Source organism: Arthrobacter sp. H35-D1 (assembly GCF_030063185.1).
Lineage (GTDB): Bacteria > Actinomycetota > Actinomycetes > Actinomycetales > Micrococcaceae > Specibacter.
The window spans coordinates 115,343-171,547 of record NZ_JASISP010000006.1; the positions used below are offsets into that span (position 1 = coordinate 115,343).

The 56,205-nt window shown below is 62.3% G+C and carries 59 protein-coding genes and 1 pseudogene (2 of these 60 only partly in view); 25 read left to right on the plus strand and 35 right to left on the minus strand.

Annotated features, from left to right (window positions below):
• Window positions 1-1,590 carry the 3' portion of an aa3-type cytochrome oxidase subunit I gene (ctaD, locus tag QMG25_RS09280; protein WP_283459534.1) on the plus strand. Its footprint begins 120 nt before the window's first position, so 1,590 of the gene's 1,710 nt are visible here — the last part of the coding sequence; its start codon lies off the left edge, out of view; its stop codon occupies window positions 1,588-1,590.
• The gene (locus QMG25_RS09285) at window positions 1,587-1,988 is read left to right on the plus strand and encodes a cytochrome c oxidase subunit 4 (RefSeq protein ID WP_283459536.1); all 402 of its coding nucleotides are present in this window, start codon (window positions 1,587-1,589) and stop codon (window positions 1,986-1,988) included. The genes ctaD and QMG25_RS09285 overlap by 4 nt, the downstream gene beginning before the upstream one ends.
• Window positions 1,989-2,088: 100 nt before the next feature.
• Here the strand turns inward: QMG25_RS09285 and QMG25_RS09290 are convergent, their stop codons facing one another.
• Complete coding sequence (locus tag QMG25_RS09290) at window positions 2,089-2,376, minus strand: HPr family phosphocarrier protein (RefSeq protein WP_283459538.1); 288 nt, start codon at window positions 2,374-2,376, stop codon at window positions 2,089-2,091.
• Between the two features lie 82 nt (window positions 2,377-2,458).
• On the opposite strand from QMG25_RS09290, the gene QMG25_RS09295 reads away from it, so the two are divergent.
• Window positions 2,459-3,238, plus strand: a complete 780-nt coding sequence (locus QMG25_RS09295) for a GntR family transcriptional regulator (RefSeq protein WP_283459539.1) — start codon at window positions 2,459-2,461, stop codon at window positions 3,236-3,238.
• 615 nt (window positions 3,239-3,853) lie between these two features.
• Here QMG25_RS09295 and qcrB read toward each other — a convergent pair.
• The 4 genes from qcrB to ctaE all read right to left on the minus strand — a co-directional run bounded on the left by qcrB (window position 3,854) and on the right by ctaE (window position 8,171).
• A complete protein-coding gene (gene qcrB, locus QMG25_RS09300; RefSeq protein WP_283459540.1) occupies window positions 3,854-5,524 on the minus strand; it encodes a cytochrome bc1 complex cytochrome b subunit in 1,671 nt (556 codons plus the stop codon).
• A gap of 2 nt (window positions 5,525-5,526) precedes the next feature.
• Complete coding sequence (gene qcrA / locus QMG25_RS09305) at window positions 5,527-6,555, minus strand: cytochrome bc1 complex Rieske iron-sulfur subunit (protein ID WP_283459543.1); 1,029 nt, start codon at window positions 6,553-6,555, stop codon at window positions 5,527-5,529.
• Window positions 6,556-6,652: 97 nt separating this feature from the next.
• Entirely contained in the window at window positions 6,653-7,441 is a 789-nt protein-coding gene (qcrC, locus tag QMG25_RS09310) for a cytochrome bc1 complex diheme cytochrome c subunit (RefSeq protein ID WP_283459545.1), read from the minus strand.
• Between the two features lie 91 nt (window positions 7,442-7,532).
• Window positions 7,533-8,171, minus strand: coding sequence for an aa3-type cytochrome oxidase subunit III (gene ctaE / locus QMG25_RS09315; RefSeq protein ID WP_283459548.1), 639 nt, complete (start codon window positions 8,169-8,171; stop codon window positions 7,533-7,535).
• Window positions 8,172-8,357: 186 nt separating this feature from the next.
• Here ctaE and trpD point away from each other — a divergent pair, with 186 nt between their 5' ends.
• Window positions 8,358-9,428: an anthranilate phosphoribosyltransferase gene (gene trpD, locus QMG25_RS09320; RefSeq protein ID WP_283459550.1), complete on the plus strand. Its 1,071-nt coding sequence runs from the start codon at window positions 8,358-8,360 to the stop codon at window positions 9,426-9,428.
• A gap of 54 nt (window positions 9,429-9,482) precedes the next feature.
• On the opposite strand, the gene QMG25_RS09325 is transcribed toward trpD, so the two are convergent.
• From QMG25_RS09325 to QMG25_RS09335, 3 genes are all read right to left on the minus strand, one after another.
• Window positions 9,483-10,217 carry a copper homeostasis protein CutC gene (locus QMG25_RS09325; RefSeq protein ID WP_283459552.1) on the minus strand — a complete coding sequence of 245 codons (735 nt, stop codon included), beginning with the start codon at window positions 10,215-10,217 and terminating at the stop codon, window positions 9,483-9,485.
• Between the two features lie 8 nt (window positions 10,218-10,225).
• Window positions 10,226-10,507, minus strand: a complete 282-nt coding sequence (locus tag QMG25_RS09330) for an Lrp/AsnC family transcriptional regulator (RefSeq protein ID WP_283459554.1) — start codon at window positions 10,505-10,507, stop codon at window positions 10,226-10,228.
• A gap of 109 nt (window positions 10,508-10,616) precedes the next feature.
• Window positions 10,617-11,027, minus strand: a complete 411-nt coding sequence (locus tag QMG25_RS09335) for a DUF3054 domain-containing protein (RefSeq protein ID WP_283459557.1) — start codon at window positions 11,025-11,027, stop codon at window positions 10,617-10,619.
• Window positions 11,028-11,144: 117 nt separating this feature from the next.
• Between QMG25_RS09335 and QMG25_RS09340 the strand changes: the two genes are divergently transcribed.
• The gene (locus QMG25_RS09340; RefSeq protein WP_283459559.1) at window positions 11,145-11,390 is read left to right on the plus strand and encodes a hypothetical protein; all 246 of its coding nucleotides are present in this window, start codon (window positions 11,145-11,147) and stop codon (window positions 11,388-11,390) included.
• A gap of 142 nt (window positions 11,391-11,532) precedes the next feature.
• Window positions 11,533-11,824: pseudogene (locus QMG25_RS09345) on the plus strand (VOC family protein).
• 14 nt (window positions 11,825-11,838) lie between these two features.
• Here QMG25_RS09345 and QMG25_RS09350 read toward each other — a convergent pair.
• Together QMG25_RS09350 and QMG25_RS09355 are read right to left on the minus strand one after the other, a co-directional pair.
• The gene (locus QMG25_RS09350) at window positions 11,839-12,561 is read right to left on the minus strand and encodes an AAA family ATPase (protein WP_283459561.1); all 723 of its coding nucleotides are present in this window, start codon (window positions 12,559-12,561) and stop codon (window positions 11,839-11,841) included.
• A 60-nt stretch (window positions 12,562-12,621) separates the two neighbouring features.
• Window positions 12,622-13,203 (minus strand): hypothetical protein, encoded by a 582-nt coding sequence (locus QMG25_RS09355; RefSeq protein ID WP_283459563.1) that lies wholly within the window; start codon window positions 13,201-13,203, stop codon window positions 12,622-12,624.
• Window positions 13,204-13,377: 174 nt separating this feature from the next.
• On the opposite strand from QMG25_RS09355, the gene QMG25_RS09360 reads away from it, so the two are divergent.
• A complete protein-coding gene (locus QMG25_RS09360; RefSeq protein WP_283459566.1) occupies window positions 13,378-15,339 on the plus strand; it encodes an MFS transporter in 1,962 nt (653 codons plus the stop codon).
• Between the two features lie 3 nt (window positions 15,340-15,342).
• Here the strand turns inward: QMG25_RS09360 and QMG25_RS09365 are convergent, their stop codons facing one another.
• The 3 genes from QMG25_RS09365 to QMG25_RS09375 form a co-directional block, all read right to left on the minus strand.
• The gene (locus QMG25_RS09365; protein WP_283459568.1) at window positions 15,343-17,052 is read right to left on the minus strand and encodes a DUF1990 family protein; all 1,710 of its coding nucleotides are present in this window, start codon (window positions 17,050-17,052) and stop codon (window positions 15,343-15,345) included.
• Window positions 17,053-17,139: 87 nt separating this feature from the next.
• Complete coding sequence (locus tag QMG25_RS09370) at window positions 17,140-17,625, minus strand: hypothetical protein (RefSeq protein WP_283459570.1); 486 nt, start codon at window positions 17,623-17,625, stop codon at window positions 17,140-17,142.
• A gap of 32 nt (window positions 17,626-17,657) precedes the next feature.
• Window positions 17,658-17,816, minus strand: a complete 159-nt coding sequence (locus QMG25_RS09375; protein ID WP_283459572.1) for a hypothetical protein — start codon at window positions 17,814-17,816, stop codon at window positions 17,658-17,660.
• A gap of 319 nt (window positions 17,817-18,135) precedes the next feature.
• Between QMG25_RS09375 and QMG25_RS09380 the strand changes: the two genes are divergently transcribed.
• The 7 genes from QMG25_RS09380 to QMG25_RS09410 all read left to right on the plus strand — a co-directional run bounded on the left by QMG25_RS09380 (window position 18,136) and on the right by QMG25_RS09410 (window position 24,580).
• Window positions 18,136-18,534, plus strand: a complete 399-nt coding sequence (locus QMG25_RS09380; RefSeq protein WP_283459574.1) for a DoxX family protein — start codon at window positions 18,136-18,138, stop codon at window positions 18,532-18,534.
• Between the two features lie 209 nt (window positions 18,535-18,743).
• Window positions 18,744-19,928: a glycoside hydrolase family 27 protein gene (locus QMG25_RS09385; protein ID WP_283459575.1), complete on the plus strand. Its 1,185-nt coding sequence runs from the start codon at window positions 18,744-18,746 to the stop codon at window positions 19,926-19,928.
• A gap of 187 nt (window positions 19,929-20,115) precedes the next feature.
• Window positions 20,116-21,069: a metal ABC transporter substrate-binding protein gene (locus QMG25_RS09390; RefSeq protein ID WP_283459577.1), complete on the plus strand. Its 954-nt coding sequence runs from the start codon at window positions 20,116-20,118 to the stop codon at window positions 21,067-21,069.
• 8 nt (window positions 21,070-21,077) lie between these two features.
• Complete coding sequence (locus tag QMG25_RS09395) at window positions 21,078-21,821, plus strand: metal ABC transporter ATP-binding protein (protein ID WP_283459688.1); 744 nt, start codon at window positions 21,078-21,080, stop codon at window positions 21,819-21,821.
• A gap of 41 nt (window positions 21,822-21,862) precedes the next feature.
• A complete protein-coding gene (locus QMG25_RS09400) occupies window positions 21,863-22,687 on the plus strand; it encodes a metal ABC transporter permease (protein ID WP_502866376.1) in 825 nt (274 codons plus the stop codon).
• A 91-nt stretch (window positions 22,688-22,778) separates the two neighbouring features.
• Window positions 22,779-23,966 carry an SGNH/GDSL hydrolase family protein gene (locus tag QMG25_RS09405; RefSeq protein ID WP_283459580.1) on the plus strand — a complete coding sequence of 396 codons (1,188 nt, stop codon included), beginning with the start codon at window positions 22,779-22,781 and terminating at the stop codon, window positions 23,964-23,966.
• 68 nt (window positions 23,967-24,034) lie between these two features.
• Complete coding sequence (locus QMG25_RS09410; protein ID WP_283459582.1) at window positions 24,035-24,580, plus strand: dihydrofolate reductase family protein; 546 nt, start codon at window positions 24,035-24,037, stop codon at window positions 24,578-24,580.
• A gap of 182 nt (window positions 24,581-24,762) precedes the next feature.
• Here QMG25_RS09410 and QMG25_RS09415 read toward each other — a convergent pair whose 3' ends face one another.
• The 14 genes from QMG25_RS09415 to QMG25_RS09480 all read right to left on the minus strand — a co-directional run bounded on the left by QMG25_RS09415 (window position 24,763) and on the right by QMG25_RS09480 (window position 38,596).
• The gene (locus QMG25_RS09415) at window positions 24,763-27,507 is read right to left on the minus strand and encodes a family 20 glycosylhydrolase (protein WP_283459585.1); all 2,745 of its coding nucleotides are present in this window, start codon (window positions 27,505-27,507) and stop codon (window positions 24,763-24,765) included.
• Between the two features lie 79 nt (window positions 27,508-27,586).
• Window positions 27,587-29,101, minus strand: a complete 1,515-nt coding sequence (locus QMG25_RS09420; protein ID WP_283459587.1) for a sulfatase family protein — start codon at window positions 29,099-29,101, stop codon at window positions 27,587-27,589.
• 6 nt (window positions 29,102-29,107) lie between these two features.
• Window positions 29,108-30,133, minus strand: a complete 1,026-nt coding sequence (locus QMG25_RS09425; RefSeq protein ID WP_283459589.1) for an aliphatic sulfonate ABC transporter substrate-binding protein — start codon at window positions 30,131-30,133, stop codon at window positions 29,108-29,110.
• 85 nt (window positions 30,134-30,218) lie between these two features.
• Window positions 30,219-31,016 carry an ABC transporter ATP-binding protein gene (locus QMG25_RS09430; RefSeq protein ID WP_283459590.1) on the minus strand — a complete coding sequence of 266 codons (798 nt, stop codon included), beginning with the start codon at window positions 31,014-31,016 and terminating at the stop codon, window positions 30,219-30,221.
• A 9-nt stretch (window positions 31,017-31,025) separates the two neighbouring features.
• On the minus strand, window positions 31,026-31,916 hold the full coding sequence (locus QMG25_RS09435; RefSeq protein WP_283459592.1) for an ABC transporter permease: 891 nt from the start codon (window positions 31,914-31,916) through the stop codon (window positions 31,026-31,028).
• A gap of 137 nt (window positions 31,917-32,053) precedes the next feature.
• A complete protein-coding gene (locus tag QMG25_RS09440; RefSeq protein WP_283459594.1) occupies window positions 32,054-33,220 on the minus strand; it encodes an ROK family protein in 1,167 nt (388 codons plus the stop codon).
• A gap of 187 nt (window positions 33,221-33,407) precedes the next feature.
• Window positions 33,408-34,058, minus strand: coding sequence for a phosphoribosylanthranilate isomerase (locus QMG25_RS09445; protein WP_283459596.1), 651 nt, complete (start codon window positions 34,056-34,058; stop codon window positions 33,408-33,410).
• A 543-nt stretch (window positions 34,059-34,601) separates the two neighbouring features.
• The gene (locus tag QMG25_RS09450) at window positions 34,602-34,862 is read right to left on the minus strand and encodes a hypothetical protein (protein WP_283459598.1); all 261 of its coding nucleotides are present in this window, start codon (window positions 34,860-34,862) and stop codon (window positions 34,602-34,604) included.
• Between the two features lie 618 nt (window positions 34,863-35,480).
• Window positions 35,481-35,948: a GNAT family N-acetyltransferase gene (locus QMG25_RS09455; protein ID WP_283459600.1), complete on the minus strand. Its 468-nt coding sequence runs from the start codon at window positions 35,946-35,948 to the stop codon at window positions 35,481-35,483.
• Between the two features lie 91 nt (window positions 35,949-36,039).
• Complete coding sequence (locus QMG25_RS09460) at window positions 36,040-36,510, minus strand: Clp protease N-terminal domain-containing protein (RefSeq protein WP_283459603.1); 471 nt, start codon at window positions 36,508-36,510, stop codon at window positions 36,040-36,042.
• On the minus strand, window positions 36,503-36,727 hold the full coding sequence (locus tag QMG25_RS09465) for a helix-turn-helix domain-containing protein (RefSeq protein WP_283459605.1): 225 nt from the start codon (window positions 36,725-36,727) through the stop codon (window positions 36,503-36,505). Before QMG25_RS09465 ends, QMG25_RS09460 begins: the two co-directional genes overlap by 8 nt.
• Before the next feature lie 321 nt (window positions 36,728-37,048).
• The gene (locus QMG25_RS09470) at window positions 37,049-37,237 is read right to left on the minus strand and encodes a hypothetical protein (protein ID WP_283459607.1); all 189 of its coding nucleotides are present in this window, start codon (window positions 37,235-37,237) and stop codon (window positions 37,049-37,051) included.
• Between the two features lie 131 nt (window positions 37,238-37,368).
• The gene (locus QMG25_RS09475; RefSeq protein WP_283459609.1) at window positions 37,369-37,611 is read right to left on the minus strand and encodes a hypothetical protein; all 243 of its coding nucleotides are present in this window, start codon (window positions 37,609-37,611) and stop codon (window positions 37,369-37,371) included.
• A 175-nt stretch (window positions 37,612-37,786) separates the two neighbouring features.
• A complete protein-coding gene (locus QMG25_RS09480; protein ID WP_283459611.1) occupies window positions 37,787-38,596 on the minus strand; it encodes a metal-dependent hydrolase in 810 nt (269 codons plus the stop codon).
• Window positions 38,597-38,826: 230 nt separating this feature from the next.
• Between QMG25_RS09480 and QMG25_RS09485 the strand changes: the two genes are divergently transcribed.
• From QMG25_RS09485 to QMG25_RS09500, 4 genes are all read left to right on the plus strand, one after another.
• The gene (locus QMG25_RS09485; RefSeq protein WP_283459613.1) at window positions 38,827-38,979 is read left to right on the plus strand and encodes a hypothetical protein; all 153 of its coding nucleotides are present in this window, start codon (window positions 38,827-38,829) and stop codon (window positions 38,977-38,979) included.
• Between the two features lie 433 nt (window positions 38,980-39,412).
• The gene (locus QMG25_RS09490) at window positions 39,413-39,877 is read left to right on the plus strand and encodes a GatB/YqeY domain-containing protein (RefSeq protein ID WP_283459615.1); all 465 of its coding nucleotides are present in this window, start codon (window positions 39,413-39,415) and stop codon (window positions 39,875-39,877) included.
• Between the two features lie 111 nt (window positions 39,878-39,988).
• The gene (locus QMG25_RS09495; RefSeq protein ID WP_283459617.1) at window positions 39,989-40,213 is read left to right on the plus strand and encodes a hypothetical protein; all 225 of its coding nucleotides are present in this window, start codon (window positions 39,989-39,991) and stop codon (window positions 40,211-40,213) included.
• 120 nt (window positions 40,214-40,333) lie between these two features.
• Complete coding sequence (locus QMG25_RS09500; protein ID WP_283459620.1) at window positions 40,334-40,546, plus strand: hypothetical protein; 213 nt, start codon at window positions 40,334-40,336, stop codon at window positions 40,544-40,546.
• Between the two features lie 252 nt (window positions 40,547-40,798).
• On the opposite strand, the gene QMG25_RS09505 is transcribed toward QMG25_RS09500, so the two are convergent.
• Window positions 40,799-41,008 (minus strand): hypothetical protein, encoded by a 210-nt coding sequence (locus QMG25_RS09505; RefSeq protein WP_283459622.1) that lies wholly within the window; start codon window positions 41,006-41,008, stop codon window positions 40,799-40,801.
• Window positions 41,002-41,199, minus strand: coding sequence for a hypothetical protein (locus QMG25_RS09510; protein WP_283459624.1), 198 nt, complete (start codon window positions 41,197-41,199; stop codon window positions 41,002-41,004). Before QMG25_RS09510 ends, QMG25_RS09505 begins: the two co-directional genes overlap by 7 nt.
• A gap of 223 nt (window positions 41,200-41,422) precedes the next feature.
• On the opposite strand from QMG25_RS09510, the gene QMG25_RS09515 reads away from it, so the two are divergent.
• The 3 genes from QMG25_RS09515 to QMG25_RS09525 all read left to right on the plus strand — a co-directional run bounded on the left by QMG25_RS09515 (window position 41,423) and on the right by QMG25_RS09525 (window position 44,124).
• Entirely contained in the window at window positions 41,423-42,970 is a 1,548-nt protein-coding gene (locus tag QMG25_RS09515; protein WP_283459626.1) for a flotillin family protein, read from the plus strand.
• 116 nt (window positions 42,971-43,086) lie between these two features.
• On the plus strand, window positions 43,087-43,776 hold the full coding sequence (locus QMG25_RS09520; RefSeq protein ID WP_283459628.1) for an MBL fold metallo-hydrolase: 690 nt from the start codon (window positions 43,087-43,089) through the stop codon (window positions 43,774-43,776).
• A 24-nt stretch (window positions 43,777-43,800) separates the two neighbouring features.
• Window positions 43,801-44,124, plus strand: coding sequence for a putative quinol monooxygenase (locus QMG25_RS09525; RefSeq protein ID WP_283459630.1), 324 nt, complete (start codon window positions 43,801-43,803; stop codon window positions 44,122-44,124).
• 1,542 nt (window positions 44,125-45,666) lie between these two features.
• On the opposite strand, the gene QMG25_RS09530 is transcribed toward QMG25_RS09525, so the two are convergent.
• The gene (locus tag QMG25_RS09530) at window positions 45,667-45,855 is read right to left on the minus strand and encodes a hypothetical protein (RefSeq protein WP_283459632.1); all 189 of its coding nucleotides are present in this window, start codon (window positions 45,853-45,855) and stop codon (window positions 45,667-45,669) included.
• A 52-nt stretch (window positions 45,856-45,907) separates the two neighbouring features.
• Between QMG25_RS09530 and QMG25_RS09535 the strand changes: the two genes are divergently transcribed.
• The gene (locus QMG25_RS09535; protein WP_283459634.1) at window positions 45,908-46,642 is read left to right on the plus strand and encodes a hypothetical protein; all 735 of its coding nucleotides are present in this window, start codon (window positions 45,908-45,910) and stop codon (window positions 46,640-46,642) included.
• On the plus strand, window positions 46,639-49,335 hold the full coding sequence (gene hrpB / locus QMG25_RS09540; protein ID WP_283459641.1) for an ATP-dependent helicase HrpB: 2,697 nt from the start codon (window positions 46,639-46,641) through the stop codon (window positions 49,333-49,335). Before QMG25_RS09535 ends, hrpB begins: the two co-directional genes overlap by 4 nt.
• 100 nt (window positions 49,336-49,435) lie before the next feature.
• Here hrpB and QMG25_RS09545 read toward each other — a convergent pair whose 3' ends face one another.
• The 3 genes from QMG25_RS09545 to QMG25_RS09555 are packed head-to-tail and all read right to left on the minus strand — an operon-like array spanning window position 49,436 to window position 51,190.
• Window positions 49,436-49,726, minus strand: a complete 291-nt coding sequence (locus QMG25_RS09545; protein WP_283459643.1) for a protease inhibitor I42 family protein — start codon at window positions 49,724-49,726, stop codon at window positions 49,436-49,438.
• A gap of 16 nt (window positions 49,727-49,742) precedes the next feature.
• Window positions 49,743-50,633: an SDR family oxidoreductase gene (locus QMG25_RS09550; protein ID WP_283459646.1), complete on the minus strand. Its 891-nt coding sequence runs from the start codon at window positions 50,631-50,633 to the stop codon at window positions 49,743-49,745.
• Complete coding sequence (locus tag QMG25_RS09555; RefSeq protein ID WP_283459648.1) at window positions 50,630-51,190, minus strand: Dps family protein; 561 nt, start codon at window positions 51,188-51,190, stop codon at window positions 50,630-50,632. The genes QMG25_RS09550 and QMG25_RS09555 overlap by 4 nt, the downstream gene beginning before the upstream one ends.
• 440 nt (window positions 51,191-51,630) lie before the next feature.
• On the opposite strand from QMG25_RS09555, the gene QMG25_RS09560 reads away from it, so the two are divergent.
• Complete coding sequence (locus QMG25_RS09560; protein WP_283459651.1) at window positions 51,631-53,592, plus strand: beta-N-acetylhexosaminidase; 1,962 nt, start codon at window positions 51,631-51,633, stop codon at window positions 53,590-53,592.
• Between the two features lie 146 nt (window positions 53,593-53,738).
• Here QMG25_RS09560 and QMG25_RS09565 read toward each other — a convergent pair whose 3' ends face one another.
• Both QMG25_RS09565 and QMG25_RS09570 read right to left on the minus strand, forming a co-directional pair.
• The gene (locus QMG25_RS09565) at window positions 53,739-54,359 is read right to left on the minus strand and encodes an L-threonylcarbamoyladenylate synthase (RefSeq protein WP_283459654.1); all 621 of its coding nucleotides are present in this window, start codon (window positions 54,357-54,359) and stop codon (window positions 53,739-53,741) included.
• A gap of 51 nt (window positions 54,360-54,410) precedes the next feature.
• On the minus strand, window positions 54,411-55,184 hold the full coding sequence (locus tag QMG25_RS09570; protein WP_283459656.1) for a YggS family pyridoxal phosphate-dependent enzyme: 774 nt from the start codon (window positions 55,182-55,184) through the stop codon (window positions 54,411-54,413).
• 282 nt (window positions 55,185-55,466) lie between these two features.
• Here QMG25_RS09570 and QMG25_RS09575 point away from each other — a divergent pair, with 282 nt between their 5' ends.
• A protein-coding gene (locus tag QMG25_RS09575) for a transglycosylase domain-containing protein (protein ID WP_283459658.1) crosses the window boundary here: on the plus strand, window positions 55,467-56,205 show its 5' end (the start). The gene runs 1,703 nt beyond the window's last position; 739 of the gene's 2,442 nt are visible here — the first part of the coding sequence; the start codon lies at window positions 55,467-55,469; the stop codon falls past the right edge of the window.

Here is a 56,205-nt window from a genome sequence, read left to right on the forward strand (position 1 = left end):
TACATGTACCTGATCGCATCATTTATCTTTTTCTGCCTCGGTGGCGTCATGGCGCTCATCATCCGTGCGGAGCTGTTTGAGCCGGGTATGCAGATCCTGCAGACCAAGGATCAGTACAACCAGTTGTTCACCATGCACGGCACCATCATGCTGCTCATGTTTGCAACGCCGCTCTTTGCCGGATTTGCCAACGTCATCATGCCGTTGCAAATTGGTGCCCCCGACGTTGCCTTCCCGCGTCTGAACGCGCTGGCTTTCTGGTTCTTCCTCTTTGGCAGCACCATTGCCGTGTCAGGTTTCATCACCCCGCAGGGTGCTGCAGCGTTTGGCTGGTTTGCGTACGCGCCGCTGTCAAACACCACGTTCAGCCCCGGAGTTGGTGGCGACTTGTGGGTCTTTGGCTTGGCCTTGTCGGGTTTTGGCACCATTCTGGGTTCGGTGAACTTCATCACCACCATCATTTGCATGCGTGCCCCCGGCATGACCATGTGGCGCATGCCCATCTTCACCTGGAACACCCTCATCACCGGCATCTTGGTCCTGATGGCGTTCCCCCCGCTGGCAGCTGCGCTGTTCGCGCTCGGAGCAGACCGGCGCTTTGGGGCGCACATATTTGATCCAGAGTATGGCGGTGCCATACTCTGGCAACACTTGTTCTGGTTCTTCGGCCACCCCGAGGTCTATATCATCGCCTTGCCGTTCTTCGGCATTGTTTCTGAGATCTTCCCGGTCTTCAGCCGCAAGCCAATCTTCGGCTATAAGGGCCTTGTGTTTGCGACGATCTCCATTGCCGCCCTGTCCGTAACCGTGTGGGCCCACCACATGTACGTGACCGGCCAGGTCATGCTGCCGTTCTTCTCCTTTATGACAATGCTGATCGCGGTGCCCACCGGCGTGAAGTTCTTCAACTGGATTGGAACCATGTGGCGTGGTTCGCTCACGTTCGAAACGCCCATGTTGTGGAGCCTCGGCTTCATTGTCACGTTCCTGTTCGGTGGCTTGACAGGCATCATCCTGGCATCACCCCCGCTTGACTTCCACGTGTCCGACACCTACTTTGTGGTGGCCCACTTCCATTACGTGGTCTTCGGCACCGTCGTGTTTGCCATGTTCGCCGGCTTCTACTTCTGGTGGCCCAAGTTCACTGGAAAGATGCTCAACGAACGCTTGGGCAAGATCCACTTCTGGCTCTTGTTCCTTGGCTTCCACGGCACGTTCCTGATCCAGCACTGGTTGGGTGTTCTGGGCATGCCGCGTCGCTACGCCGACTACATGATCGAGGATAACTTCACGTGGATGAACCAGTTCTCCACCATCGCCTCCTTCGTGTTGGGCGCTTCAATGATCCCGTGGTTCTGGAACGTGTACATCACCTGGCGCAGTGGCAAGAAGGTTGAAGTTGACGATCCCTGGGGCTTTGGTGCGTCACTGGAGTGGGCAACATCGTGCCCGCCGCCGCGCCACAACTTCACTTCGCTGCCGCGCATCCGCTCGGAGCGTCCGGCCCTGGATCTACACCATCCTGAGCTTGCACCCCATTACCAGCCGGCCCAGCCGGTGACGGCATCCTCGAAGGGAGCACAAAAGTGAAGGTAGAAGCTTGGCTCTTCCTGCTCGTGGGTGTGTTCTTCATGCCAGTGGGGACCGTCTATGGATTCATGGTGGATTGGATGGAGCCCGTAGGGTTCTTGGCCCTTTACCTGGTGGGGGCGCTGTGCCTCATGATCGGTGCGTACCTCCACTACACGGGCAACCGTGTGGGACCGCGCCCCGAGGACCGCCTCGACGCCGAAGTCCACGAAGGCGCCGGTGAGCAGGGCCACTTCAGCCCCTGGAGCTGGTGGCCGCTGATGCTGGCGTTGGCCTGTGCTGCGGGATTCTTGGGCTTGGCCGTGGGCTGGTGGATCTTCCTGGTCGGCGCCGGCCTGGCCGTGATCGGCCTGATCGGCTGGGTTTACGAATACAGCCGCGGAGACCACGCACACTAGGCGTCGCCCACTGCCCCGGCTTGGGCGTGGGTACAGAATGCAGAAGGGATTGTTCCCCACTAAAAAGTGGGGAACAATCCCTTTTTTGTTTGTAGCGGAGCTAGGAAGGATCGGTCAGATCGGTGTGCAACAATTCCGCCAAGTGATCCACGGCAACCCGAATGGCTTGCTCATCCGCGTCGCAGGTCATGACACCGATCTCAATTTCCATCCCGTGCTGGAAATCGGCGCTCATGACTTCAAGCAGCGACCGGCCGTCCACGGACGCCGTCCCGTCCTTGGAGAGCGTGACAGGCAATCCGGTTTGGTTCACTGCGCGGACGAAAACAGCGGCCGGACGGGCATGAAGTCCGACGCTTGAGGCCACAGTGGCCTTGCGGGTGTACATGGGATAAAACTCCTTGGCGGTAGATGCTTCTGTATAGAGGGTAGTCGTGTTTTAGGCTGGTACCGGTGAACAGAGGAGTTTCATGGGCTATTTGGTGCCGCCGGCGAAGGACATCCCGGGAGAGTTGGACAGGAACTCAAGGATTTCGGTGCACATTCAACTGCGTGAACTGTTGCGCAGCCATATTGAGCACGGCAGCAAGGCCGGCCGGCAACTGCCGTCCGAGCGGGACATGGCCAGCCATTTTGGTGTGGCCCGCATGACGCTCCGTCACGCCGTGGATGCTCTCGTCGAAGAGGAACTCCTTGAACGAGTGGTTGGCATTGGCACTTTCGTGGCGCGTCCCAAGATGGACCTGAGCCTGAAGTTGACCTCTTACTCAGAGGAAATGACACGGCGCGGAATGCGTCCCTCCGCCCGTACATTGGCCTTTGAGCAAATCCCCGCCACGGCCCGCCTGGCGCGTGAACTCCAGCTTGAGGAGGGCCAGGGCGTGGTGAGGCTGCGCCGCCTTCTGCTGGCCGACGAAGAGCCGATGAGCGTTGACGAGAACTTCATCCCCGCTTGGCGTGTGCCGGGCATTCTGGACGGCGGGCCGCCGTCGTCGTTGTACAACACCCTGGAGGAGCGGTACGGACTGGTGATGGAATGGGGCGAAGACACCATTGAAGCCAATGCCTCGGCTCCCTCCATTGCGCGGTTGCTGAAAGTTGAGGTCGGGGCCCCGGTGCTGCGCACTGAACGCCATGCGTTTGTTGCGCGCTCCACCGTTGACTATTCCGTTTCCTTCTACCGCGCGGACCGCTATAAGCTGCGTGTGCCCCTCCTGAGGCCCGGCGTGCGCCCGCGACGCATGTATTAGCGCCATCCATGCGGCGGCCCCTGCCAGGGGCCGTCGGAGCCCTTCTGCCGGCGCATGCACGACGACGGGATGCCGCGCGCCGTGGGAGGCCACGGCGCGCGGGGGAGCGGGACGCGTCCATGAGCTGATATTGCCACGGGACGGCAGGGCAAAGTCTCGAACAGCAAACGCTCGGACAGCAAAAAAGCAGTGGGGGGGGTGACCCACGGCACCCCCCCCCAGCAAAGACCAACTAAGTTTGTGGGTGGGGGTGTTTGTGGGTGTTGGTGGGGGGGGGGTGGGGGGTGTGCGGGGGGGGGGGGGGGGGGGGGGGGGGGGGGGGGGGGCAGGGCGGGGGGGGGGGGGGGGGGGGCTGGGGGGGGGGGGGGACCGGGGGGGGGGGGGGGGGTGGGGGTCGGAGGTGGGGGGGGGGGGGTGGGGGGGGGGGGGGGGGGGGGGGGGGGGTGGGGGGGGGGGGGGGGGGGGGGGTGGGGCGGGTTCTTTGTGTTTTTTTGGCCTGGGGCGGTTGGTGAAATCTTTCAAAACACAACCGTCGTGACAAAAAAAACGGTGGGGGGTGTTACCCCTTGGTACCCCCCCCACTGCAAGAAGCAATGCTGTTGGTGCGTGCTGCTTTTAGTGCGTGATGGCCTTGTTGTCTTCGCTGGATTCGATGGCCTCGTGATGGTGGCCCGCCTCCAGCTCGGACGGTGCGGCCGGGGCCACGCGGTCCTCAAAGAAGAAGCTGCTCAGCTTGCTGCGCAGGTTTTCCTGCTTTGTGACAATCCCGTTCTTGTTCGGGATGCCTTCTTCCGGCAACGGCGACTCGTAACCAACCAACTTGTAGCGCTTGTAGTCGTCGAGCTGCGCGTGAATCTCCTGGAACTCACCGTGCGGCAGTCGCACAATGCGCCCGGTCTCGCGGCCGTGCAGGGCGATCTCGCGGTCCTTGCGCTGCAGCGCGAGGGCCACACGCTTGGTCACGATGAAGCCCACGATCGGGCCAACGAAGAACAAGGCGCGCAACCAATACGTCACATCGTTCAGGGAGACTTGGAAGTGGGTTGCGATCAAGTCGGAGCTTGCAGCAGCCCACATGACGCAGTAGAAGATGACACCGGCTACACCAATGGCCGTGCGGGTTGGAGCGTTGCGCGGGCGGTCAAGAACGTGGTGTTCGCGGTTGTCGCGGGTGACCCAGCGTTCGATCCAGGGGTAGGCGAACAGCAGCGTAAAGACAATGCCTGCAGGGATCAGCGCCGGTGCCAGCACGTTGAAGGACAGCGTGTTCACACCCCACGGGAACGGAATCTCCCACTCCATCGGGATGTTGAACAACCAACCAGGCATCAACCGCAAGGCACCATCCACCCAACCGATGTACCAGTCAGGCTGTGTGCCTGCCGAAACCGGGGAGGGGTCGTAGGGACCGTAGTTCCAAATCGGGTTGATCTGGAACAAGGCGGAGATGAAGGCGATGATGCCGAACACAATGAAGAAGAATCCACCGGCCTTGGCCGCGTATACCGGGCCAAGCGGGTAACCAACAACGTTGCGGTCATTGCGGCCCGGGCCGGGGTACTGCGTGTGCTTGTGGATGACGACCATGAACAGGTGGATGGCAACCATGAGCAGAATCAAGGCCGGAACCAACATGATGTGCATCATGTAAAGGCGACCAATAATGGCGGTTCCCGGGAATTCGCCTCCGAACAGGAAGAAGGAAATGTACGTTCCAACAACCGGGATGGACTTGACCACGCCGTCGATGATGCGCAGGCCGTTGCCGGAGAGCAGATCATCGGGGAGCGAGTAGCCGGTGAAGCCGGCAGCCATCGAAAGAATCAACAGCACGCCGCCAACAACCCAGTTCAGTTCGCGGGGCTTGCGGAATGCACCCGTGAAGAACACGCGCAGCATGTGCACCGAGACGGCGGCCACGAAGAGCAGGGCCGACCAGTGGTGCACCTGGCGCATGAACAAGCCACCGCGGACTTCGAAGGAGATCCGCAGGGAGGAGTCGTAGGCCACGGACATTTCCATGCCCTTGAGGGGCACGTAGGGCCCGTTGTAATGGGTCTCCGCCATGGAAGGGTCAAAGAAGAATGTCAGGAACGTCCCTGAAAGAATCAGGATGACGAGGGAGTACAGGGCCACTTCGCCGAACATGAACGACCAGTGGTCGGGGAAGACCTTGCGGCCGAACTCGCGCAGCATGCCGGAACCGCCAACGCGCTCATCAACAAAGTTGGTGATGCGTCCGGTGGAGGTAGACGGTTCGAAGGGTGTTTCAGTTGCAGCGCTCATCGTTAGCCACGCTCCCAAAAGCTCGGTCCTACAGGTTCGTGGAAGTCGCTCCGGGCGACAAGATATCCTTCAGCGTCAACTGTGATGGGCAGCTGCGGCAACGGGCGGACAGCAGGACCAAAGATGACCTTGCATTCCTGCGTGATGTCGAACGTTGACTGGTGGCACGGGCACAGCAAGTGGTGCGTCTGCTGCTCGTACAAGGCAACGGGGCAACCAACGTGGGTGCAGATCTTGGAGTGGGCAACGATGCCGTTGTACGACCAGTCCTCGCGGCCCGCAGAAGGGTGGAGGTCTTCGGGATTCAAGCGCACCAGCAGAACAACGGCTTTCGCCTTTTCGTTCAACTTGCCCGACTCAAGCTTGTTCAGCGACTCGGGAATCACGTGGAAAGCGGAGCCCAAGGTCACGTCGGAGGCCTTGATGGGCGTCCCGTCGGGATCACGGGTAAGCCGCTCGCCTTCCTTCCACAACGTGTGGCGCATGGAATCGCCGGGAAGCGGGCCAAGGTCGCGGAAGATCGCAATGGCCGGCAGGGGTGCCAATGCCACCGCACCAATGAGGGTGTTGCGGATCAACGGGCGGCGCTTGATGCCTGTCTCGTCGAGGATGTCATCGACGATCTTCAGAGCGGCAAGGCGGTCTTCCTCAGTGCGCAGCTCGTGGCGTTCCTCGGCAACTTCGTGGTCGGGCATGAGGGCGCGTGCCCAGTGCACGATGCCCGTGCCAATGCCCAACATGGCAAATCCCACACCGATGCCCAGGAGCGTGTTCTGGATGCGCAAGGTGCCAGTGGTGTCGTCAAGGCGGATGCCAAAGTAGCCAAAGAAGAACAGCAGCGTCCCGACGATGGAAATGACAAACAGCCAGGCCACCTGACGCTCGGCGCGCTTAGCCGCCTTGGGGTCCGTATCAGCCAGTCTCAAACGATGTGGAGGCAGTCCCGGATCTTGGAACGTGTCCACCTCTTTGCGACCAGCCTTAGCTACGGCGTCCGAGCTTGTCGGCGGGCCGTCACTATGGTTGCCCATAATCCCCTCATCCTTCTCTTATCCCGGTGCATTCCCGGGGTCGTAATGTAAGTGTCTCGCGGCTGCTGCTGCAGCCAAAATCGATGGCTTCCCGGAACTAGGAAGTACGCGACGTCAGCCAAATGGTGAAGCCGATGATGACACCCAGGACGGCGGTCCAAAGGAACAAGCCCTCGGAAACCGGTCCCAGTGAGCCAAGCTTGGCGCCGCCGGGTGCAGGCTGGTTCTCAATGGTGTTCAAGAACGTGATGATGTCGCGCTTGCCGTCGGGGGTGATGTTCGCGTCATTGAATACCGGCATGTTCTGCGGGCCCGTGACCATCGCCTCGTAGATGTGGTTGTTGGCCACGCCGGCCAGTGACGGTGCGAACTTGCCACGGGTCAATGCGCCACCTGCTGCAGCGGCGTTGTGGCACATGGCGCAGTTCACGCGAAAGAGCTCGCCGCCAACTGTGGCATTTCCACCGCCGTCGAGGGACTGCTCCTCCGGCAAGGCCGGGCCGTCACCCAACGTGGCCACGTAGGCGGCCATTTCACGTGTTTGGTCTGTGGTGAACTGCTTCGGCTTTTGCAGAGCCTGGGGGCCTTGCATCTGCAGGGGCATGCGGCCCGTGCCGACCTGGAAGTCTACCGCGGCAGCGCCGACACCGGCCAAGGACGGACCTGCGTCCGTGCCGCTGGCGCCAATGCCGTGACAGGTTGCGCAGTTGGCGACAAAGAGCTTCTCGCCCTCGTCTACCTGCTGCGCGGTAAAGGTGGTGGTATCGGCCTTGGCCTCATTCACTGTTGTGACAACGGCATACAGCCCACCTGTCAGCATGAGCCCAAGCACTAGCAGCGCTAGTGCGGCCAGCGGATGACGTCGCTTCTGCGAAAGTGCCTTCACTTGGTGGTTCCTTTGATCTATTTGCAGCAGCCCCTGGCGGGGGCCGCAACTGCTAATTCTTACCTTGCAGGGATGAAATTTGCTTGTCAGCCTACTTCAGGATGTAAATGATCAAGAAGAGGGCAATCCATACGACGTCCACGAAGTGCCAGTAGTAAGAAGTCACGATTGCGCTGGTGGCTTCGAAGTGTCCAAACTTCTTGGCTGCGTAGGCGCGGCCAATAATGAGGAGGAAGGCTATGAGTCCGCCAATGACGTGCAGGCCGTGGAACCCTGTTGTCATGTAGAAGGCAGAGCCATAGGGGTTGGAGTTCAGCATCACGTGCTCGGATGTCAGCATGGCGTATTCGGTCGACTGACCGGCAACGAAGATGGCGCCGAGAACGAAGGTCAACAGGAACCACTCCGTCATTCCCCACTGGGAGAATTGGAAGAGGCGGCCTGTGCGGCGGGGCCGAAGGTTCTCCGCAGCGAAGACACCCAACTGGCAGCTGAAGGAGCTGGACACCAGAATGAGCGTGTTCACCAGGGCGAACGGGACATTCAGCTTGGCCGTTTCTTCAGCCCACAGTCCACCAGCGGTGGAGCGGAGCGTGAAGTACATGGCAAAAAGGCCGGCAAAGAACATCAGCTCACTGGACAACCAAACCACGGTTCCTACAGAAACCAGGTTCGGTCGATTCAGCGTCGGATGTGCCGGGGTACTGGGGGCATGGGTTGCGGTTGTCACATAGACATTATGTCTATAAATCGCCAGCATTCCCAATGCGAAACTCCGATTTCCGGATCTTTTTCTACAAACCTGCGAAATTCCGGTGTATTCACAGCTTAATCTCATTTGCATATGCACAACACACCTGCTGTGTCAATGGTCACAATGGGTGCCGCACGCTGTGTTTCGTCTAATATTTGGAGAGTGAATCCTCTCCAAAACGCCCCCGGCAACGCCCCCACCTGGCCGAATTTGATCGCTGCCTTGATTGCCGGGGAGGATCTGAGCCAGGCCTCCACGCAGTGGGCCATGAACACCATCATGGCCGGCAACGCCACCGACGTGCAGATCGCAGGATTCCTGGTTGCCTTGCGCGCCAAGGGGGAGACCGTGGCTGAAGTGACAGGCCTTGTGGAGGCCATGCTTTCCAACGCCCGTCCGCTGCACGTGGAAGGGGATGCCCTGGACATTGTCGGTACCGGGGGAGACAGGCTCAACACCGTCAATATCTCCACCATGGCCGCACTCGTGTGTGCCGGTGCCGGAGCCACGGTGGTCAAGCACGGGAACCGGGCTTCATCCTCGGCAGCGGGTTCGGCCGATGTGCTCGAGAGCCTGGGGGTCCGGCTCGATCTGTCCCTTGACGTGGTGGCCCGGGCGGCCGGCGAGGTGGGGATCACCTTTTGCTTTGCCAACTACTTTCACCCGTCCATGCGCCACGCGGCCACGGCCCGAAGCCAGCTTGGGGTGCCCACGGCGTTCAATTTCCTGGGGCCGCTGACCAACCCGGCGCGCGTGGTGGCCTCCGCAATCGGTGTGGCGGACGCCCGCATGGCCCCACTTGTGGCGGGCGTGTTGGCTGCGCGCAATATTCGCGCCTTGGTGTTTCGCGGCAGCGACGGCCTTGACGAACTGACCACCACGGGGCCCTCCACCATTTGGGAAGTACGCAACAACGAAGTTTTCCAAAGCGACTTTGACCCGATGGACCTGGGCATTGCCCGGGCAACGATCGAGGACTTGCGCGGCAAGAATGCCGCGTTCAACGCAGAGGTGGTGCGGCGCACCCTGGACGGTGAACGCGGTCCCGTGCGCGACGCCGTCGTGCTCAATGCGGCAGCGGGCCTGGTTGCCTACGACAGGAACAGTTCGGGAACCCTGCTCGAGCGGATGAGGTTTGCCCTGGCCCGCGCGGAGGCCGCGATCGACGGCGGCGCGGCGGCCAATGTGCTCAAAAGCTGGGTGGCGCTCTCCGCCGCAAACGCCGCGCCATAGCTCAGTTGAAGGAGCTGATTAATCCGGGCGCCGCTGGATCAGGTCGCGGCTGGATCAGGCCAGGACCAGCGCCGCCTCGGCTGCCTGCCTGACGATGTCGGCATCGGTGGCGAAGTAGCTGTTGTCCTCCGCCCGCGCCGAGGCCGTGCGCGGCGATGGAGTGGGGTGGTTGATGGTTCGCTTGGCCGAGAGGTGCACGTCATTGAGTCCGGCCGCGCGGAAAGTGGCAAAGTCGGCGATCTGCACACCCCCGCCGGCCATGACGGAAAGCATGCCCGCGGCAGCCTCGTGCATGGCCACCAATTGATCGACGCCTTCTCCGGCTCGGGCGGCACCGCCTGAACTGAGGATGCGCTGAACACCCAGCTCGGCCAGCCGCGGGACCGCGGCAACAGCATCGGGCAAAGAGAGGTGGTCAATGGCCCGGTGAAAGGTCACGTGCATGCCCTGGGCCGCAGCCACCATGGCGTCCACCGCGGCGTAGTCAATCCCGCCGTCGGGGGTCAAGGCGCCGATGACAACGCCAGTGGCGCCGCCGTCGCCCAAGTGCTTGATCTCCTGAACCATGAGCGCCACGGCAGCTTGGTCGAACACGTAGTCGCCGGGCCGCGGCCGGACCAGGGCGTGCACGGGCAGGTCCGGATCGGCCAGCAACACGGCCGCCAGCAGGCCCTGGGAGGGGGTTAGTCCACCCAGTTGCAGGGCGGAGCACAGTTCAATCCGTGCCGCTCCATGGACGGCTGCCAGCTTGGCGCCGGGGACATCTTGGACAGCAATTTCCAGATACATACGCGCGCTCAGTGGTCGAAACCGAGGGAGAACGCCGCATCCAGGTCGTGCTGGGAGTAGGCGCGGAAGGAGATTTGCGTGGTCGTGGAGACCACCGACTTCACCTTGGAGAGCTTGTCGGCAATGACCTCCGCCAGGTACTCATGCTTCTGCACACGGGCAATCGCGATCAGGTCCCATTCGCCTGTCACCGAGTAAACCTCGCTGATTCCGGCCAGCTCGGAGATTTCTTGGGCGGCTTCGGGGATCCGCGAGGCATCGGTCTTGATCAGGACGAAAGCGGTGATCACAGGTGGGGTCCTTGTCGTTGGGCGTGGCGGGTGGGCAAAAACAACTCATGACTTCGCACAAATCACCGCAAAATCTTTCACTCCGATCGTAACCCAATCGCTGCACAAATCAGCCTTTGCGTGTGCGCCGACTGACAAGTGTCGCCAGGAACCGGTGGCCGAGAAGGAAAACGCCCAGCACCACGGTGGCCACGATGACAAAGGGCAGCTCCGCGGTGTTTCCGGAGAGGATGCGCAGGGCCATGCCTCCGGCGACTGTGATCAGCCACAGGCATACGCCTTGGGGCCAAACGCGCAGGGGGTGCGCCCAAGCCCGGCACACCAGCCAACCGACGGCCAGTGAAACCAGGAACGGCCAGGCTGTCTGCAGGATGCCGCCGACCGTGAGGGTTTCAGTGTGCGAGCTGCGGCCGGAGATGGCGAAGAGCAGCACGAGCACGATGTCGGCTGCCACCGCGTACAGAAGTGTTTTGGAACTGGGACGGGATACGGCACTGGAATTTGAACTTGTTTGCGTCACGACTGCGAGTTTAGCCGTAAACTTGCCATGGCCTGCAGCCCTGCAGCCCGCGAGCATGCCCTTTGTCCGGGGCTTGCCGAATACACCAATCCCGCATCACGCCGCCAAGGAGGAAGCATGACCCCTGAACGTCCAACGCTCCTGCACCTGCTCCTTCGTGTGGGCGCGTGGCTTTTTGGCCTGGGCGGCGCACTTTTGTTCCTGGTCGGAACGGTCTCGCTGCACGACGGCGGCAATGTTGCAGGGCTGCTCCCACCAGGTGTTGCGATTCTGGCAGGCGCGCTTGCCTTCGTTGTCTGGTTTGTCTTGTTCCTGGTCGGCCACGACGCCGTGAAGGCCAAGCAGCGCCGTCGACGTCGGTAGCAAGGCAATGGAGCCTCTCGGCAGGAGTCCTGCTGCACCCAGGGGGATTGCTCCGCGACAGGTGATGGCTCCGCAACGATCCGGGGTTGTGGGATGGTCCCCCACGAAGGGGACGGGCCCGCAACGCAAACGTGTGATTGACATGACCGGCATAGGCACGTGCTTGTGGTTTGACGGCAAGGCTGAAGAGGCCGCGAATTTCTACGTCGGCTTGTTTCCCAACTCGCGCATTGTGGAGGTTGCGCGCTCTCAACGGCGGCCCGCAGTTTGCTTTTACCGAGGCCATTTCCCTTGAACTCTTCTTTGACTCGCAGGCGGAGCTGGATGCGCAGTGGAGTGCCTCGAGTTCCGACGGCGCCGCCCGGGCCATGCAGGCCATGCTGGGGATGCAAAAGCTTGACATTGCCGCCTTGCAGGCCGCTTGCGACGGCTGACCCGCAAGGGCTCCCTAGATGTACTTGAGGAACCGTTGGGGCGCGTCCATGAAGGAACGCCAGCTCTGTACCAGTTCCAGGTCCTCCCAGTTGCTGCTGCGCAGGCCCCAGGGGCCCACCTCGTAAATGTCCGCCCCGGGCAGCGACGCCAACATCGGCGAGTGGGTGGAGAGAATGACTTGGGAGTCGCCGTCGTCCAGCAATTGCGTCAGGACACTCAGGAGGGACAGGCAGCCGGAAAAGGAGAGTGCCGACTCAGGCTCGTCCAAAAGCCATAGGCCGCCGCCGCGGAACCTGTCGGTGATGAGCGCCAGGAACGATTCCCCGTGCGAGAGGCGGTGGAAGTCGATGTCGGGTTTATGAGTATTCGGGTTGTCTTCCAGGTAGCTGAAGAATCCGTGCATGGTTTCGGCGCGCAGAAAATAGCCGTACTTGCTGGTGCCTGCATTGCGGATGACCTGCAGGTATGAGGGCAGATCGGATTCCGTGGGCCGGCTGTGGTGCATGGCGCCGGTGGAGCCGCCCTCGGGGTTGACGCCGCAGGCCATGGCAATAGCCTCCACGAGCGTGGATTTGCCCGAACCGTTCTCGCCGACGAAGACCGTTGCCCGGCCCAAGTCCAGACCTTCGTGAAGTATTTGCCGCACGGGAGCCAGCGTGGCAGGCCAGGCGCAGGGATCCGGCGTGTTGAAAGTGTTGGCGCCGACGTGCCGCACCGGTGTTTGGCCAAACATCATGACAGGATCCCTTTCGGCAGTGTGGTTTCGGTGGTGTGTGGTTTCAGCGGTGTGGGGGCTTCAACGGTAGTGCGGTTGCGCTGCGGCTGGATCGGTGGGGATTACGTCGAGGCGCTCGTCGGCGAGGAGTCGCTGGATGGCCTCGGGGCTTGCCCCAATGCCCGCCCAGTGGGGATCGACGTCGTTGGCAATGCACCAAGTGTGGTCTGCCGGCCAGATGAAGGACGGATCCGGGTTCCATTGCTGGCCGGGTGCCCGGTTGGCAGGAGCGAGGTCCCATGCCCCGGACGGGGCAACGGAGCCTTCGAACAGGAAGTACGAACGGTTCGGCACGTCCACCCCGGCACCGGTCAGCTCGAAGCCCCATCCGTCCCAGAAGCAGAAGAACAACTCATCCGCAGTGGTGGTGCAACGCAGCAGCGCGGACACCGCGGCTTGGAGTTGTTCGGTTTCCGGCAGGGCAGCCGGAACGGCTGGAGCATCACTCTCGCTTTGACCCGCGTGCACGGGATCAGGGATGAAGCGCAGCCGCGCATAAGCTTGAAAACCCGACGGCCCGAAGCCCACCAATTGCTGCCAGGGCACTTCGACTGCCGTGATCCAGCGGGCCGCCCGCGCATCGGGGGCGGGTGTAAGAGTCATCCCTCGAGCGTAGCCGGTGTCCTGCAGTTCCGCGGCTGCAAACCAACGGCGACATCGCCTGCGAAGTATTGGCAGCAACGTTTCGGCCGCAAACGGTGCAACGAGACTAAAATGGTTAGTTGACAGAGGCAATCAACAGCCCCTGCCCCGGAATCCAACGAGGGGCTGAGCGCAGTGCTTCAGGCAAGGAAGTCCACCAGCGAAAGCAGGCAGCTCCGGCAGGCAAGGGAGCTGGCAGGCCCGCGCTACAAGTGGGTGGCCCTCTTCAACACCACGCTTGGCGTGCTCATGGCCTCCATCTACGCCTCGATCCTGCTGATTGCCCTGCCGGACATTTTCCGTGGCGTGGGCATCAACCCGTTGGCCCCGGGCAACACGAGCCTGCTGCTGTGGCTGATCATGGGCTACATGGTGGTCACGGCCGTGTTGGTGGTCAGCTTTGGCCGTTTGGGCGACATGTACGGCCGCGTCAAGATGTACAACGCCGGGTTCGCCATCTTCACGCTGTTTTCCATCCTGCTGGCCGTGACGTGGATGCAGGGTGTCCCTGCCGTCTACTGGCTCATCATCATGCGTATTCTCCAAGGTGCGGGCGGGGCCATGCTGATGGCCAATTCCAACGCCATCATCACCGACGCGTTCTCGGTGGAACAGCGCGGACTGGCGTTGGGCCTGAACCAGGTGGCGGGCATCGCCGGGGCGTTCCTGGGCCTGATCATCGGCGGTCTGCTGGGGCCCATCGACTGGCGGCTGGTGTTCCTCGTCTCGGTCCCGGTGGGGGTGTTCGGCACCGTTTGGGCCTATTTGAAACTCCACGACAACGGCATCCGCCAGCCGGGCCGGCTCGACTGGTGGGGCAATGTCACGTTTGCCGTCGGCTTGATCGCCGTGCTGGTGGGCATCACCTACGGCATCCAACCCTACGGCCACCACACCATGGGCTGGACCAACCCGTGGGTGCTGGGCGCGATGGTGGGTGGCGCCGTCGTACTGGGAATTTTCACAGTGGTGGAGAAGCACGCGGCCGACCCCATGTTCGAACTTTCGCTCTTTCGCATCCGCGCCTTCACCGCCGGCAACCTGGCCAGCCTGCTTTCGGCCATTGGCAGGGGCGGGTTGATGTTCATCCTGATCATCTGGCTGCAGGGTATTTGGCTCCCGCAGCACGGGTACAGTTTCGCGCAAACGCCGCTGTGGGCCGGGATCTACATGCTGCCGCTGACCATTGGATTCCTGGTGGCGGGCCCTGTCTCCGGAGCCATCTCAGACAGGCACGGCGCCCGGCTGCTGGCCACCGGTGGCATGGTGGTGGCGGCGCTGAGCTTCGTGTGGCTGCTGCTGCTGCCGGTGAACTTCCAGTTCTGGACCTTTGCCCTGGCACTGCTGCTCAACGGCATCGGGATGGGTTTGTTCGCCGCACCCAACCGTGCCGGGATCATGAATGCCCTGCCGCCCAACCGCCGCGGCGTGGGCGCCGGCATGAGCACCACCTTCCAAAATTCGGCCATGGTCCTCTCGATCGGGATCTTCTTCTCCCTCATGATCACCGGCCTGGCCCGCTCCCTTCCCGCCACCTTGACCGCCGGGCTGACCGCCCATGGTGTTGCCGCGGTCGACGCCGGACGGGTTGCCGGCCTGCCGCCGGTGTCTGTCCTGTTTGCGTCACTGCTGGGCTACAACCCTGTGCAGACGTTGCTTGGCCAGGCTGCCCTGGCGCAGCTGCCCGCGTCCGACGCCGGATACCTCACCGGCCGCGCGTTCTTCCCGGCCCTGATTTCCGGCCCGTTTGCGGACGGGCTCACCGTCGCGTTTGGCTTTGCCATCGTGGCGTGCCTGGTCGCCGCCGTTGCCTCGGCACTGCGTGGCGGGAAGTACGCGTACGGCGACGGCGCGGCTGCGGCAACAGTCGGGGCAGCGGGCACAGTCGGGGCAGCGGGCACAGGGTCTCCTGCGGCCAGGGCTTCCGGCGCTGCAGCTTCCGTGGCCACGACTACAGCGGCCGGGGCGTTACGTTCTTGCCCCGTCAGCCGCGGCACACGGCCACGGTGCACACGGGCGCGGGCAACCCGTGACCCGCCCCCACAAGATGCGCCCTGCCGACGGGGTCCCCCATCGTCGGAAAAACGTGCGCTCTGAGCATTAGCGCAGTGCCCGCAGATAGCGCCGGCGGACAAGGCGCTGAACCAGCATGAGCAGCGGGAACAGGGCGTGCCACGGCTGCTGCGGGGCCGCCCGGGTGAGCGAACGGATGCTCACATGCACCTCATCGCCAACGCGGTGGACAATAAACGCCTCCTCTCCGCTGACGGGATGCCCCGGCAGCGTGCGGTAGGAGAAGCCGACCCGGTCCGGCGTGTCCACCACGGCCACCACTTCCACCGGTTCAACGACCTTGACCCCGAACAGCGCTGCCGTGACATTCACACGGTCGCCCGCTGACACGGGTCCCGGCGCATTCACGGTGAAGCCGCTGCGAGTTTTCACCTTCCAACACAGCACATCAGCGCAAACACGCTGCCACAGCGCATCGCCCGTTCCCAACAGGGCAGCCTCGTGTGAGACCCGGTAGCCGTTGTGGGTGAGCGACCAGTCGCTCCGAGCCGGGGTGGTCAGGCTCCTTGGCCGTGATCCCTGCAGCATCCAGGCGGGTCCCTCCTGATCCAGCAGCCACCCCTGGTGGGTGGAGGTGTCGGGAGAAGCATCGCTGAGCCAGAACGTTGCATCGGGGTCCCAGCCCGCCAACACGGAAGCACAGCCGTCATCGACGGGTATGGCCACGCCCGCCGTTGCCAGGTAGCCGCCCATGGTGAGGTGGACGGCGTCGTACTTGTCCCGGAAGCAGGACCAGTCGGGCATGACCCACGGCCCGGTCCGCCCGGTGGTGCGGTACCAGTCGTGTTGCTTGGAGGCGGTGACTTCCAGGGGGTGCTCGCGGCACAGCTGCGCCCATGCGCCGGGGGAGTCGATCTCAAAGATCCGCGCGCCGGCCGGGACGGACAGCTGTTCCGTGGTGGCTTCCTCCTCACTGAAGCGGTCCTCCACCAGCCAGAGGCCCACCGGACCGCGGTCGGCCATGGTGCGGGTGCTGCTGACCAGGCCCGACGGCGGCCGCGACCACCACGTCCCGCTGAAGTTCGCAGCTGGGTCGCTCGGGCGGTCCGTGGCTGCGCGACGTTCCTCTTCCAGCACGTCCAGCCGCCACTGTTTGAGTGTCTCCGCAGCACCTCTGGACTGGACGGGGGGACGGGGCGGGTCGTCAACAAAGCTGACGGCCCACTGACCGGCGGGATCCAGCGGCGCAGTCCACCACTGGGTGTGGGGTGAGTCCGCCAGCAGCCGCGCGAAGCGGTGCAGGGCGCCGCGCATTTCTGCGGACGCGGCTAGAACATCATCACCGTCCGGCTTCTGCCAGTAGCGTGCCGCGTTCACAGTGGCGGTCAGAGCTGTCAGCAGGGCCGTCTCGGCCAGTGTGGGCAGTGGCACTGCCTCCAGCAGGGCGGCGACCTCGCCGGGCGACGGCGTGGGCGGCTCGGCGTCCGCGCCGGGGCCAAACAAGACAACGGACTGCCCGCGGTCCGGGTCCAGGGCGTAGGCGGCATGGAACCTGGCCATGCCAAACTCACTCCGGTGGGGATTGTTGGAAGCTGCCGTGGCGGCCATGTCTGCGAGCTCCAGGCACAGGCGTCTGCCGCGGGGTCCGGCGAGCAAGGCGTCGGGGCGCAAGCCGGCGGCGTCACGGCCGTCGTCGTCCGGTGTGGGATCGCCCGGTGTGGGATCGTCAGGTGTGGGGCCGTCAGGTGTGGGGCCGTCAGGTGTAGGAGCGCCCGGGCCGGTGGGAGTTGGTGTCATGGGCCCAGCCTACCGGCGGAGGTGGCTGCGGCTTCCGCACTGCCGCAGCCACCGGAAAACCGGCATAGGCCGGAAACCGGCAACCTGTCAGTCCAGCTGCACGCGGCAGCTTTTGCCTGTGGGTTCGCCCTTGAGCGTGAACTCAATGGTGATGTGATTGACCTGCTCGGGAGGTTCCGGCACAAACACCCATGAGCCGTCCCACTCGCTGCCTGTCCCTGCCACTTGGCCGGCCACGCAGTGATAGTCGGTGTCATGGTTGTCGGTGATGACGGCCTTCACGGCGCTGAGCACCGTCTCTCCGGGCATGACGGGCGGCCGTCCTGCACTGTCTTTGCCATGGAGTTTGAGACCACGGCCCCACGCTTCCATCTCGCTCAGATAAGCGCTGTCCAATTCCATGGTTTCGGCGCTGGTGACTCCGGCCAGCTGCACCCTGATGCCGCGCTCGCCGGGAACACGGCCCAGGAACGCCGGAACATCCGGAGTGATCTCAACCCCGGCAAACCGCACGTCCACGCCGTCGTTGGTGGCAACTATCAGATCCCCGGGGGCCCATACGATGCTCGTCATGGAACGAGCCTAATGGCGGCACTGTTTCAACACTAGTTTTGTGGTTTGCGGGCGGCCCACCCGGTGCGGTGGCCGCGTACCACCAGGTCGCCGCGGCGCTCCAGGGACTCCGGACCGCCGCCCAGCAGGAGCCCCAGTGATGCGTGGTCCGCGGGGTAGGCAGTGTCTGCGAGCGCCGAAGGGACCCGCACCAGGAAGCTGCGGGCATGGCGGGCGGCGAGTTCCGGCGTCGTGCAAGCTGCAGCGGGGGAAGTGGCGCCGTGGCTTCAAATTCAGTTTCAGTCCCCGGGCCGGAAGCTCCCACTCCCACGGCCATCCATTCAGCAGCCGATGCGGGTGCGGGCCGGGGGTGGCCATCCGTTCAGCAGCTGATGTGGGTGCCCGGACAAAACACTCGCATCACCTGCAGAAGGGAATCGACAGCCGGGTGACGACCCGCATTACCTGCGGAAAGAATGCTCAAGTTCGCATTTCGCGCCGGGTCTCGGCTCACCGTGCAAGGATGGGGCCATGAATCCCAACAACGTCAAAGCATGGTCCTTGGCCGTCCTCTTGGGCGCCAGCGCCGTCAACCACGTGGCCAACCCGAAGTTCTACTATCCCGTTGTGCCTGCCATCTTGTGCACAGACAAGGCAGGGGCATTGGGGCTCATGACGCGGCACCAGTGGGTGCTGGCCTCAACTGTCCCCGAGGCGCTCGCCGCAGCCGGATTGCTGATCCCAGGCACGCGCAAGCTGGCGGCAACGGCGACCGCGGCGATGTTCGTTGGTTTTACTTTTGGGCATGTGACAGCTCTGCGCCATGCCTTCGGCCCGAAGGGTACGCCCGCGCAACGGCGCATCCACGCAGTGCGTTTGCCGCTGCAGATTCCGCTGGTGGCCTGGGCCTGGAGCGCCCGGAAGAACTGAAAACGAATCCGGGCTCCGTTGCACGCCCGGAAGATCGATGCGACATCAACTTTTCAAGCTTTTGCCAACGCGGCGAGCGCCGGTAGATTGTCCGGATGCCGCCTTCCGCATCCGGTTTCCACAACTCCCTTCCACACAGGCGCCGAGGGCATGGCTGAAGGGCGGCATGATCGACGAACGCCCAACAACAGTCTCCCAAGGAGTCCACGGTGGTATCAGCGCCCCGCAACAATCCCGTCCGCTTTGAGGGCAAGCCGGCACTTGCCTTGACGCCGCCCATGGGTTGGAACAGTTGGAACTGTTTCCGTTGCTATGACATCGACGAGACGAAACTTCTTGAGGTCGCGGACGCCATGGTGGATTCCGGGCTGCTGAAGGCAGGTTTCAACACCTTCGTCATCGACGACTGCTGGCAGGCGCTCTCCCGCGACGATCTCGGGAAATTGCGCTCCCATCCGGCTCGCTTCCCCTCCGGGATGCAGTGGATCGGTGAACAGCTCAAGGAACGCGGCTTCAAGTTTGGGCTCTATGCTTCCCCGGGCCGCAAGACCTGTGCCATGATCTATGACCGCTACCCCGGCCACGACTTGGGTTCCTTTGGGCGCGAGCAGCTGGACGCCGACACTTTTGCCGCCTGGGGTGTGGACTTTCTTAAGTACGACTGGTGCGAGGCCGATGAAGACGGCACGGGCCTGCGCTACCCTGAAGCCTTTGAGCGCATGGCGCTTGCCTTGGAAAACACGGGGCGCGAGATTGTCTATTCGATCTCCGAGTACGGCCGCACCGAGCCGTGGACCTGGGCCGGGGAGTTCGGCCACATGTGGCGGACCACCCCCGACATCGAAAAGAACTGGGCCTCCGTGCTCTCCATCGCGGACCACCAGGCCGCCATCTCCGCCTTTTCCGGCCCCGGAGCATGGAACGACCCCGACATGCTGCAAGTGGGCAACCCCGGACTGAGCGCACGGGAATCCGCCACCCATTTCGCTCTCTGGTGCTTCTTCGCAGCACCCTTGATGGCCGGGCACGATCCGCGCGCCATGAGCACCGCCACGCAGCGGCTGCTGACCAATGCGGCGCTGATCGCCATCAACCAGGATGCCCTGGGCGTCGGAGCTGTGCGGCAACAGCACGCATCAGGTCTTGACCTCTGGACGAGGCCGCTGAGCGCCGGGCGAGGATGGCTGTTGGTGAACCGCAGCGAGGATGCCATTGTGCTCAGCTGCCGTCGAGACGCCCTTTGGGTGGGAGAAGAAGTGCTCGCCGAACTGGGGGCTGGTCCCGTGCGCATCCCCGTTGACGGCGGAGAACCTGCCGGATTGGAAAGCGGACGCGACTGGATCCTCGAGCCGCATGGCTGCTTCATTGTTTCCGCAGCCGACAGCCCCGGGTAGGAAGCTACCAGGCTGGGCAACACTCAGGCTGGGCAGCTCCCGGCCAGTAGTTCACACGCGCGACGGCGGCGACAGGGCATGGTCGTGCATTCGGCATTGAGTCGCGGTGTTCGGAGGTGGAAGTCCAGTATGCGGTTTCGGTGTTCCGGTATTTGAGATTTCGGGATGCCTAAACTAATGTTGTGGCATGTCGATTCCTTCTGCCAAGTTCACGTTTCCCCTGCGCCGCACAGTGACCGCGGGCATCGCCGTGCTCGCACTCGCCGTCACCGGGTGCAGCCCCGCTTCCAACACTTCGATCAGTGAAGCCGGCGACGACCGCCCGGTGGTGCTCACGACGTTCACAGTGCTGGCCGATATCGCCCAAAACGTGGCGGGCGACAAGCTGCGCGTGGAGTCGATCACCAAGGTCGGTGCGGAAATTCATGGGTACGAACCGACGCCCGGGGATATCCGCAAAGCCGGAAAGGCTGACCTGATCCTTGACAACGGCATGGGGCTCGAAGCCTGGTTCGAGCAATTTGTGCATGATGTGAAGGCACCCCACGTTGTCGTCACCGATGGGGTGGAAGCCATCGACATCGCCGAGGACGCCTACAGGGACCTCCCCAACCCGCACGCCTGGATGTCGCCGGCGAACGTGCAGATCTATGTCAACAACATGGTCGGCGCATTCGCGGAACTGGACCCGGACAATGCCCGGTTTTATGAGGAGAACGGGACTGCCTACAACTTGACCCTGCAGGGGATGCAGGACGACCTCGTTGACAAGCTTTCCGTCCTTCCCCCGAACCAGCGCGCGCTGGTGAGCTGTGAAGGGGCCTTCTCCTACCTGGCTCGCGATGCGGAACTGACCGAGAAGTACATTTGGGCCGTCAACGCAGAGCAGCAGGCCACACCGCAGCAAATCGCAGGCGCCATCGAATTTGTGCGCAGCAACGAGGTGCCCGCAGTCTTTTGCGAGTCGACCGTCTCCGCCGCACCGATGGAACGTGTAGTCGAGGCGACGGACGCCGTTTTTGGCGGCACATTGTACGTTGACTCGCTCTCCGAGGCGGACGGCCCCGTGCCGACCTACCTGGAATTGATCCGGCACGACGCCAAGGTCATCGTCGACGCACTGACGGGGGCACAGCCGTGAGCGCCTCCATGACTGCTGCCATCGACGTCGACGCAGTGACGGTCCACTACGGTGCCGTGCTCGCTCTTGACCAGGCCACGCTGAGGCTCGACAAGGGCCGAATCTGTGGCCTTGTGGGCATGAACGGGTCCGGAAAATCCACCTTGTTCAAGTCCATCATGGGTCTGGTGAAGCCCGACGCCGGAACCGTCACCATTGCCGGCGACACACCCGCCATGGCGCGCCGCAGCGGCGCCGTCAGCTATGTCCCGCAAAGTGAGGATGTGGACTGGCAGTTCCCGCTCTCGGTCCAGGACGTTGTCATGATGGGCCGCTACGGGCACATGGGCATCAGCCGGCGTCCCCGAAAAGCCGACCGACTCGCAGTAGCCGATGCCATGGAACGGGTGGAACTCAACGACTACGCGCACCGCCAGATTGGCCAGCTCTCGGGCGGGCAAAAGAAGCGCACGTTCGTGGCCCGCGGGATTGCGCAGGAGGCAACCACCCTGCTGCTCGATGAACCGTTTGCCGGAGTGGACAAGCGTTCCGAGGCGACCATTTGCGCCTTGCTGAAGGAGCTCGCGGGGGAAGGTGCCACCATTCTTGTGTCCACCCACGACCTCCAAGCCCTGCCGGAATTGGCTGACGAGGCGGTGTTGCTCATGCGCCGGGTGCTCCTGCATGGAACGCCCCAGGACGTGCTCCGGCCCGAAAACCTTGCCCTGGCCTTTGGTCTTGACGTCATGAGCAGAAGCGGGGCCGCACTGTGAGCATTTTTGAATTTCTGCTGGAACCGCTGGACTACGCCTTCATGCAGCGCGCGCTTGCTGTCACCGTCATAGCCTCCGTGGTCTGCGCCGTCCTGTCCTGCTGGCTGGTGCTGATTGGATGGTCGCTCATGGGCGACGCCGTCTCGCACGCCGTCCTGCCCGGAGTGGCCCTGGCCTACATCGTGGGGGCCCCTTTTGCCCTTGGTGCCGTGCTGTTCGGCTTTCTGGCCGTTGCCTTGATCGGTGCCGTGAGGGACACGAGCCGGGTCAAGGAGGATGCGGCCATCGGGATCGTGTTCACCACCCTCTTTGCCTTGGGACTGGTGCTGATTTCAGTCACACCCAGCCAGACGGACCTCACACACATCATCTTCGGGAACTTGCTGGGACTCAGCCACGGCGACCTTGTCCAAGTGCTGCTGCTTGGCGCCGTCACTTTCGCCATTCTTGTCATCAAGCGCAAGGATTTCACCCTCTACGCCTTTGACCCGACCCACGCGCACGCCATCGGGCTGAACCCGCGCATGCTCGGCGCCTTGTTGCTTGGCCTGCTGGCACTGACCTCGGTGGTGGCGCTTCAGGCAGTGGGCGTGGTGCTGGTGGTGGCCATGCTGATCATTCCCGGAGCCACCGCCTACCTGCTCACCGACCGGTTTGGACGCATGCTCGTGCTGGCTCCCGTGATCTCGGCCGTTTGCGCCGTGGTGGGGCTGTATGCCAGCTACTACCTGGATGCCGCCTCCGGCGGGATGGTGGTGTTGTCCCAAGGCGCGGCCTTCCTCGTTGTCTATTTGTTCAGCCCGCGTCACGGGCTGATTTCTGCCCGAGTGACGGCTGCCAAGCGAAGGAAGCTGGTCGCTGCCTGATGCCCGCCGGAGATGCGTTGCGGGCCCGGTTCGTGGAATAGTGAACTGGCTAATCCGATCAAGACCGCGTACACCCAGGAGAACACCCCACGTGAACTGGACCACCACAACACCCATCCCGGACGAATTCATCAAGGGCGCCCTTGAACTCGAACGAACGGCACAGGGGATTCTTCCGCATCGATTGCCGGCGAAGGCACGCGCCCAGGCCAACAACGACCCGCAGTTGCTGATGGCGGAGTCCCAGCCCTCGGGAGTAAGAGTCGCGTTTAGAACGGACGCCACCGAGCTCGAGCTGGAGACCATGCGCTCACGGGCCACCTACTCGGGGGCGCCGGCACGCCCCGACGGCATTATCGAGCTGGTTGTCAACAAGGAGGTGGTGGGCTGCTCGACGACCAGTGGCGGGAACACCACCACGATCGACATGGCCACGGGAGTTGCGCGCCGTGACGTTGGGGCGGCCTGCACCAGCCGCTTTGCGAACCTCCCCGAAGGCGCCAAGGACGTTGAACTGTGGCTGCCCCACAACGAGACCACGGAGCTCATTGCGCTGCGTGCCAACGCGCCCTTGGAAGTTGCCCCGCCAAACGGGCTCCCGGTCTGGCTCCACCACGGCAGCTCCATCAGCCACGGTTCCAATGCCACGCGGCCGACGGCGACGTGGCCGGCGGTGGCCGCACGCCGGGGCGGCGTTGAACTTGTCAATCTGGGCTTTGGCGGAAGTGCGCTGCTGGATCCCTTCACGGCCCGGACCATGCGGGACACACGTGCAGACGTGATCAGCATCAAAATAGGCATCAATCTCGTCAACCTCGACCTCATGCGACTGCGGGCATTCGGGCCGGCAGTGCACGGGTTCCTGGACACCATCCGCGATGGCCATCCCACCACCCCGCTGCTTGTCATCTCGCCCATCCACTGCGCAATCCACGAGGACACGCCAGGCCCCGGAGCCTTCGATATGGAGGCCTTGGCGGCTGGCCGGATGCAATTCATGGCGACCGGCGACCCGGCGGAGACCGCTGCCGGGAAACTCACCTTGCGGGTGATTCGCGGGGAATTGGAGCGGATCGTGCGCGAACGCTCAGCAAGCGACGGGAACCTGCACCACCTCGACGGACAGGAACTCTATGGTGGGGCCGACGCCGTCGAGCTTCCGCTATCCGACGCCCTGCACCCGGACGCTGCAACGCACCAGCTGATGGGGGAACGCTACGCACAACTGGCCTTCGCGGCGGGAGCGCCCCTCTCACGCAGTGAAGTCTCGAACGGATGACTTTGCACCCTCGTTGGGTTTGATCTCGGCCGTGGACGTGCCGCGGGATGGGTTGTTAGTGTGGCCCCATGCGGCCCCTGAGGTACTCCATCAATGTCACGCTCGACGGATGCGTCGATCACCGTGCAATGCTCCCGGACCAGGAAGGGCACCGCTACTGGGCAGACAACCTTGCCCGGGCAGACGCCCTTCTGCTTGGCCGGGTGACCTACCAAATGATGGAGGAAACGTGGCGGTCGCCTGCCTCGGACTCGATGCCAGAATGGACACAGGCCTTTGCCCACACGATCGATGCCGCAATAAAATACGTCGTATCCAACACCTTGGACCGGGTCGATTGGAACGCGGAACTCGTGCGTGGAGACCTCGCCGGGGCTGTGCAAGAACTGAAGGAAGCCCCAGGGAATGGGCTGTTCGTGGGAGGGGTGACGCTGCCCTTGGCCCTGGCCGAGCTGGACCTCATCGACGACTACGAATTCGTGGTGCAACCGAGAGTGGCCGGCCATGGTCCCACCCTGTTCGCGGGGATGTCCAAGCCGCTGGACTTGACGTTCGTGAAACGTCGGGAGCTGAGTTCAGGGGCGGTGGTGATGCACTACAGGCGGAAGAGCTAGGTCGCGCCGCAACGCCCGCCCAGAAACCGGGCTGCCGACCGGCTCCACGAGCCGTTCAATGGCATGGAAGGGCTTGTTGGTGCCCTCAAGCTGGCCAGGCTGTCTGCGAGGAGCACCGGGAACACGGGCAGCAAAGAGCCGGGCACCCTCGGCAGGGTGCCCGGCTCTTTTAGCGCTCGTGCCTAGTGCGAGCTGGAGCGTCGTCGCACGGTGGCCAGCGTAAGCAGGCCACCGATCAGCGCCAGAAGCGCACCACCAATCAGCAATGGTGACGTGGCGCCAGTCTGGGCCAAGTCATCGGGATTGGTCCCGCTGGAAGGTGCCGTGGTGGGCGCCGTTCCTTGCGTCGGTGCGGCACTTGTGGTGCCGTCCGTAACCGGGTCTGTTGCGGCCGGTTCCGTGGCCGGCTGTGTGGTGGCGGGCGGCGTGGTTTCGTCGCCCGGCTCTGTGGTGGCCGGGGGAGTCGTGGCCGGAGGAGTGACATCAACAACTACTTCGGCAATTTTCAAACCGGCGAAGCCGACGAGCAGCCCTTCGGCATCCTGGACAGTGGCCGTGTACTCGCCCGGAGCCCAGTCCGCGGGAACTGTCAAGGGTGCCTCGCCTGCAGCATTGCTGCGCACCCATTCAGTGGTGCCGGGGGCGCCATCCGTGCCGTGGACTGCGGCCAGCAGCCAGGCGTTGGGCGGCAGGTTTTTCATGGTGATGTACTCACCGCCGTTGAACTCGGTGGAGGGGATCCCCAGGTCAACGGGTGAGATCTCCGGCAGCGTCGCGGCATCCACCACCTCCGGCATGGTCGCCGGGGCAGCAGGTGCGGTGCTCCAGTCAACACCCTTGGTCTTGAAGTGGGTGAGATCCTGCAAGGCCATGCGACCGCCCAAGGCTCCGGCACGCTTGCTGAAGTCCGCGTAGTTGCGGTTTGCCTGTGGCGACCAACCCACTTCGGCGGTGGCCAGGGTGCGGGGGTACTGGTAGCTTTCGGTCTGGTCCATGCCGCGGATCCATTCGCCCCACTGCACGGTTTCCACACCGAGAATGCGGTCATCGCCGATGCCGGGCAGGTACTTTGCCGGATCCCAGTCATAGTGGGACTGCAAGGTGCACGGACCGCCGCAAGCCCAGGTTCCACCGAACTGCTCGGAGGAGTCCTGCTTCTGCGGAATGTATGTCTTGGGCGCGGGGGAGAGGATGACCTTGGCGTCATTCTTGATGATCTTGTCAGATTCACCCTCGCCGCCGCCGACCCACAGTTGAACCACCGAGTTGGGCGGTAGGTCAGCCGAGCCATACTCGTTCCAGCCAATGACCCGCTTGTCCACGTCGACGACCTGCTTGGTGAATTTGCCGATCATCTTCTGGTAGTCAGGCCCCGATGTCACATGTGACTCGTCGCCGCCAATGTGGATGAACGGCCCTGGCGTCATGGCTGCCAGTTGGGTCAGGACTTCCTTGGTGAATTCATAAGTGGCGGGGTTGTCGGCGTCAAAGGAACTGACTCCCACATCGCCTGTGCCCTGCGCATCAGGGGTCAGCTTGCCGTCCATGGGTTTGGGAGCGGACTTGGCCGAGTTCAGTTCCGGGATGGCGTGCAGGGCTGCGGTGGTGTGGCCTGGCATGTCAATTTCGGGGATCACCATCATGCCGTTGTCCCCGGCATACTTCACGATGTCCTGGTAGTCTGCCTTGCTGTAGAACCCGGTGTGTCCCGGTTCGCTCTGGCTGGGGTTCGTGGTCATGGCCGTCTTGCCGGAAATGTCCGTCAAGTCCGTGTACGTGATCCCGGACGGGTTGTCCGCGGCGGCCGGCTGGTCCATCGCGATGCGCCAGCCCTGGTCGTCGGTCAAGTGGATGTGCAGGCGGTTCATCTTGAACTGTGCGGCGTTGTCGATGTGCTCCTTCATTTCATCAACTGTGTAGAAAGAGCGAGCCACGTCGATGCCCACGCCGCGGTGCTCGTAGCGGGGGTAGTCGCTGATGACCACCCCGTCCACCGTCCAGGGGGTGTTGACGATGGTCTCTGATTCGATCCACTGCGGGAACAGCTGGCGCAGCGTCTGGACACCGTTCAAAGCACCGGCTGCCGTGTTGGCGGCAACTTTCACCCCGTTGGCGTCGGCCTGCAGCGTGTAGCTTTCCGGCTTGTCCTCGGATTGTTCTGCTCCCACGGTGAACTCAACGTCGTTGGCGGTGGCGGTTCCTTCGACCACCGGCAGGGCGAAGCCGGTGCTCTTGCGGGCCTTCTGCGCAAAGTAGGTGGCTGCGTCCACAGCGTCGCCGCTGGCCACGATCTTGCTCGAGGGCAGCAGGCGGAACGTGCCGTCGGCCGTGGCCGCGGATTCGGCGGGCTGGGGAACCAACGCCAGACTGTCGGGAAGGATCGGCTGGGGCTTTGCGTAGATTTCAAATTCGGAAATCGAGTACCCGTACGTGGACCAGCGCGTGGCGCCCGTCATGCGGATGAACTTGGCGTTGGCCACATCCAGCTGAACTTCGTCGACCCTGCCGGGGCCGGTGGTGGAGGTGACAGTCTTGGCGTCGGTCCACTCCTGGCCGTCGACGGAGGTCTGCAGCGTGAACTTCTTCGCAGCGGCGTTGGGCCAGGTGATCTTCACATGGTCGATCGGACCAGCCTCGGCCAATTCAATCTGCAGCCAGGAGTCGTCGACGTAGTTGGAGGACCAGCGGGTGTTGGTTTTGCCGTCGATCGCCTGATCGGCAGTGCCGTCCGGATAAGCGGATTCCACGCTTGAGGCCGTGGCCGTCCCGGTCAACGCCAGATTGACGGGATAGTCAATCGGCGCCTGGGGCGGGACCACAATGGGTGCCGCCTGCGCGGGGGTGGCTGTAAAGGTTGTCGGCAGGACTGCTGCAAACAAGCCCAAGGCCGCGGCGCAAGCCAGCCCGGCCGTCGTCGTTCTTCTCAAAACTCTCAATCAATTGCTCGCTTAACTACTCTTGGACCTCAAGAGGCGTCCGGTGGGTGGATGTACGCAGTGATGAAATTTAGGCGGTGATGAAACGTTCGACGGCGGTCGCAGGACGAACGCGCTCGTCTTCGGGGATGTCGCCGGCAAAAGCCAGCCATTGGGCAAATTTGTCTCCCCGCTCAACAAGTTGGCGGTACATGGCCCTGCGCATGAGGCTGACTTGCTCTCGGTAGAAGGGCACATCTATGACATTGAGGAGCTCGTCGGGATCGGTCACCATGTCATAGAATTCGTCGATGCCTTCGGGGTTGGCAATGTACTTCACTTTTTTGTTGCGGATCATGCGCTGGGCATAGGGGAAGTGGTGGCCGTGGAATTCACAGAGAATGTCCTCGCGCCAACCGTCCACGTCCTCGCCCGCGGCCAACGGCAGCAGGCTCCCGCCACGAACGCCCGAGGCATCGGCCCCGGCAATGTCATGGAAGGTGGCGGTGAAGTCCAGCAGGCTCACGAACTTGTCCTCGCGGCGTTCCTGTTCGCCGGGAAGGGCAAGAATGGCGGGTATGCGGTAAATGTCCTCATACATGGCCGGGCCCTTGTCGTTCAGGCGGTGTGCACCGGTAAACTCGCCGTGGTCTGCCGTGAACATGACGGCCGTGGAGTCGGTGAGGCCCAGCTCGTCAAGCACTGCCAGGATGCGGCCAATCTCGTGGTCGATCATGGATACATAGCCCCAGTACACGGCCGTGATCTTTTTCCACTCGTCCACGGTAAAGCAGTCCGTGGACCAGTATTCGGCGTACGTCTGCTGGATCATGGGCTTGCCGTGGAAGGTCTCGGCAAAGGAGCCCGGCAACTCTACTGTGTCCGGATCCACCATGTCGTACCATTCGCGGGGAATCAGGTACGGCAGGTGCGGGCCAAAGATGTGGCAGGAGAGGAAGAACGGTGTTCCGTCGTCCTCCTGCAATGCCCCGGCCGCAAACTCGCGCAACTTGGCAATGGTCTGATCCGCCAGAAAGGCCTCAAAGGTGGCCCCCGTCGGCTGGTCCGTCACACCGGCGATCAAGTGCCCCTGGCTGCCGTCGGCCCGCGTGGTGTACACGGGGCTGGAGATGTGGAAATCGGGATAGTCGTTGGCCTTGAGCCAGTCCTCGTAGCCTGGGTCGTCAAAGACGTTCAATGCCCCCGGCAGGTGGATGCCTTCGAAACCGTAGTACTCCGGCCCGCGGTCCTTGCCCACATGCCACTTGCCCACATGCCCCAACCGGTAACCTTGGTCGATCAGGGCCGAGGAGAACGTGGGCAGACCGTCGGGAAGTTCCTCGCGGTGTCCGGAGTTCCACTCATAATTGGCCAGCAATCCGTGCTCGAACGGCTGCAGGCCGGTGAGCAGGCTGGCGCGTGCAGGGGTGCAGATGGCGGTGGGCGTGTACGCCCTGTCAAAAGTAGTGCCCCGAGCGGCCAGCCTGTCCAGGTTGGGCGTGTGGTTGGAGGTGTTGCCGTAACAGCCCAAAGTGTCGATGCGCTGCTGGTCCGTCATGAGGAACAGCATGTTTTGGCGTGGTGTTGATTTTTCCGCGGTAGTCATTGAACGCTATACCGCCGGTGTGCTGGCGTACAGCTCGGAGTTGTAGAACGTCTTGGGGTCCACGACTTCGGGGATCTTGTCGGCGGCCTTGAACTGCTCCTGCAGCGCATTCAACCAGGTGTCGACGGTGCCCTTGGAGGAGAGTTCGTCGAGTTCGGCGGAGGTGAACAGCTTGGCCACGCTGGCCTGGGCCGCCATGTCCTCTTCCTTCAACTTGAGGAACTTGGCCGTGGCGGCAATGGTCTTGTCCTGGTTGTCGTAGCGGTAGTCGTTGGCGGCCTTGATCAGAGAGATGAAGCTGGTGGCCAGCTCTTTGTCCTTGGCGCCACGGCCCGCACCCGCCACGAAGGTGGAGGGGAAGGTGAGCTGGTCGATGAAGTCCTCGTTGGAGTACAACTCGACGAGGTCCGGCTGGCCCTTCTTGGCGCTGTCGATCAGCGGGTACCACAACGCTGCGCCGTCAATCTGATCCGAAGCGAAGGCTGCCACGATGGCGGGCGGTTCCATGGCGATGACGTCGAAGTCCTCGCGGGAGAGGCCATCCTTCTTCAAGGCCAGTGTGAACAGCTGGTCGCCGGAGGTGCCGGTGGGAATGGCGACCTTCTTGCCCTTCAAGTCAGCGAGAGTCTTGTTTCCGGGCTGGGCGATGATGCGGTCTGCGTTGGAGACGGAGTTTACTGCCCAGATTTCTGCCTTGCCGGAGGCCGGCAACCAGAGCGCGCCGGAGCCGATGTAGGCCACGTCTACGTTATTGGTGCCCAAGGCCTGGATGGCCAGCGGGCCGTTGGTGAAGGGGAGGTACTTCGGCTTCAGGCCAGCCTTGGCCCAGAAGCCTTCCTGATCGGAAACGGCCATGAGGGCTGCGCCGTTGTAGTCGGCAATGTAGCCAACCTTGATCTCCACCGGCTCCTTGGCGCCCGGGGAGTCCGCTGATCCGGAGTTGTCCTTGGCGCCGCAGGCAGCCAGAAGTGAGACGGCAGCGGCGCCCATGGAGAGCTGTAGTACGTTGCGGCGGGAAATTGAAGCGGACATGTGTCCTCCTGGTTGTGTGCGTCCCGTCGTCGGGGCGCAGCTAAAGGGGTGAAAAGTGTAAAAAATATTGGTTGGGGCTGCGGTGCTATTGGTGGGCTTCTGCAACACCCGGCTGGTGGTACACCGCCGCCCAAACCTCGGAGCGGAGTTTTGCGAATTCGTCTGAGAGCCGCATTTCCTCCGTGCGCGGGTAAGGCAGGTCGATCTTGATTTCCTTGAAGATCCGGCCAGGCCTTGCTGCCATGACGATGACGCGGGAGGCCAGGAACACGGACTCGTCCACGTCATGGGTGACGAACATGACGGTGCGCCGTTCCTTGGTCCAGGTTTGAAGCAGCTGTTCCTGCATGTGCACGCGGGTCAGGGCATCCAAAGCACCGAAGGGCTCGTCCATGAGCAGGATTTCCGGATTGACGGCATAGGCGCGGGCAATGGCACAGCGTTGTTTCATGCCGCCGGAGAGTTCCTTGGGCAGTGCCTCGGCGAAGCTGGACAGGCCCACCAATTCCAGGTAATGGTCCACGATCACGCGGCGTTCCTTGGCAGGAACCTTCTTTAGCTCCAGACCGAATTCAACGTTCTTGCGCACTGTCAGCCACGGGAATAAGGCGTATTGCTGGAAGATGACGCCCGTACGGGTGCTGGGACCGGTGACCGGCCTGTCATCGACCAAAACACGGCCACTGGTGGGATCAAGCAGCCCTGCTGCCGCATTGAGCATGGTGGACTTGCCGCAGCCGGAGGGGCCGACGACGGTGACGAACTCGCCGTCGGCGATGTCCAAATTGACGCCGTCGAGCGCGGTGAAGGTGTTGCCGGTGAGCGTGAATTCCTGGCGCAGGTTCTCGAAGCGAATCATGGCTTGGTTTGTTGTGGTTGTCATGGTGTTCCTTTAGCGGCGTTCTTGCCAGCGAGTGAGGCGGGCTTCGATCATGAGCAGCAGTCGGTCCATCAGAAGGCCCAAAATGCCGATGACGATCACGTTGACCAGGATGGTCGGCATGTCATAGAACTGCTGGGCCTGCTGCATGCGCATGCCCAGGCCGTTGGGAGCAGCGAGCAGCTCCGCGGCCACCACCGTGGCCCAGCCGGCGCCGAGTCCGATGCGCATGCCCACGAGGATGAACGGAGCTGAGGCGGGGACAACGACGCGCATGAAGATCACGTAGCTGCCAGCACCCAGGACGCGGGCGGCGTTGATCAATGTCTTGTCCACGCTCACCACGCCTTGGTAGGTGGAGATGACGCAGGACAGGAATGCGGCAAGGAAGATGACGAAGATCTTGGGTGTTTCCCCGATGCCCATGGTGACCATGACAAGGGGGAGCAGTGCCAGCGGGGGAATGGTACGGAAGAACTGCACCCAAGGCTCGATGATGGCCCGGCCCACCTGATACCAGCCCATGATGAAGCCGATCGGTATGGCCAGCAAGCTGCCGATCAAGAAGCCACTCAGGACGCGGGCCAAGGAGGCTCCGGTGTCCTCGGCAAGCGTTCCGTCGGCAAGAACCTCACCTCCGCGGACCAGAACTTCGAAGGGACCGGGCAAGCCGACGATCCCGCTGGCCGAGAACAGGGACCAGCCTGCAAGACCCGCGAATACGGAAGCGAAATTGATGGCCAGCAGGGTCTTGCGGCTCAGCTTGCGGCCGGTTTTGTCTGGCTTCTTCCTGGGTGCGGCCGGTGCGTCTGCCGGGGTGTTTGGAGCGACATCGTCAGGCGTGGAGCTGCTGCCGGGGGCAGGTGGGGTGTAGACCGAATTGATGGTGTCTTTAGGTGCCATGGAACAAACTTATGATACTGGTCACATCATGTCAAGGCTGTTTACATAAATAGGCTTGTCATCTGTTTTTTGATGCACTCAACCCTGTAGCAGGTGGTGAAACGGCTCTAGGGCACGCGGTAACCCAGAGGGGAAGCTCAGTTGATGGTGGTCAGTGCCCAGTGGTTCAAAGCCATGCGTGCGGCACCGTCGCTGCCGGTGGTCGGAGAGAAGGTCGCATTGGTGATGGTGGTGGAGCGCGGCCCCAACTCCAAGTGTTGTCCGGCCAGGGCCGTTCGGACAGGCGCCAAGAGCGGTTCGCCAAACTGTGAAAGCTCGCCGGCAATCACCACGCGGCTGGGATCAAGCAGCACGCAGGCGCTGCCGATGGCACGGGCCAACAATTCCCCGGACCAGTCCACGATGCCCTTGGCGATGTCATTTCCGTCGGCCGCGGCCTGGGCCAGGTCGGCAATGGAGGCAAAGGCATGGCCCCTGCGGGCCGCCTCGAGGAGAACATTGTTTTCATTGATGAAGCTCTCGAGACAGCCGTTTCTACCGCACCAGCAGGCCGGGCCGGCAAAGTCCACACTGAGGTGCCCGAGTTCGCCGGCAATGCCGCTCCCGCCGCGAAGAAGTACGCCGTTCGTCACCACCGCCGAACTAATGCCGGCTGAAAGCACCACGTACAGCAGGTCTTCGCTGTCCTTGCCGTAAGCCATGGCGGCGAGGCGAATATTGTTGTCCCACAGCAGGGGAGCGGGCAGCAGTTCGCGCAGTGGTGAAAGTGAAGCCCCCTTGGGGTCGAGCTGCTGCTCGATGCCGTCTGCGAGCGACTTTGGGTCGGCATGGCGGCTGGCAATGCCGACCCCTGTGCCAATCACAGTTTCAGGTTTGATGAGTCCACGATTGATGAGGGACTGAACCATGTCCGCTGCGTCCTTGACCTTGGTTTCCAGTCCGGCAGCGGTGGCGATGTCCCTGCATTCGCTCGTCACGGTGGAGCCGTCAAAGCCCAGCACGGAGACGCTGATACGCCGCCTGCCCAACTCAATTCCTATGGCGGCCCCTGCCCCGGGATTCAGGGAAAGGACTTTGGTGGGCCGTCCGTGGCGGCCGGTGGTGTGGAGCAGTTGCTCGTTTTCCATCAACACGCCGCGCTGTCGGAGCTCGCCGACAATGGCGGAGAGCGTGGTGCGGGAAAGCTTGGTGTCCGTTTCCAGTTGCCGCCGGGTCCGTTTGCCATGGGCCACAAGAGTTTCCAGCACTCGCAGTTCATGTCTGCGTCGCACCGCCTGCAATGCGTTGTCCTCAGATGTCAGCACGTCCCCCACTTTCAATTCCGGGCGCCCGTGGAGCCCTGTAGTGCCCATTGTGACCCGCACGGGACATTTATGTAAAGTCTATTGCCTTTAATGATCCTTACGGAAGACGGCACGAACTGCCGCGGGTTGTGGCGGAGGGGAAGACGGCGAGAGTTCCGGGGCCATGCAGGCTTGCGCCATTCCCGGTCTACTGGAAGGTGGCCGGGCGGGATTCGTTGCCGTCCGGTTCGGCGCTCCGTGCTGCCTCAATAAATTTGCGAATCAGCCCTACGTCCTTCACCCCACGGTCGGCTTCAACACCACTTGAGACATCGACCCCGCTCGGTTGCAGGGTGGCGACCAAGCCTGCAACGTTGCCGGGATGGAGCCCGCCGGCCAGCAGCCAAAAACCCCGTGGTGATCTGCCGGAGAGCAGCCGCTCCGCAAAAGCAACCCCTGCGCCGGGCTCAACGGCGTCGAGCAGGATCCGTTCGGATTCCCATGACTGCTTTTCTTCGGCGTCCAAGGTGGTGAAAGCAGCTGCTGAGAAGGCCCTCAAGGTGCGGAATCCCTCTTGATGCAGACGAGCCATGTCGAGCACGCTCTCGTCACCGTGCAGCTGGACGGTTGACACGCGCGCCGCATGTGCAGTCTTCACGACCTCATCGATGGGCTGGTTGCGGAACACTCCCACCGTCTCGATGCTTCGGGGGACGTTGCGACCAAGCCTGGCTGCCTGTTCCGCCGATACGGTGCGCGGGCTTCCGGGGGCAAACACGAAGCCAACGGCGTTGGCCCCGGAAACAACCGCGGCAGCAACGGTTTCGGCGGTCTGCAATCCGCAAATCTTTACGTACATTGGTGGCAAGGGTCCTGACTGTTTGGCTTGGCTCCGGATGGCGTCCACGGCAGGCGCCCGCTTCCCATGCTAGTGGTCATGTTGACAGCAACTCCATTCCCCTGATTGCGGTCTTGGAGACCGCGGAAATCACGGGAGCTCACGCCTCGGCCGGTGATGGTCAGCCCATACACACCCATGAGTGTGCCGTCCGGTGAACGCGGCAAGAGTCGTTTCGCCCTCCTTGAGCTGTACTTTCTTGGCGAGTGGCCCGTCTCATCTAAGTTGGGCCATGAAAAGTGCGGATGTCAGCGGAACGGTCCGACCGCAATTAGACGAACTTGCCGCATTTGTCTCACTACAGTCCGACCAAAACATCGAATCCAGCAGCAAGTTCAGCGAGTCCGTACGTTTCAGATGCAGGGGCTTTACATTCCCGTAGGGGGAACCTTTACCGGGCACTTCCCACGAGGGTGGCTTGAATCTCGAATTCTGGACCTTCTCATTCAGGGAGCGCACGCTCTCGAAATGGAACGCAACGACGGCAAGGAAATGGTTGGCGCATTAGGCGTTGCTCGAACGGCGAGCACCAATCGAACGCGCGACGGTGAGAGAGAGGCCGATTAGGACCGCTGCGATGCCGCACGCAACCGCCGCTTTTTCAAATGAGCTCATTGCCGTGATTCGTAGGTACAGCGTCGAATCGATCTCTCCGTAAAGCGCATCGAACATTGAGTAGCGTGTGAAGTAACTAAGTGCCGCTGTCGTGGCTGTCGCAAGGCCTGCGCCGACCAGCAGCACTGAGAACAAGGTTAGATAGCGCAATGATTACCCTTCTCGACGATCGCGTCGTCAACGGTCTGTGTTGGTTTTTCGGAAGGGGAACAGTGCCAGATAGGTAGAAGAGCGCCACTGAATTGCCGGGACTGTTCTTCAGCCGACTCTAGATGAATCTTCCAAAGGTTCCGGCAGTATCGGACGGAATCTGCTCGCGTCTCATGGACATAGAGATTGCCAGAAGCACGATCCCAACCATCAGAACAAGAACAGCAGCACCAAGGAGCCCTTGATCACTTCCGGCGGCTGGGCAGCCCGCAGAACTGTCGTCAATCTCAGGGCAGCTCCTCCAGGGCTGTAAAAACATTACAAAACCGCCTGCTACTCCTGCGAGAGTAAGCACGGTTCCCAATATCGCGTACACGGCCTTTCTGGAAGATCTCATGCTTCATCCAAACACGGCCACAGTCGCCTTTTCATCCCCCCGTAGGGGAACCCTGTGCGGGACAGGAGGCGCGACTGTCTGACTAGGCGAAGGAGCCGTTGATGGATTCTGAACTCAATCCACGCTGTTGTATCGGGCGCATGGGTCTGACCTGTAAATCTCAAAGAAGACATGCCCGGCCCATTCGTCGTTTTGGGGCCTCAGTGGCTCAGATCCATGGATTAGAGTTGCTTCTTCATCTTCGTGGTCACTGTCTCGTATCCCATTGATTCGTATAGCTTTCGGGCACCGTGGTTGAAATCGAAGACGCTGAGACCAAGTGTGTGGGCACCGTGGGAACGCGCGTAGTCCTCCGCTAGTTTCATGGTCGCCCTACCCAGGCCCTTGCCGCGATGCTCATTATCAATGACTATGTCCCAGACCCACCAAGAGTGGTTATCTTCAGAACTGTCAGTTCCAACCCAGAGGTAGCCGATGGTTGAGCCGGTAGTGTCAATAACATCGAAAACGGCATTATCTATCGTTGGAAAGTTCTCAGGAAACGCGGCATCGAGGCTCTCCTTTGCGCGCCTATGTGCATCTTGCGGGGATTCGCCTGTCGCAATGAGATCGGATTCATATTCATGGCGGCTTCGTTCGATCCAGGCAGGGAATCGTTGGGCGCTGAGAGGGATTAGTTGGACAGTCATTTGATCATTTTGCCAGTGGGGTGCAGGAGCAGCGAAAACCGATACAGAGATCCTCACTGAGGTGTCTCGCGAACAACCCTCTACCGGGCGGTTAGGCAGCTTCCGAACGTGTCAGCTTCGCGATTGCCTCCGTAGGGTCGATCCCGAGTCCGACTGCCAGGGCTGCGGCGGGATCGGGAGCTTTGAGGCTCAATAGAGCGACGGCGATTTGGTGGACATTGATGGTGCGCGAGTGACTAGCAACAGCTGTGGCCAGCGCTGACTTCATGACGTTCTTCGCCCCGGTGCTGAAGGGGGTTCTCGACATCTTGGGGGGTGTTGACCAAGTCGACGCAGCGCCGGAGAGGTTGAGGCCAATGGCGCGAAGCGCGGTCGAGTCGAAGTCAGCGTCGACGTCGCGGGCGCGTTGGAGCGTCACGCCAAGGGTGTCGATGATTTCTTGGTCGTGGAGCATTCCAATAAAGAGGTGATCGGTGCCGATTCGGCGGTCGCCTCGCATCTGTGCCTCTTTGACGGCACTGGTGACGGTTTCACGGGCACTCGGAGCGAATCGTTCAAACATCGTCTGTCTCTTTCTTTTTTCCGTGTTTCATGTGAGCTGACTGGCGTGAGACGCCTAAGGCGTCTGCGATCTGTTCCCATGACCAGCCCGAAGCACGAGCGGCTTCAACGTGCGTGGCTTCAACTCGTTCTGCGAGGCGTCGCAGTGCGACGGCCGCCCGGAGGCCGGTGGTGGGGTCGGCATTTTGTAGCTTGCCGAATAGATCTTCACTAGACATAGCGTCAGTCTAAACTGACGGATAATATCTGTCAGTCTAAACTGACAATCAATACTCGAGGGGTGTAGCGTAAGCCGGTCCACCACCGAACACTCAGCTCTCTGACCTGCATCTTTGAAAAGGAGGGATGTTGACTGTTCCGTTTGCCCCGTCCGTTGGTCCATCCCGTCCGTTGGTCCATCCCGTCCGTTGGTCCATCCGGTCCGCGGGCCCTCTGCGGGACAAGATATGAAGCTCGCAAGCTTTGGCGAATCACGTTCCGATGGTCCACCTCAGAGAAAGATATTGCTAATGGTCCATGTGTAGTGAGATTGGTCCACTTTAGATGAGACAGGACAGCAGTTTCGTAAAGTGCTTGCGATGCTTGGGGGCATCCGGATACTTCACTGCCTCAGCCAACGAGAGCTTTGCGGCCCTGTCTCGCACGTCGCCGGCCGTTGTCGGTTCCGGGCTGATGGAGGCGCCGAGCCTTGCCAGCGTGTCAAGGACAATGGCCACGACTGCACTCACTCTCCCCATCACAGCAGTTGCCATTTCATCGCCGAACGGTGACTTCGTGAGGTTCCACGAGTAGGAAGCGGTCGCTTCTTCGATGATGTGCGCGGCCGTTGCTACGGTGCCGTCCGGAGCCGGAAAAGCGGCTAGGTGCAGGGAGTTGCCTGGCCGAAGATCCGGTCGACTTGGTCCTTCACGATCAGCCGGTGATCGGTCATCAGGAATCCCTGGGCCTCGCGTCTTCCTAAGAACCTGCCTTGCACGTTGTACCCGAACCACACCAAGGGCAGATCCTCGGTGTCGAGGGGGTCCGTAGAAAGACGTTGCTCGAGTGCCAGCCACAACACGTCGTCGCTGTCGCTGTAGATCGGATGCGGCGGGCCAGGCATGAACGTGAGCTCATCGACGTCGGCGCCGGTTTGGATGCCTCGGCGTAAGCCGCGCCAACTGTGGCATGGACGCTGCGGCCTTCATCGATGGGGTCCTGCAGGTAGTGGGCGAGGGATTCGCTCATGGTGGGCTCCTTCGTGCATGTGCCCGGTATTGTCAGTTGACGCCCGTTTGTCAGGAAATTATTGCGGCTGCAAGTGCCCACATGGTGTAGGCGCTGACGGGCACCAAAACCAGCCACTCGCGCACGGAGCCGGCATTGCCCAACAGGGGGAGGGCAATATTGCCGCCGGGACGCCAGATGTCCTTGACCAGCGGCATCCTGCGCAACAAGCGCGGAGGTCTGATGCGCAGTGGCCACAGGAGGTTGCAGCCTCCTGTGGTGAGCATGTCCCCGACAAGGTGGATGGCCACACCCAGGCCCATGGACAGGGGGAACCAATACGGCTGCTGGGGAGCGTACAAGGTGACGAATACACCCACGGCTATGCCTACAACCCACGGGAACTTCTGCATGGTGTCAGGGATAAACTTCAGCGCCTTCGCGGCAAACGATGCCAGGAGGACGGCCAAGATCCCGGCACCGGGAAATATCGTGCCAAAACCGGGAAGCTCCATTGTCCACATGCCGGCCAACGCGGCTATCGCCATAAAGACCGCAAGTCCCAGGATGGAGTGCGTGCCGTGCCGATGGCCACCGGACATCTTGCCAACCTGGATGCACATGATGTTGGACAGCGGAGGCAGCGAGTTTGCAATCGTGGCGTGCCGATGGTCGGCGTCGGGCACAAGTGCGGCACCGGCCGTCACCAAGGCTCCCGCCACCACGCCGCTCGGCGTGAGATCGAGCAGGCCCATTCCCAGGGTGAGCTGTTCGGGCACTGCCGGCAGCACCTGGTGCACGGCACCCAACCCCACCTCAATCCGTGTGGTCAGGGCCAGCCATACGGCGGCGCCGCTGGCAGCGTGATGGGCTCCCATCATGAGGGCACGTCCTTGCATATCCGGGTTTGATGTTCTGATCCCGCAATACGTGGACAAAACCTGCTCAGGCAAGCCTACGCGCAGCCACTGACATGTCCGCCATGGCGTTGGATGCCGCGGGCCAGCCGCAATCGCGCAAAATCGAATATATGTTCTATTCAACGAGCAGGCTTCGGCTGCGCTCGCAGGCAGTCCTTCCCGGGCGACGATGCACGGCGTACGGTTGGCTCATGAGCCACGAACCAGCAGAAGAGACGCCCGACGCCGATTCAAGCCCCAGCGGGCACTCGACCCCGGTGGAGAAATTATTCGGCCTCCTTGTTCCGAAGCCGGACTTGCCGGAGGAAGAAATGTCCAAAGACCACAAAGGGCAAGAAGAATGACAGCCTTGTAGCTCCAAACACGAGGAAAGCGTGAATGCCTTGACTGACTCATCAGCGCCCGGCTCACCCTTGGCTGGCTCATGGTTGTCTCTGCCCGGAAGCCCCGGCGCAACGATTCCGGATCCGTCCCGGCCTCCCATCCCTCCCGACCCAGCTTGGCCTCCCGACCCAGCTTGGCCTCCCGACCCAGCTTGGCCTCCGGACCCAGCGCCGTCTCCTGATCCAGCGCGGCCGCCAGAGCCCGGTGAACCGTTTCCTCCGCCTTTCCCGCCCGACCCGACGTCGCCGCCGGATCCCCTGTCGCCGCCCGGGCCGGGCACCCCGCCCCCTCAGCCGCCCTTGCTCGGGTAGTTGCGGCTTCGATCGGCTGCGAGGGGGATAATTGCTGGTGGCAGTCTTCAGGCCGCCGCATCCACCAAACTTAAGGGAGCCCATGTCCTCGCTGAAGCAACAACTCAAGACCGACGTCGTCGCGCACATGAAGGCTGGCAACAAAGTCGCGCTGACAACGGTTCGCAACGTTTTGGGTGAAATTGAAACGCGTGAAAAGGGTGGCAAGACACCGATGGAGTTCGACGACGCCCAAGTGACCACGCTGCTTCAGAAAGAGGCCGCCAAACGCCGGGACACAGCGAAGATCTACGCCGAAGCAGGAGAATCCGACAGGGAAGCAGCCGAAATTGGCGAGGCAGAAGTCATCGAGGCGTACCTGCCCCAGCCCCTTGATGCCGATGCAGCCGCAAGCATTGTAGACCGGATTATCACGGTCCTTGAAGCGGAGCAGGGCCCATTGTCCATGCGGCAGATGGGTGTTGCCATGAAACCCATCACCGCCGAAGTCGCCGGCCGATTCGATGGCAAGGCAATTTCGGAAATGGTGCGCAAGCGCCTGCAGTGACAGCGCAGGCAAGTCACTTCCCATGACACGCACAGAACCCATAAACCAGCACCCACAAGAAGCGGAACATAGATGATCCAACTAAAGCAGGACAACGAAGGATTCGTTCGCATGAGTCGCCAGTTCCCCGCCAAGACCGTCATTGCCATCACCTTCAACGATGGCAGCGTCGGGGAATACACGGGCAAGCGCATGAACGAGATCTATGATCGTGCGCTCGCAGCCTTCCGGCTCGGCAACAACCTCGACGCCAAGGGCTTTGACCGCAATCATAAAAAGATCCACCGCCGCAATGCCGTGGAAGTTGTCCCGGTGACGGCAGGCATGGCGCCCTAACTTATATATCCGGCGGTTAGGCCCCATACTTTCCGGTGGCCACCAACGCCGTGTGCGGTGCAAACCAGTTTCCCATGCGCCGATCCGCAGCAGCGGCTGCCAATGGCCGGCATGGTCGGCATGGCTGGAACGGTCGCAGGACTGTGGCGGCTGCGAGGCAGCCGCCACATCATCGCCGGCCTGGTCCAAAATGACTTGGCATTGTGCTTCCGTGGCGTTGGAGATGAACTCCTTGCGAGCCGAGAGAAGCACTTTGCCCAGACCGCAGCGGTACTGTCCGGCCATGGAAACAACTCCCACAACGAAAGCAACGCCCCAGGCAAGCAGAAGTGACTGGTCGGGTTCGCCGTCGTTCCTGTTGAGGACTTCGACAATGGCGCCGCAAACGGAAACTGCCGTCACCAGGGCCAGCAGCAGCAACCACTTTCCCGTGGACACGCGGAAGTTCAAGAACATGCGGCGGTGCCAATAGCCGGTGCGCTCTCGGTGCCGGGAGTCCGACCTCAAGTGTCGAAGCTGCTGGCGAAAACCCGGCCGCCCGAATGACTCCTCCGAGGTGAACCAGCGGTCAAAATCACCGTTGGTTTACTGCCGGGTCCGGGTGGTTTCGCGTGTGGTGCGCAACTGCTCGAGCTCAGTGGTGCAGTGGGCAATTTGGCGGGGGCTGTCCAGGGCGCCAAACTTGCGGGCATCGTGCAGGTCGGTGAGAAGCTCCGGAATCTCAAGGCGCTCCTTCTTCATGAAGAAGGCTGCGATGATCGAAACAGCCAAGCTGTAGACCGCGAGGATCACCACCGTGAATCCAGCCCCGGCAATGACAGCATGCTGACAGGGTTGCCCACCTCCTCGATGTGCGACGCCGCCATGCTTGAGGTGATGCCCACGATGTAGTTCACGACGAGCGTGAGCAGTTCAAGGACCATGACCGTGTAGAAGAACTGCCGGCTGCGTTGCCGCGTCTCATGGTTGGGGCCCGTCGTCCTCAATGATGATCGTTGCCTCGGGTGCGTTTTCCACTTTTTACCCTTGCTGTGGGTGGTTTGCCGTTGCCTGTCAACGCTTCCGCGCCATCCACAGCCTGTGCCGGCCGCGGGAATGTGCGCCGACATTACCCCATCATGTGGACAATGTTCCCCGACTCCGTAAGATCGAAGGTTGGAGGCGGACCGCAGAGTTTCCGAAGGGCCGCCGTGAATACCGAAAGGTCTCATGTTCGCGACCATTATTCCCCTGCTCATTGGACTCGGCGCACTCTTGGTGCTCATCGTCGTCGCCGCCGTGATCTCCCGAATGGCTTTGCACATTGCCAGCCCGGACCAGGCCCTGGTGATTTCCTCCAAGGACAACAAAAGTCAGCCGGATCCCAACAGCCAGCGTGTGGTGTTTGGGCGGATCTTCATCAACCCGTTCACGCAGCGCGCCTACCCGCTCTCACTTGCCTCGCGCCAGGTGTCGCTGAAGATCGAAGCCATTTCCCAAAACGGCATCAAGCTCCACCTCACGGGTGTGGCCCAGGTGAAAGTTGGCGGCGACGCGGATTCTGTCCGCAAGGCCGCGCAGCGCTTCCTCAACCAGCAAGACGCCATCGACCACTACACGCAGGAAACACTCTCGGGTTCGTTGCGTTCAATTGTGGGCACCTTGAGCGTGGAATCCATCATCAAGGACCGCGCCACCTTTGCCAAGAGTGTCAAGGAGGAAGCCGAGCACTCCATGCACAACCAGGGCCTGGTGATCGACACCTTCCAGATCCAGTCCGTGGATGACGAGACCGGCTACCTGCGCAACCTTGGACGCCCCGAGGCTGCACTGGCCGAGAAGAACGCCAAGATTGCTGAAGCCCAGTCATTGCAGGAGTCCGAGCAGGCCAAGGCCATCGCCGACGAGCAGGTGGCCCTGGCCCAGCAGCAGCTGATCATCAAGCGGGCGGAGCTGAAGGAAGAGGCCGACGCCCGCCAGGCTCGTGCCGACGCGTCCGGTCCGCTGGCCGCTGCCGAGCAGCAGGAACAAGTCATCATCCGCGATCAGCAGGTTGCCCTGCGCCGTGCCGAGCTACGCGAAAAGGAGCTCGACACTGAGGTCCGCAAGCCAGCCGACGCGGAGAAGTACCGCCTGATCCAGCAGGCCGACGCCAAGTTGGAAGAACGACGCCGGTCCTCGGAGGCCGCTGAAATCGAGGCGACCGTTGAACTCGCCAAGCGCAAGCTCACGGCCGAGGGCGACAGGGTTGCCGCAGAGGCCGACGCCGCTGCCGCCACCGCCCGAGGCAACGCGGATGCTTCCGTGATTGAGGCCAAGGGCCGTGCCGATGCAACAGTCATCAAGTCGTTGGGCCAGGCCGAGGCCGAGTCCAGGGAGGCCAAGGGTGTGGCCGAAGCCGCCGGGATCGCCGCCCAGGCTGAAGCGTACGAGAAGTTCAACGACGCAGCCATCATCAGCAAGGTCCTTGAAGTGCTTCCGTCCATGGCCCGTGAAGTTGCGGCGCCCATGTCGGCCATCAAGAACATGACCGTTGTTTCCAACGACGGCGCAAGCCAGTTGAGCAGAAACGTCTCCAACGGCGTCCACCAGACAACCCAGCTGATCAAGGACTCAACTGGGCTTGACCTCATCAGCCTGCTGCAGGGCATGGGCGGTGGAACGTCCAACGGGGCCACCAACGGCGTTTCGAACGGCGATTCCAACGGCGCTTCAAACGATGATTCAAGCGCTGTCTCGGATGCGGGGACTCCGGAACTCGAGCTGGACAGGAACTAGCCGGATTGCTTGACCGGACTGCGTGGCCGGATGGCTGGCCAGTCAGCTGACCACTGCGAAAGAAGCTTGGCTCGAGCCTGGCGACGCATCCAAAGATGCGCCGCTAGGCTGGAGCCATGACTGACTCTTCCTCGCTGATCCACGACTTGCCCCGCCACACTGTTCGCCGTGCCGTTGTCTCCGCCATGTCGAACAATGTCTACCTCGTCACTGCCAAGGAAACGGGCGCCCAGGTGCTCATCGACGCGGCCGACGAGCTGCCTTCCATTGACGGGCTTTTCCAGGACGCGGCCAACGATGCCGCAGTCCCCACTTCCCTAGCCATGATCGCCACAACCCACCAGCACTGGGACCACGTGCGTGCACTGGCCGCCCTTGTCGACAAAACGGGAGCCCCCACCGCTGCCGGAACAGACGACGTCGCCGGCATCACCTCCGCGACGGGAGTGGCAACCAGCCATGCCCTGCAGGACGGGGACACGCTCGCCGTGGACGGCATTGAACTGGCCGTTGTCCACCTGCGCGGCCACACCCCCGGGTCCATGGCCTTTGTGCTGAAAGATGGCCCTGCCGGTGAAGGTTCTGCAGGCACCACCTTGATCTTCAGCGGTGATTCTCTGTTCCCCGGGGGCATTGGCAATACCGGGGAAGACCCGGAAAGGTTCACCAGCCTGCTCAACGACGTCCAGGACCGTCTTTTCAAAAGCTATGCCGACGACGCCGTGGTGCTGCCGGGCCACGGCAACGCCACGACGCTGGGTGCTGAGCGTCCCTCGCTGCCGCAGTGGCGCGAGCGTGGCTGGTAGCGCGATTTCAACTAAGCTGGGTGCATGTACTTTATTGTTGTGAAGTTCTCTGTCAAGCCCGCATCCGCCGAGCAGTTCATGGACCTCGTGGGCCCGTTCACCCAGGCAACCCGGGCGGAACCCGGAAACTTGTGGTTTGACTGGTCGCGCAGCGTCGAAGACCCGAATGAGTTTGTGCTCATCGAGGCCTTCCTTGACGACGACGCCGCGGGAGCCCACGTCTCCAGCGACCACTTCAAGGCCGGCATTGAGTCCATGGGGCCCGTTCTGGCCGCAACCCCCAAGATCGTCTCCCGCAAGGTCGAAGGAGACTCCTGGGGCGAAATGGGCGAACTGCAGATCGGCTAGGAGACCGCTGCAACGTTCTTGGGCAACCCCGGCAGCCGTGCTGGAGGGTAGTGCGCTCTTCGATGCCGCGCACGTGCAGGATGTGGGTACAGTGTGGTCTGTCTCCGGGCCGTACTCCACCGTGATCGTGTACGGTCCCACGGTTGTCGATTTGCCACAACGTGCCGTCGTCGATGGGCAACGCTTTGATGCAGCGGGCGTGGAGCGCCACTGCGATGCCAGAACCCACGAGCTCTCGAGTGGCCGCCCGCCACTTCGTGAATGTTCAGGGGCGATGGCACATTTACTATGACAGGGGGCCTCCCTAGTACAAAAGTTCACTACAAGGCAGCCGTCCAGGGCGCGATCCCGACAGTCCCAGCTGCTGCTTTGCCTGACGTCGGAGCAGCTGAACATGCGTGGGCATCCTGGTGTGCATCAGTTCTTCTGGCCAGGCTTTCCACCAGCACGTAGGAGCCTGGCACCTCCTGTGCCAACTATGGTGGGTCCGTGCTGGCCCCCGGCTCCCGTCAAATTTTTGACGTGACACCTCCCATATCTGCGCAGCCCGGACTTTGTTGGGAGCTCGGCCGGCCTGTGGAGAACTATTGTCCATAGTGCCAATCCCGTGGCTGTTTGGCGTCTAATAGGCAGAGATGGGCACTGATGAGGTTCCCAACATGCGTAAGGTGTCTGTAAGCCGATTGGACCCGATGGCAGATACAACGCAACGAAATCCATCTCCAAAATCTTCCGGCCCCACCGTGAGTTGAAGGTAAAGATCGTCAGGACTTCGGCTCATATACTTGGTCGCCACCTCGTTGCAGTCCACCACCGTGGGTTCGTTTTTTCCCACCACGGCGACGACCTCTCCGGTGTGCTTCTCCCCGCAGTCGACGTCAGCGCCTGACCTATTGTTGACGCATTGCCGCAGAACGGCCGAGTTTGACCCGGCTAGGGCTCCTTCGACTGAAGTTGCCACCGTCAACGAGGGCGGAAAGGTGACTGTGCAGATCCCGCTCGGACTGGTACGCACAGTTAGATCGCTGCGGAGAAGATCAACTGTGGGATTGCCCGCGAGGTACGCGATGAGAGTCGCTTCATCACAGATCCCAGCGGAGGAATAAACCTCGGTGGCGTGGGCGATTTGACAGGACACTGACGTCGCGTCCGTGCTGGAACCTGACAGGCACGTTCCTGGACGGAGACTCTCAGCAGCGACCGAGCCGGCGGCTCCAGTTGTTGGACTACTTTTGCCGTCCGAAAGCAGAGACTGGCTATGGACGGCACCAGGATCACCCTTGTCCTGACTGTTCGACAATGCTATGTCAGCAAGAGGGAAAGCTATGCCAGCTAGAAGGGTCAAAATGGCGACAATCAACGCGGCTTTTGCGTACGGATAATTGGTTATTATGGTTCGCGCAGCGTCACGGAAGAGTTTGGAATCACTACTCTCAGGTGCTTCAATACCTTTCGGTATCCCCAGCTCACTATTGCTCAAATCGTCAATTGGCTGGTTGGGAGAATGGTCCATGGACTGATCGTCATGTTCCATGAAGCGTTCTAACTGAGCTCAATGTCATAGATGACGGCCTTGACGGAGCCGCCACAGTCGGGGGCATCGCTGTCCAGATGGACTTCTATAGTGGTGGCGTTGACGCCGGCAACGGGCACATCAAATTTTTGGATTTCGTTGAACGGGACGGATTGCACGTCCAGTTGTTTGTTGTTTCCGGTGACACGGACGGACAACGATTGATTCGAGTTGATGGAATCATTGGCCTGTCCCACCGAGAATGTAAGATTGCTGAAGTTGTTGGCCAGGCGGAGTTCCAAGGTCTCTGCGCTCGAGTCGGAGCAAGAGCTTATTCCTGCGCTTATCCCCGAGATGTCCTGTTTGTCTGCGAGGTTGTATCGGCTTTCCGACCAGCTGCTGCTCGGGTTGAAGAAGTCGGCGAGCGTAAGTGCCTGCCCTTTTTTCTCTGGAGTCAGAACATGGCTTTCCGCTGGCGTTGAGCTGCTGTCCGAATTTGGGCCCGGACCACTGTCCGAATCCGTGCTTGGGGCATTGGCAGAACCCATGCTCGGCGAAGGTGAACTCGAGCCGTTGCCCTGTGCCGAAGACGAAGCACCAGTCGTGGATGTGTCTAAGGGCGGTGCGGGAGCCGTCACGGTAATTGTAGGAGATTCTTGGGGTGATCCGCCGCAGCTGCTTAGAACGCATGCTGTTCCGATAACGAACACTAACTTTATTGTGCGGCTTATCATTGGGTCCCCATTTCCATCAATTTATGCGCATTTGCGTCAGTTTTTGGAAGCATACATGACAAAACTCACCGGCAGGTTCGGGCGGTCCGATTGTGACGAGCAGTGCTTTTCTGAACTTCTGTGCAGCGGCGTTTCGTTCCTCTTTCAGCCCATGGTGGAGATGTTGGCTCGTGTTTTTGCCATCCTCCGACCTGCTCCGGTCAAACCCGATGCCGCCGGACTGAGAGTCCGCCCGGTGTTCAGGGACAGATGCGCGAGAATGGAACGGTGAGTACCTTCCCCACACCCACCCTTTCACTCCCCTCCGGTCCCTTTGAGCTGCCCCGGATCGGACAGGGACTCGTCTTTGCCCAATCACTGCCGGAGCTGGCGCACATCCTTGGCCCTGCCCGGCTCAATGGAACGGCTGAGACTGTTGGCGCAGCCGCGGTGGTCCAAGCCCCGCCCGGCACGGGCAAGACCACGCTTGTACCCCCGCTCGTTGCCAATGCGCTCGGCGGCGATCCCCGGCACCGTGTCCTCGTCACCCAGCCGCGTCGCGTCGCCGTCCGATCGGCGGCCAGACGCCTGGCCGCGCTCGACGGGACAAGCCTGGGCGGCAAAATCGGCTACACGGTGCGCGGCGAAAACCACAGCGGCCCCGAAACCATCATCGAGTTCCTCACCCCCGGCATCCTGTTGCGCCGGCTCCTGCACGACCCTGGGCTGGAAGGCGTGTCCGCCGTCGTGCTTGATGAAGTGCACGAGCGGGGCCTTGACACCGATCTCCTGCTGGGCATGCTGGTGGAGGTCCGCCAGCTGCGTGGGGACCTGACGCTGCTGGCCATGTCTGCCACGCTCGACGCTGCCCGGTTTGCGCAGTTGTTGGCCGAGCCCGAGGACGGGCCCCCGGCCCCTGTGGTCGACTGCCCGTCCGCACTGCACCCCCTTGACGTTCGGTGGGCGCCGGCCGCCGGCCCGCGCATGGACCAGCGGGGTATTTCCCGGGTGTTCCTTGATCATGTGGCCGACACCGCTGCGGCGGCGCATGCAGCTGCCGTCGCAGCGGACTCTTCAGTGGACGCCCTGGTCTTCGCCCCGGGAGCCGGGGAAGTGGACCACATCGCTGCGCGTCTGCGCGGGCGGGTTGCCGGGGTGGAGGTCCTCAAGCTGCACGGCCAGGTGCCGGCGCGGGAACAGGACCGGGCGGTGTCGGCCCGCGAAGTCGGCGGGCTCCCGCGCATCATCGTTTCCACGTCGTTGGCGGAGTCCTCGCTGACAGTGCCGGGCGTCCGGCTTGTCATCGATTCCGGGCTTTCCCGGGAGCCACGTCGGGACGCCGCCCGCGGCATGACTGGGTTGGTGACCGTTTCCACTTCCCGGGCCTCCGCCGACCAGCGCGCGGGACGTGCCGCGCGGCTGGGCCCCGGCACCGTGGTGCGTTGCTACGACCAGAAGACCTTTGCGGCAGCCCCCGCCCACGCCATGCCGGAAATTGCCGTGGCCGAGTTGAGCTCCGCAGCCCTGCTGATGGCCTGCTGGGGCGCCCCGGGCGGTGCCGGGCTGCGGCTGCCGGACGCCCCGCCCGCTGCAGCCCTGCAAACGGCCATAGCCGTGCTGGGCGAATTGGGTGCCGTTGACGGACGCGGACACGCCACCAGCCTCGGCCGGACCTTGGCAGGGATCCCCGCCGATCCGCGGCTGGCCCGGGCGCTGCTCGACGGCGCCCCCAGTGTCGGGGCCAAGGCTGCTGCGGAGATTGTGGCCCTCGTGGCCGGCGACGCGAGGGCGCCGGGGGCAGACCTCACGGTGCTGCTGGCCGCCATGCGTACCGGGCGCGACCCGGCGGCCCGGCGCTGGAGCACTGAAGTGCGCAGGCTGGAACAAATTGCGCGCCGGGAAGGCAAACGCAATGTCGCCCTCCCTGCTACTGCCGTTCCAGCCACTGCTGGCCCACCTACTGCCGGAGTCGACGAGGCGGATGTCGACCCGAGCGAGGCGGTGGGGTTCGTCGTCGGGCTTGCCTTCCCTGACCGGGTTGCGCGCCGGGTTGCCGACGCTGCGGGGGAGCAATACCTGCTGTCCTCGGGCACGCGCGCAGGGCTTCCGGCGGGCAGTTCGCTAGCCGGCCGGCACTGGCTGGCAGTGGCCGAGGTGGCTAGGGCCCAGGGACGGGACGCAGCAGGCACGGGAGCTGTCATCCGTGCGGCTGCAGTGCTGGGGCAGGCGAACGCGGAGGTGGTCGCCGCCCACATGCTCCACGACTCGGTGGACGCAGAATTTCGCAACGGCCGGCTCAGCGCCCGCAGGACACGACGACTGGGGGCCGTGGTCCTTTCCGCAACCCCCGTCAAGGCCACGATCGCCCAGGGCAGGGATGCCGTGGCGGCAGCCCTGGCGCGCGAGGGACTGGGCCTGCTCCCGTGGAGCCCTGGCGCGGACAGCTTGCGGCGCAGGCTGGCCCTGCTGCACCGGGAGGTGGGGGCTCCATGGCCGGATGTGGGCGATGCCGCATTGACGGCGCGGCTGAGCGAGTGGCTGGGCCCGGAACTTGAAGCGGTGGCTGGCGGCAGGGCCCTCTCGACACTTTCCCTCACCGAGCCGCTGCGGCGCCTGCTTCCCTGGCCGGAAGCCGGCAGGCTGGGGGAACTCGCCCCCGAAACACTGGGTGTGCCCAGCGGGTCGCAGATCAGGATTGGCTATCCGGACGTGTCCGACGGCGGGCCTCCCATAGCCGCCGTCAAACTGCAGGAGTGCTTTGGGCTGGCAGAGACCCCGCTGCTTGCCGGCGGTCGCGTGCGGGTCCTGTTCCACCTGTTGTCGCCCGCGAGGCGGCCGTTGGCCGTCACCGACGATCTTGCGTCGTTTTGGAGCGGGCCCTACTCCCACGTGCGTGCGGAGATGCGGGGGCGCTATCCCAAGCATCCCTGGCCCGAGGACCCGTGGAGCGCACCGGCCACCTCCAAGGTGAAGCGCCGGATGTGAAACGCCCTCCCGGGGTCTTCCACCCAGGGCCTGCCACCCGGGCCTTCCACCAGCCGGCTGCGGCACGCCTTGGACGCACGGGCGGCGTGCCCACGCCGTTTCAGGGCCGGACCTCAACTACCTCGACGCGCTGTTCCAACGCCTCGGTTTCCCACGTCCGCTTGAGCACGAAGCGCACTTCCACCCGACCCGTTTCAACGGCAAGAAAATGGAAGCGATGCGTTCCGGAAGACGGAATCGGGGCGGGGGAGCCGTTCTGCAGATCCACCACGAAGGCATCGTTGAGCAGTTCAATTCCGCTGGGAACGCCGGCAACGCACCACTGGTAGCCGGTAGCGGGGGTCGCCCGGATATCCACATTGAACGGCTCGCCTGCCTGGACAGTGATCAAGGCACGGACCTTCCCGCTAGTCGTCCGGGCGTGGCGCAAGGGGAACCGGACCCGGGGGATTGGACCCCGACCAATTGGTCTGCCGCCAGTCGTTGCCAGCCACCTGCGAACTGGCCTGGGCAGCCATCTCAGCCATGCCGCCGTCGACCTCCCAGCTGGCGCCCGTGACGTAGCTGGCCGCGGGCGAAGCCAGAAAGGCTATGACTGCCGCCACCTCATCAGCGGTGCCGGGATGGCCCAACGGGACTCCGGGGCGCGGGATCGAGTGCGCAGGCCCTGTCTCCTCCGGAGGCAAGTGGGTGGCAATTTCCCCCGGGGCAACGGCATTGACGGTGATTCCCTGCCCGGAAAGTTCAAGGGCGAGGGTCTTCGTCAGGCCGTCAAGTCCGTACTTTGATGCGGAATACGCCCCGAAACCAAATCGCGGGTGGTGCGCGTGGATGCTGGTGACCACCACGATCCGGCCGCCGCGGCCCCCGGCGAGCAACAGTTTCGCGGCAGCTTGCAGGCACAAGAACGCACCGTTGAGGTTCGTGTCGAGAATGCGCTGCCATTGTGCGTACTGGGTGTCCACCACCGAGGCGCACAATCCCACGCCCACATTGTTGACGAAGACGCCCAAGGACCCCAGCGTGGCAGCAAGCTGTTCCACAACCGGAGCGCAGCTGGGCAGCGATGTGGTGTCCAGCCAAGCCGACGCTGCACGCTGTCCGTGACCTTCGATCGCCGCAGTGGTGTCAGCGGCACCGGCCTCGTCGTCGTGCCACGTGAAGCCGACGTCAAAACCGTCACGGGCCAGTGCAATGGCCGTTGCCTTCCCAATGCCCATGTCGGCGCCTGTCACAATTGCCGTGCGCGGATACAGCTCCTTCGCATCGCCTTGCACCGACGCCGCCGTTTGACTCATTTCGCCGAGTTGGCGGCTGAATGCTCGGTCTTTTTGCCGGCATTGGCCAGCTCTCCGGCGTCGTCCTCGAGGTGGGCACGCAGGAACCACTGGAAAAGCTCCAACTGGGCACACTGGTTGATGACCATGTCTTCGGTGATTGGATCCAGTTCGCCAACCTGCTCCAACGTTTCACGGTGGCTTTTCAGGAAGCCTGTGTAGACCAAGTCAAGTGCGGCCATGTGGGCGGAGGTGTGTGCCCGGCCAATGGCGTAATCGTTCCAATTTCGTTCGGTGACCAGGGCGCCGGGCAAACCGTTTGGGGAGACGCCCAAAGTGGCGATGCGTTCGGCCGTTTCATCGATCATGGCACGGACCAGGTCAATCTGCGGGTCGAGCATTTCGTGGACACTGATGAAGTCCCTGCCCACCACATTCCAATGAGCGTGCTTGAGCGTCAACGCCATGTCGTTGAGTGCATGGAGCCGCGACTGCAGCAGGACGGCGACTTTGTGGCCGTCCTTCAGCGACATTCCGGGAACTGTGTAACCTGCGGAGGCCTTCTTCTTGGCTGGCATTGAAACTCCTTCGAATCGGTGGCATTGTCGGATGGTTCACATGCACCGGGACACGTGGCGATCCGGCTTGCCTTCACGTTAGTCAGTTCGGAGACGGAGGTCTAGGGCAGGAGGCAAAGATCCAGGGCCCGGCACGGAAACGGTGGCCGGAGGTAGCTGCGAATTGCTTTATTCCCGCTGATATTCAGTCCGAATGGAGCAGGGGCGCATGTCCATTCGACGAGTTTTTGTGAATGATTGGCGTGTCCAATTGCGAAGTTTTCTGCATCTCCCTAACATATGGGTGTGTCGTGAGCTGGCTCACACCATGCTTTGGTCCACAGGTCCACAGGTCCACAGGTCCACAGGTCCACAGGTCCACAGGTCCACAGGTCCGGGCTGAGGCTTCATGGCACCATTCATCGTCAAACATCATTCCCCCTGCCAAGGAGTTGCCCTGCATGCGCCGAGTTAGTCAAAAGTTTGCCCTTCTGGTGGCTGTTTCAGTGGCCGCCTGCACCGCCGTCCCCGCCAGTATTGCCATGGCCGCCGGTGAGCTGGACACCCTTCCGGGCCCAACGGCTTTGCTACCCAATGTTCAGTCATTCCAGGCGGGGACGGATGCGTGGGGTCCGCTCCCCGGGACCAAGGTGGTGGTTGATCCGGCTTTTGCCGACGCGCTGGGTCAGGAAGCAACCACCCTGGCCCACGAACTGGCCGCCGAAGGGCATGTGGCAGCAGTTCCGGACACCGTGCTGGGAGGACCAGTTGATGCCGACGATGTTTTCCTGACACTGGGAGGTATCCACGGGGACGCGCCCGAGGCATACCAAATTACCGTCTCCCATGGGCTACAGATCCAAGCCACGGATGCTGCCGGGACGTTCAACGCAACCAGGACGCTCTTGCAGATCCTGCGCAACGACGACGCCTATTCAGGCACCGTGACAGACTGGCCGGCCTATGCGCAGCGTGGGGTGAGCCTGGACATGGCCCGCAAGTACTATTCACCCGAATGGGCTGAACAGCTTATGCGCAGCATGTCCTACCGCAAGCTCAACACCCTGCACCTGCACATGAATGAGAATGCAGGCTTCCGCATTGAATCCAAGACACACCCGGAAATCGTCTCGGCCGAGCACTGGAGCCAGGACCAGGTGCGGGAGTTGTTGGCAACTGCCAAGCGTTATCACATCGAGGTTGTCCCGGACGTTGACACTCCTGCCCACTTGGATCATGTACTGCTGACGCACCCCGAGTGGCGCTTGAAGCTGCAAAACGGCACTGCACTCGGAAGCCATATTGACTACTCCATTCCGGAAGCTCGCGCCTTCGTGAAGGAGCTGGTGGGTGAGATGGCGGATTTGTTCCCCGGCAAGTACTTCCATTTGGGCGGCGACGAGTTCTTCCCGGCTCCGTGGCAGGGGAACGGGCCTGACACCGTCAACAAGAATTCCGCCCCCCAGCTCCTTGACTTCGCAGTCGACAAGGTAGGAGCGGGAGCCACAATTTTCGACGGCTATGAGTGGTACATGAACGACCTCATCGCGATGCTAAAGACCAAGAACAAAACCGCGAAGGTCTGGAACGACGACATCTATCCCGGCGAAGGCATCCTCGACCTGGACAAGTCGGCCGAGGTGGAGGGCTGGATCCGTTGGAACAATTCCAAGCCAAACGCCGGAGAGCTCGCGGATGCTGGCTACAACATTGTCAATGCCAACGGCGACTACCTGTATTTCATTCTGACCGGAGGCGGTGTGGGTACGGGACCGAACAAGAATCCCGAAGGCATCTATGAACGTTGGACGCCGCGCCGCTTCATGGGGGTTGCCGGCAACGGTGGCGACTACGACCTGCCGGAGGACAAGCCGCTCCTGGGCGCACACCTGTCCATCTGGTCCGACGACCCGACAGCCATGACGGAACAGGAAGTTGAAACTGAGTTCCTGGCCTGGCAGGACTCGTTCTCGCAGCAACTGTGGGGCTCCCCAAAGCTCGTTGCCAGCTACGCCGAATTTGAGCCGTTGGCACGCAGCCTCGGAGCCGCCCCGGCCGCGGTGACGGCAGAAACCAATCTGCTGGACCCGACGCCGGAAACCACGACACCTGCCACGACCGCACCGGCCACGCAAGCACCGACCACCCCAGGGCCCACAAGCACCTCCAACGTCCCCTCAACGACTCCAGCAGACACCATGGGACCCGAGAGTTCCGCAGCAACCACGCCCGGAACGACCTCCTCCGCCAGTTCCTCCAACAGTGGTTCCTCCTCCAGTGGTTCCTCCAACGGTGGAACATTGGCGGAAACGGGAGCCGCCGCCGGGTGGCTGCCGGGAGCTGCCGGGTTCCTGTTGCTGCTCGGAGTCGGGGTGCTTGCCTGGCTCCGCCGGACAGGCACTGCCAGCAGCCGCTCACACTAACGAATTTGGGCCGAGCGGCAACGCCGTCCGCAGACAAAGGCCGTCAGGCGGCAAGGCAGTCGGGCAGCCAGCCAATCCGGGCCAAGGCAAGGGCCGCCGTCGTACCTCTTGATCGGGGTGCGGCGGCGGCCATCTGGCTTGGGGGCCTATTCGAAGCGGCTGGGGTCGCCCATGCCGCGGCGCACCACTTCGGCGTAGCCGCTGGAGAAGTCCACGACGGTGGTGGGCTCCGCGCCGACGTCGCCGGAGTCGATGACGGCGTCGACCACGTGGTCCAGGGTTTCCTTGATTTCCCAGCCCTGGGTCAGCGGTTCTTCCTCGTCGGGGAGCAGCAGCGTGCTGGAAAGCAGAGGTTCGCCCAATTCCTCAAGGATGTCGTGAATCAGGCGGCTGTCGGGGATGCGCACGCCCACGGTCTTCTTCTTGGGGTGTGCCAGACGTCTGGGCACTTCCTTGGTGGCCGGCAGGATGAACGTGTAGGGGCCGGGGGTGACGGCCTTGATGCTGCGGAAAATATCGTTGTCCACCATGACGAACTGGCCCAGCTGCGCAAAGTCCTTGCAGACCAGCGTGAAGTGGTGTTTGTTGTCCAGCCGGCGGATGGTGCGAATGCGGTCGAGCGCCTCCCGATTGCCCAATTGCGCGCCGAGCGCGTAACAGGAATCGGTGGGGTAGGCGATCAGCCCGCCGGATTGCAGGATGGACACGATCTGGCTGACTGAACGCGGCTGCGGATCGTGCGGATGGACGTCGAAGAATTTAGCCATGCCACGAGCATACGACTTGTGGCACGCCCTGTGCCTCCATCGCCCCTGAAATCAGCTGTTTTCCTCGCCTTCGGGCCAGTAGTAGCTATCAGGCAGTGCGCGGGGCCCGAAAATTGCCTGACCCACCCGTACTACTGTGGCCCCTTCCTCGATGGCCAGCTCAAAGTCGCCGGACATGCCCATGGAAAGCTCGGAAAGTTCGACGCCGGACGGCGCGTTCTCGCGCAATCGACCCCTGAGGCTGTGAAGGCTTTCAAAACATGCCCGGACGCGGTCCTGTTCCGGGCTGTTGGCGGCCAGGGTCATAAGGCCCCTGACGCGCAGTCTCTCAAAGGCCGGTAATTCACGGATGAAGGCGTCTGCTTCCTGCGGCGGCAGGCCAAATTTGCTGTCCTCGCCGGAAGTGTTGATTTGCACCATCACATCCAGGGTACGGTCCGCAGCTTCCAACCGATTGTTGAGCGTGCGCGCGAGGGAAAGCCTGTCGAGGGCTTGGAATTCGTGCGCAAATTGGGCCACAAACTTGGCCTTGTTGCTTTGCAAATGACCAATCACATGCCAGCGAAGTCCGGGAATATCGGCCAATTCGACGCTTTTGCGCAGGGCTTCCTGAACCTTGTTTTCACCCAACTCGGTGCATCCTGCAGCAATCGCATGGCGCAGCCGCGACGAATCCACGGTTTTGCTGACAGGCAGCAATCGCACCGCACCGGGGGAGCGGCCCACACGGTTGGCCGCTGCCGCCATCCGGTCCTGCACTGTAGCCAAGTTACGGCGAAAATCAGCTGTGGAGTTGGCGGTTGGGTAAGGCGGGTGCTCGGTCATGGGATCTTCCTCTCAGTCGACGATGGGCGTCGCAGCGGTTCCACGGCCAAGCTAGCACGGGCCAACCCGCCGTGCAGGCGGTAGCAGTGCTGTGCGAGTCGATGCACGACCGTGCGCTCTACATCGCGTGCCTGATAGTTTTTCAGGAAACTCCCATATTGTTGGTGGACTCTAAGATGGAAGACAAGTGTCGCGCTGCGAACAACTGCCACCGGGTGCGCAGTGCAACGCAGCGAAGGAGAAGCGGGAAAACAGGATGAGCTATTGAGGGGAAGTCGGCGCATGGCCAAGGAAACAACAAGGGAGTCCGAGGCAGCCATCGGCACTTTGGCCAAGTTGGGCCGCCTATTCGCCGTGTGCGGGGTTGTCGGCGTGCTCGTGGCAGCGCTGTTTGTTCCGGCGGGTGCCGTAGCCAAGGGTGTGGTGGGCGGTGCAGACGACTTTTTGTCAGTGGTACCTTCCTCCCTTGAATTCGGGTCTCCGGCCCAGGCGACCACTGTTTTGGCGGCCGATGGATCAACGATCGCCACGCTCTACGCCCAGGACCGTAAAGTCGTGGATCTCGCCGACATGTCCTCCTTCATCAAGGACGGCGTAGTCTCCATTGAGGACGCCAGGTTCTATGAACACGGGGGAGTGGACCCCACCGGAATCGTCCGTGCCCTCGTGGCGACGCTGAAAGGCGGTCGCCAAGGTGCCTCAACCATTACCCAGCAGTACGTGAACAACCTGTTGATTGAGCAGTTGGTTGCCGAAGGCAAGACGGATGAAGCCAAGCTGGGCATGCAAAAGACCATGGCTGACAAGGTCAGGGAAATTCAAATGTCCATCGGCATTGAGAAGAAAATGTCCAAGGACGACATCCTGGCCGGCTACTTGAACATTATCTACTTTGGCAACGGGGCCTATGGCATTGAAGCCGCTTCGAAGCTGTACTTCGACACCACGGCCAAGGACCTGACGCTCCCGCAAGCCGCAGCCCTGGCCGGCGTCGTCAACAGTCCGGGCTTTTACGACCCCA

Coding starts and splice junctions, on each gene's coding strand:
- QMG25_RS09290 (WP_283459538.1), bottom strand. CDS start 2,376: ATGTACACCCGCAAGGCCACTGTGGCCTCAAGCGTCGGACTTCATGCC.
- QMG25_RS09295 (WP_283459539.1), top strand. CDS start 2,459: ATGGGCTATTTGGTGCCGCCGGCGAAGGACATCCCGGGAGAGTTGGAC.
- qcrB (WP_283459540.1), bottom strand. CDS start 5,524: ATGAGCGCTGCAACTGAAACACCCTTCGAACCGTCTACCTCCACCGGA.
- qcrA (WP_283459543.1), bottom strand. CDS start 6,555: ATGGGCAACCATAGTGACGGCCCGCCGACAAGCTCGGACGCCGTAGCT.
- QMG25_RS09325 (WP_283459552.1), bottom strand. CDS start 10,217: ATGTATCTGGAAATTGCTGTCCAAGATGTCCCCGGCGCCAAGCTGGCA.
- QMG25_RS09340 (WP_283459559.1), top strand. CDS start 11,145: ATGACCCCTGAACGTCCAACGCTCCTGCACCTGCTCCTTCGTGTGGGC.
- QMG25_RS09350 (WP_283459561.1), bottom strand. CDS start 12,561: ATGATGTTTGGCCAAACACCGGTGCGGCACGTCGGCGCCAACACTTTC.
- QMG25_RS09355 (WP_283459563.1), bottom strand. CDS start 13,203: ATGACTCTTACACCCGCCCCCGATGCGCGGGCGGCCCGCTGGATCACG.
- QMG25_RS09365 (WP_283459568.1), bottom strand. CDS start 17,052: ATGACACCAACTCCCACCGGCCCGGGCGCTCCTACACCTGACGGCCCC.
- QMG25_RS09370 (WP_283459570.1), bottom strand. CDS start 17,625: ATGACGAGCATCGTATGGGCCCCCGGGGATCTGATAGTTGCCACCAAC.
- QMG25_RS09380 (WP_283459574.1), top strand. CDS start 18,136: ATGAATCCCAACAACGTCAAAGCATGGTCCTTGGCCGTCCTCTTGGGC.
- QMG25_RS09390 (WP_283459577.1), top strand. CDS start 20,116: ATGTCGATTCCTTCTGCCAAGTTCACGTTTCCCCTGCGCCGCACAGTG.
- QMG25_RS09395 (WP_283459688.1), top strand. CDS start 21,078: ATGACTGCTGCCATCGACGTCGACGCAGTGACGGTCCACTACGGTGCC.
- QMG25_RS09400 (WP_502866376.1), top strand. CDS start 21,863: ATGCAGCGCGCGCTTGCTGTCACCGTCATAGCCTCCGTGGTCTGCGCC.
- QMG25_RS09410 (WP_283459582.1), top strand. CDS start 24,035: ATGCGGCCCCTGAGGTACTCCATCAATGTCACGCTCGACGGATGCGTC.
- QMG25_RS09420 (WP_283459587.1), bottom strand. CDS start 29,101: ATGACTACCGCGGAAAAATCAACACCACGCCAAAACATGCTGTTCCTC.
- QMG25_RS09425 (WP_283459589.1), bottom strand. CDS start 30,133: ATGTCCGCTTCAATTTCCCGCCGCAACGTACTACAGCTCTCCATGGGC.
- QMG25_RS09430 (WP_283459590.1), bottom strand. CDS start 31,016: ATGACAACCACAACAAACCAAGCCATGATTCGCTTCGAGAACCTGCGC.
- QMG25_RS09435 (WP_283459592.1), bottom strand. CDS start 31,916: ATGGCACCTAAAGACACCATCAATTCGGTCTACACCCCACCTGCCCCC.
- QMG25_RS09445 (WP_283459596.1), bottom strand. CDS start 34,058: ATGTACGTAAAGATTTGCGGATTGCAGACCGCCGAAACCGTTGCTGCC.
- QMG25_RS09455 (WP_283459600.1), bottom strand. CDS start 35,948: ATGACTGTCCAACTAATCCCTCTCAGCGCCCAACGATTCCCTGCCTGG.
- QMG25_RS09460 (WP_283459603.1), bottom strand. CDS start 36,510: ATGTTTGAACGATTCGCTCCGAGTGCCCGTGAAACCGTCACCAGTGCC.
- QMG25_RS09465 (WP_283459605.1), bottom strand. CDS start 36,727: ATGTCTAGTGAAGATCTATTCGGCAAGCTACAAAATGCCGACCCCACC.
- QMG25_RS09475 (WP_283459609.1), bottom strand. CDS start 37,611: ATGCCTGGCCCGCCGCATCCGATCTACAGCGACAGCGACGACGTGTTG.
- QMG25_RS09480 (WP_283459611.1), bottom strand. CDS start 38,596: ATGATGGGAGCCCATCACGCTGCCAGCGGCGCCGCCGTATGGCTGGCC.
- QMG25_RS09485 (WP_283459613.1), top strand. CDS start 38,827: ATGAGCCACGAACCAGCAGAAGAGACGCCCGACGCCGATTCAAGCCCC.
- QMG25_RS09490 (WP_283459615.1), top strand. CDS start 39,413: ATGTCCTCGCTGAAGCAACAACTCAAGACCGACGTCGTCGCGCACATG.
- QMG25_RS09495 (WP_283459617.1), top strand. CDS start 39,989: ATGAGTCGCCAGTTCCCCGCCAAGACCGTCATTGCCATCACCTTCAAC.
- QMG25_RS09500 (WP_283459620.1), top strand. CDS start 40,334: ATGGCTGGAACGGTCGCAGGACTGTGGCGGCTGCGAGGCAGCCGCCAC.
- QMG25_RS09515 (WP_283459626.1), top strand. CDS start 41,423: ATGTTCGCGACCATTATTCCCCTGCTCATTGGACTCGGCGCACTCTTG.
- QMG25_RS09520 (WP_283459628.1), top strand. CDS start 43,087: ATGACTGACTCTTCCTCGCTGATCCACGACTTGCCCCGCCACACTGTT.
- QMG25_RS09525 (WP_283459630.1), top strand. CDS start 43,801: ATGTACTTTATTGTTGTGAAGTTCTCTGTCAAGCCCGCATCCGCCGAG.
- QMG25_RS09550 (WP_283459646.1), bottom strand. CDS start 50,633: ATGAGTCAAACGGCGGCGTCGGTGCAAGGCGATGCGAAGGAGCTGTAT.
- QMG25_RS09555 (WP_283459648.1), bottom strand. CDS start 51,190: ATGCCAGCCAAGAAGAAGGCCTCCGCAGGTTACACAGTTCCCGGAATG.
- QMG25_RS09560 (WP_283459651.1), top strand. CDS start 51,631: ATGCGCCGAGTTAGTCAAAAGTTTGCCCTTCTGGTGGCTGTTTCAGTG.
- QMG25_RS09565 (WP_283459654.1), bottom strand. CDS start 54,359: ATGGCTAAATTCTTCGACGTCCATCCGCACGATCCGCAGCCGCGTTCA.
- QMG25_RS09570 (WP_283459656.1), bottom strand. CDS start 55,184: ATGACCGAGCACCCGCCTTACCCAACCGCCAACTCCACAGCTGATTTT.